Here is a 57,671-nt window from a genome sequence, read left to right as displayed (position 1 = left end):
CTCGGACCTCGTCGAGGCCGCTCGGACCGTCATCTCCGATCACGGCCGCGGGCTAACGCTGTGGCCTTTCTCTGCGGGCGGCGTTCCGTGGGCGGTCTTCGGCAGCACGTTTGACATCCCCGTCCTCTATGGCGTCGGCCTCGGGTACGGCGCGAACTCTTCGGGCAGCAACGAGTTCTTCGCCGTTGACGGAAATGATGCTGTCGGTGGGCTCGTTGATTGTGAACTGTCTCACGCCGAGATGGTAATTGAATACGCGAAGTAATACGTCAGCTTATTTCCGCGGTCCGCCTCAGCACAACGTCGAAAACGGGATGTTTGCCCTTGTTGCTGCCTCTCTCCGCAACCGAGCTATTCGAACCGCAGGTTGCCGCCGTCCTCGTGACCGGCGAGGATGCGATATACTGACTCCGGCTCGATTGTGAGCCCGAACTCGAAGCTGACTGCGTCCGCGATGTCGCCCACGGTGCGCTCGCCATCAACGAAGTTCCACGCCTCGTCAGATACAACCCTGAGCGACCGCCAACCGGCGTCCTCGTCTGATTCGGCGAATTCGTCCGCTATCGATAGGAGGTCGTCGTACTCGAGCCCGACCCAACGGGAGACGAGATCGTCGGTCGTCCGAACGGGAACAAGGTCTACAACCTCGCTGCGGTCCGTGTCCGCTGGTACATTGAGCGAGGCTTTCACTTGTTCAGCCGTGCGCTTGATCTGTTCCTCCAGCTGATCGAGAGTGTCGGATACGCTGTCCGAGAGCTCCAGCACCGAGTTGAGCGCCTCGATGTCGCGATCGGCAATGAAGTCTACGTGACGACGCGCACGCGGGGTCGCGTCTCCAGAGTAGCGTCCACCAAGCCTCTGGAGTCGCTGTAGTGACCGACCTCCGACAGTGCGGGCGATGCTGCTCGCTTCGTCGGCCCCTGCGGTCGCGAGTTCCAGTGCGGCGACGCCGGAAATGAGGGCTGAGCGCCGGAGAGCTGCCGGGTCAATGACATCCGCAGTCAGGAGCTGGCTGTGGAAACAGCGGTCCGGCCAGGACATGAACAGCGGTGCCGGGATGTCGCACTGGGCGAAGCGGCCGTTGTCACTCCACGGCGTGTAGTAATGCTGTTTGAGACTGAGCAACGGAAGCTCCTGTCCGCCTTCCTTGCCGATCCAGTCCGCTTCCTTCGGCGACTGGTCGGCCAGTTCCGCAAGGTAATCGTTGGTAAAGTGAGGGACAGAATCCGGCGACGATGAGAGTAACAGGCAGGATTCGGTCTCCGATTGCTTGTGCCCCGTCGAACAGTATGTTAGGGACGTGACAACGTCCTCGGCCGCGTCCGGATTCCTCTCTAGGTACTGCTCAGAGACGGGACCTTCAACCCCAATGATGAACTTCACCGACCGTTTGAACTCGTACTCGTCGGCCAGTTCGTTGAGTGTGCGTGCGAGTTCGACCACCAGACCAGTTCCTTCGGCGCAGTTCGCACCGGGTTTGATCCCGGAGGCATGCCCACAGAACAGTATCGTCTCTTCCGGATTTTCTGTCCCAGGAATCGTGGCCTCTAGGTACGGCGCCGTGGTGTCGAAGACATCGACATCGACGTTGGCCTCAACTGTCACGGCGCCGTCGGCAAGCGACTCTTTCAGAACCGCCGCGGACTCTTGTGGAATCGACAGCGCCCAGATATCCTCGTCGGCGAACTTCTCGGCTGGTCGGAGGCGGAGCAGTTGTGCGGCCTCCGGGACGAGTTCAGGCTCACGTACATTCGGCGTCTGGTACAGCATGTAGTCGGTGACGATGCCACGAGCGCCCGCTTCCAGAGCATTCCCTGCTGCCTCCCACCATCCTGGTCGTCGTTGCGTCCCGTGGACAAAAACCACGTTCCCCTCGATGTCCTTGGCTTCGAAATCCTCGGACGACTCACCAGTCCCGACATCGACGACCTCGAACTGTTCAGGCCCGTTTGTTGGGGAGGACCCCCACGCGAGACAGGCTGGCGCATCGTCGAATTTGACTAACGACTCACGCTCCGGTTCGATGATAGAAAGAGACGCGTCGTTCGGTTCCCACGCGGCCTCGACCGTCGGCTCGTCTACTGAGATCTTCAACCCTGCCTCTCGGAGCGACGATTCCACCTCGTCCATGGCTGTTTGGAACCCACTGGTTCCAGGAGCTCGGTAGTAATTCGTCAGTCCGACTGCAAAATCGCGCGCGTCAGTAGGCGAGAATTCCCTGTCAAGTGCGTCGAAACGGTCGGACCGTCCACTCATCGGTCGTTCCTCCAGTCGTTGGTGGCGGCACTCGGGATACGCAGCTTTTCTAATCGCATCACCAGCCGGTTCCAATGGTAATAATAAGAAGCTTCCGACCCGCACAGTTTCGAGATACCCTGCCTCAGGAGACGGCTACCACGCTTCACTAGATCGGAAAGTCCATGATCATTCCTATAGTTCGTGTCATACGCAAAACTTTTATACGTATTGATGTTGAGTGTGAGGTATGGTGTCCCAAGACACAGAGGGCAGTAATGGAGATACAACTAAGAGTGAGAATGTTTCTAACGCTAGGCGCGACTTCCTCCGATTGACCGCAGGAGTCGGAGTGACCACGGGAACGACAATGCTCGCCGGTTGTGCCGGTGGCGGAGGCGACGGCGACAGCGACGACGGGATGGACGGCGGCGACGGCAGCGACGGCAGCGATGGTGGAGATGGTGACGATGGCAGCGACGGTGGCGACGGTGACGTTCACGGGGGCACGCTCAACATTGCGATGAGTGTGGGAGTCACAAGCCCCCTCCACCCGGCTCTGGCATCGGACCAGACCTCGGCACAGATCCTGAACCATGTCGGAGACCAGCTGACTAGCGTAGACCGCGAAGGGAACGTCACTGCGGAGCTCGCCAAGGAAATCCCGGAACCACCGGAGGCCAAAGAGTGGGTCAGGTTCACTACGCCCCCCTTCGTCGCGCAGTACCCCGCGCCCTGAGGCGTCCCTTCGAACGCCGCTGTCGACGCGAGGTTGATGATGCGCCCGGCGTCGCTTCCGTAGAGGTGTGTGGCTGCGTGCTTCGTCGTCAGGTACACGCTTGTGAGGTTGACTTCGGTAATCTTGTCCCAGTCCTTGCGGTCGAGTTCGGTGACCGAACCTGGAACCGAGATACCAGCGTTGTTGACGAGGATATCGAGGCCACCGTACTCTGAGACGGTCTTATTTACGGTCGTCTCGACTGACGCCTCCTTTCCGACATCGCATTCGCTGAAGAGTGCGTCGCCGCTCAACTCTTCGATGATGTCGACAGTCTTGCCCCGGTTCCGTTCCGCTTCCAATTTCGGGTTTTCTCGAACGTCCGCGACGACGACGTTGGCGCCGCCCCGGGCGAGTTCGATGGCGATGCCGCGGCCGATACCGGCCGCTCCGCCGGTAACCAGCGCAGTCTTTCCTGTGAGATCCATACGCTTCCTGTAAGATGGCGGCAGGTATAGATTGGGGGTCCCACGACGGCGGTGTTCAGAATGATACAAATCGAAATATACGTTTCTCAAACTGTTTCAGCAACGCCGAAGCAGAAACTGCTGCCGACTGGATCAGATCGTTCAGGTTCGCATGGAATCGGCTTACCTGAATACTACGCCCCGCTGTGTGGATAGATTTAACATACCGCACGGAATGAGCTATATCATGCCAATCCAATCGGCCGAGGAGGCCTACGAGATAGTTCTGGAGCAGTCACAGCGCGTCATCGACTTGGAGAAGACTAACCAGCTAATGCGCTGGGATTCAGATGTCATGATGCCGCCGGGTGGCGCCCCCGCTCGGTCCAGCCAGCGAACGACACTCTCCGCCGCGCGTCATCGGTATCTCACAGACGACAGGCTCAGCAAGGCGCTGGAGGCGCTCAAAGACGCCGATTTAGGCGATCGGCAGGCGGCGATTGTCCGTGAGGTACGACGCGAACACACCACGGCGAACCGAATTCCGGATGAGCTCAACGACGAAATCAGCGACATCAACTCGCAGGCTCACGAGGCTTGGAAACAGGCCCGAGAAGCCGACAACTGGTCGGAATTTGGCCCATACGTGGCCGAACACTTCGAAGTAAAAAAAGAGTGGGCCGAACACGTCGATCCGGACGGTGACCCCTACGAGGTGGTGTGGAGCCAGCGAACCGGCTACTTGGGCCAGCCACACATCTCGCTGGAGACGGTTGACCGAATCTTCGACACGCTCCGGGAGGAACTCGTCCCGCTTATCGAGGAAATCCACGAGAGCGATGTAGAACTCGCAACGGATGCCCTGAAGAGTGACGACGGCGAGTTTGACGTAGAAACCCAGAAAGAGCTGAACAGAGCGGCGCTTGATGCGATGGGACTGGACTGGGACAGGACCCGGTTCGATGTCGCACCGCACCCGTTTTCGTTCGGGAACCCACACGACGTTCGAATGACGACGCGATATGATGAGACGGATCTTACGGAGGCGCTGACCGGCACTATTCACGAGTTCGGCCACACGGCGTACGCTCACGGCTTACCAAAAGACGAGTACGGGACGCCACTCGGGGAGCCACGAGGTATCGGGATCCATGAGTCCCAGTCGCGATTTTTCGAGAATCATATCGGCCGGAGTAAAGAATTTTGGGAGCACTTCATGCCGACGGTTAAGAGGAAATTCCCGCAACTAGCGGATGTCTCGCCGCGTGAAGCTTACGAGTGCGTCAATCAGGTGTTCGACGACAACTCCATCCGTGTTGAGGCTGACGAACTGACCTACCACATACACATTATTCTCCGGACGGAAATCGAACGGGACCTCTTCAACAACCGAATCGATGCCGAGGAGATCCCCCAGCTCTGGAACGACAAGATGGACGAATATCTTGGCATCCGGCCATCGACAGACAATGAGGGATGTCTACAAGACCCTCACTGGTCTCGGAGCCTCCCGGGATTCATTGGGTACACCATCGGTAGCATTCTCGCCGCGCAACTTGACGCGACGATGCGGACGGAACTCGACGAGGATGTCGATGAACTCATCCGGAATAACCAACTCGGCCCTATCCGAGAGTGGCTAACCAATAACGTCCACTCGTACGGCCAGTACTACCGGGCTGACGAACTGATACGGCAGGCCACCGGAGAGGATCTCACTGCCGAGTACTTCGTCGACTACGTCAACGAGAAGTACGGCAAACTGTACGACCTCTGAGGACATCTTCTCCGGCCGGGATATTTTTTATTTGTCCCACACATACGATTGTATGGACTCGCTTTTGATACTGGGGGGAACGAGATTCATTGGCCGTGCGACGGTTGAGGAGTTCCACTCGGCTGGATATGATGTAACGATCTTCACCCGTGGAAACCGGCCAAATCCGTTCCGTGGCAACGACGCCATCACACACCTGACGGGTGACCGAACGGACCGGTCCGCAATTGAAGAGGCGTCTCGTCAAGTCAACCCCAACGTCGTCGTGGACTGTATCGCTTATCATCCGGAGGACGTTCGAGTGGCCACCGACGTATTCGAAGATGTCTCAGCCTACGTCTACATCTCTTCGAGCGGCGTCTATCCGGACGATATTAATCCAAAACGTGAGGACGACACACGGATTCGAGAGTGTACGCCCGAACAGGCCACTGACGACAGTCAGGAGACATACGCCAACAGGAAGGCAGAGGGTGACCGCGAGGTCTTCCGCGCCGCGAACCGCGGTGTGAACGCGCTCAGTGTCCGCCCTTGTTTGGTCTACGGGCCCCACGACTACACACAGCGGTTGAATTATTGGATTAACCGAATCGAAACCTACGACCGTGTCGTCGTTCCTGGAGATGGACAGCACCTCTTTCACAGAGTGTTCGTGCGTGATTTGGCCCGTGCTCTCAGGGTAGTTGCGGAGCGCGGAACGCCAGGTGAAGCTTACAACGCTGCCGACCGGGAGTTGTACGATCTTGATACGTTGCTTACAGCGATTGCTAGGGAACTGAACCGAGACGTTGAATTCGTCCACGCGACTGAGCGCGATCTAGCCGCCGGTAATCTCACAGTGGACGACTTCGTCTGCTATCGGGACTATAACCACGTGCTGAGCACCGAAAAGCTAGCCAAACTGGGATGGGACATGACGTCTATCGACGAAGCGATTGCGGAGACCGTCGAAACGCACCTTGAGAACGACATCGGGGGAGGGAAGCAATCATTTCCGCGTGAGAAGGAATCGCGTGTTATTGACCACATCGACCGTACCGACCCTCGATAATCAGCCATGGAGCGACTGTTGATGCCGAGCACCTGACCCTACTTGTCCGAGGGCGGGTCGAAGGAGTACCTAATAGCAGCAGTCGAATACGGCCACATTCTGACAACGATGATGGTGATCATAAACGCCGGATAGTTCAAAACAGCAATTAGGAAGGCAAACCCGGACACAGTAACTATTGGGCCGGCCACCGGCACTATCTTGCGGGAGAGCTAACTCGCGGAGCACCTGACAATAGTCGTGAGGTTGAACATCATCGTCACCACAACACGGCTGCGAACAAGGAAATACTGAATGATAAAATCGTTGGTAGTAGCGGCAACAGAGCGAACAGGCCGAAGGCGAACGTGACAGTACCTACGGTCACGAGCCACAGCTGACGGCCGGTCCGCCAACGGATTAGCGACTCCGGAGAGGTTGCCGAAATACTCACACTGGTTCCAGCTCAATTACTGTACTCAAACCAACCAGTTCGCGGGCGATTACTCCATCGGGACCTCGGCCTCTATCTCTATCATCACCGGTGAGTCGCCAAGGGGGACCGTCCCGATGACCGTCTGGCACGGATACGGCTCTGAAAAAACCTCGTCGTAGACCGTCTTATACCCGTTTAAAGAGTCTTGTTCCCCCATAATGTATACAGTGACCTTGGCCACGTCGTCTAAGTCCTTGTTTACACGGTCTAGGAGGACCTCGATGTTACTGAACGTCTTTCGCGTCTGGGCTTCGAGGTCTTCGCCGACGACGTTCCCATTGCTGTCGCGAGGAACTTGGCCCGCCATATAGAAGTTCCCATTATCGACGATGCCGTGATTGTATGGTGTTTCCGCTAGTTCGTCTGGACTGAAGGCTTTACGTGTCATAAATATATGTATACCCCCCAACTCATAAAACATACCCTGTCCACCGGCAGGAGTTTGACTGCTGCTCAGAGCCCGCCTTCTGCCGTAACGAAGGACGAAACAACGTCGCACCACCGCGGCGCTTTGTCGGTCTGGACGTGGTGTTTCGTGTCGTGCCAGATGTGGATCTCGCCCCTCTCAAGCTGCTCAAACAGACGGACGCCCATATCGAACCCCTCGTCACGCTCGTAGGGAGGGAGTCTCTCCGGGGTTACCTCGACAAGCTTTTGTTCCGGATTGTCCTCAGGCTCTCCTTCCTGACGCGGCCAGCCTTTGTACGGTTCCGTTCCCCAGGTCACGAGCGCTGGCTGTTCGACGTCGACCGCTGCCTCGGTGATGTGCGTTCCTTCATAGCTCAGAGCCTCGTTGAGGGACTCGGCGGAGGTCTGAATCTTCCTGCTCCTGGCGTTCGTGAACTCCCAGTTTCGCTGCTGTATCTCGTGGACACGTTCGACTACTTCGTCGGTAATCCCGGACCGGAAGAGCGGATGGTACTCAGGGTGGACAAGGTGATTGTCTCGGAAATCCTCGAGGAACTCACGTGCCCCCTCAAGCGTTGGCTCATCCGATTCGAGGTTACCGGGGAGTTCCCCTTCGACCAGTTTGCGGGACGCCGAGCCGGCGTTTACCACGATTAACTTTTCTACCAAGTCGGGATACTCCAAGGCGAGATAGACCGCTTGGAAGCCCGCTCTGCTGTTCCCCGCAACAGTGACGGAATCAACATCAAGATCCTCTAAAAACTGCGCGACGAAATCCGCTCGCTCGCGAGGCATCTGGTCACTTTCATCTCGGGGTGCGGTAAATCCGAACCCCGGTTGGTCAAGCGCAATAACACGACAGGATTCGCTCAGCAGTTCGATAACTGCTCCCCAATTGAGTTCTGCACACGAGGTTAACCCCCCTCCGTGAAGGAGAACGAGAGTATCCCCGGAGCCTTCGTCATAGTAGTGGACGTCCGTCCCGTCGACTGTTAGGTACTTTTCGCTATCAATCAGCTGCTCCCACTTTGTTAGCATGTGAACGCTCGAATTATTGTCTGGGAGTGTGCTAACTATTCCGACCTCTCTGATGTATTGTTCTTACCATAACAGTTAATTTCTGTGCGCATAGCGTACCGATATGAATATTCGACCACTCCGAGCCACTGAAATCGAAACCGTCGTGAGCAAACTCTGGCGGCCATTTGCGGAAGCGCAAGAAGCGCGAAACGAGCGCTGGGAGTTAGCTGACGATGCCGAGGAAGCGATGGTATCCAACTTCCAAAACGGCGTCCGTCAGGACGACGTCTTCGTTTATTTAGCCGAGATGGATGATGAGGTAATCGGTTACCTTCTATTCGAAGTCCGCGATACGCCCCCGATTTTTACTCGGGAGCGTGACTGTGCCCTCGACCAACTGTACGTCGAACCCGAACACCGAGGGAAAGGAATTGCACAGAAGCTGCTAGATCGTGCGGTGAGAATCGGTAAAGAGCGAGGAGCAGAAACTATCGTTCTCACCATCGACGCGGCGAATGAAGGAGCAATCGAGTTCTTTGAAGACTTGGGATACGACATTTGGCGGCATCACATGTACAAGCCCTTGTAAGTCTCACCTCAGCGGCTAGTTCTTCAAGGAATCAAACTGGGCTGTCAATTTCTGTGTTGAAATTCATACTAACGGGAGTGTGTACTCCATATGCTATATGTGACTATTCGGGGGAAGACTCCTATCTTTGCCGTAAGTCCTAGCAACAAATGTCAACTGATAACTTTTGATGATATTATCTTCCGAGCTTGTAGCAACTCCACGGTTCATATTTGATATAGCGTTATATGATTTACAATCTGTCTGAGATCATCTATTCGCACGAAAAACGGCGTTAGCGGGGCAAATAAGCGGTTTTGTACGATATCGGGATCAACTTTGGATTAGTCGAGTAGTCACAAGTAAATTTTTGAGGCTGCCCGCCGTCGGTGAAGCTGACTCGATGGCACAGCCACCTGAGGGCCCTCAACCCGGGGGTACGACCGCCGAGACACCACTTGACGAGCCGCTGCCGAATTTTTTCGACGCCAAGGCGAAGACGATCGACGAGTCGACGTCAGCAGATGGCACGACACAGCGATCGGGAAACTACGTCCAAGCGTTAGAACGCGTCATCCCAGACTGGGTTGAGTGGATGAACGACCGCGGCGTGACTACGCTGGAAGCAGTCGATAGTCGCGACCTCGCACGATACGCTGGCCACCTCGCCCGTCGCGTGAATGCTCGTCGAGCGAGCAACGATACGGACGGCATCACAGCGGCTACTGCCTGGAATTACTACTCGCTTGTCTCCGCGTATCTTCACTACTGCCAGCAATGGGAGTACATTTCAGAGAACCCCGCGGACACCGACCGAGCGAAGGACGAAATGCCTGACCGGCCCTCGACTGACTCCGGCCAACAGCAGTTCTGGTCGACGAAGCAGCGCGAGACAATCGTCTCGTACGTTGATGAGCAAGCGTATGAGGCGATTGATGCGAATCCACGGAGTTGGGAGGCACTTACAGCTGCCCGCAACCGGGCGCTTGTCTACGTTATCGGCTTCTCAGGCGTCCGCGGTGCCGAAGTCCTCGCAGCCAGTCGTGATGACCGTCGGACGGGAATCACGTGGGGAGACGTCGATACTGACCAGGAGGTCTTGACGGTACTCGGGAAAAGCCAGCAAATCGAGAAAGCACCGCTAACAGACCGCCCTGTCGGCGCCCTCAGTCGTTGGCAAATGCTCTTAGACCCACCTGTCGATGCGTGGCCGGTGTTTCCCTCGTTCCATCTCGCATCGCTGCGAGACGCTGCGCGAAGCCAACTCCAAGACCGCGGCGTCGACTCGGAGACCATTGACACCGTTACGAGCCTTGCCACTACAGAACTCGTCGACGCCTTCCGGGAACGCGAACTTACCCCACCGACTCTGACTACTGAGGGTGGTCGATATACCCTGAAAAAGCTCTCTCAGGCCGCTGCTGTGGACTGTTCTGGCGACTCGAAAGGGTATCTCACTCTCCATGGCGCTCGCCGTGGTGTTGGTGAGGCGTACTACGATGAAGCAGGATTTAGCGACGCACAACGCGTCCTCCGACACGAGGATCCGTCGACAACGTCGAAAATGTACGCCCACAAGGAAGCGAGTGAGCTCTCCGACGTGGGCAGCGATATTTTCTCAGCAGACGAGTAGCTGTCGTCGCTGTCCGAGAGTATTGAAGATCTAAATAAAGCGTATACCGCGATACTAATCGAGAGCGTAGCCCCACTCTTCGAGCAGGTCAACGACATCGTCCGTATGCTGAAGGCCGACCAGTAACGCTGCTTCCCGGAGATCGGCCTTCCGCACGCTTTCTCCGAGTCGACTCTCAACGATTGATTTCTGTGTCCGTTGAACGTTTAGCGTCTCTTCTTGGAGGTGAAGCTGGACGGTTTGTTCGCGCCCATCTGTGATGCTATTCCGGCGTAAAATCCACGGAATGTCACTCCTTGCCGTGTCATTTTCGCCACTGTCATCGCTGCTTCCCGCTCCAGTACCAACTGCCACTTCGGCCGTTTGGGCCCCTGTGCTACTGATTTCCGTCTCTGCTGTGTCTGATGATTCGAACTCCGGATCGTCGTCTTCTTCCTCGTCATCCCACCCGTCGACGGTTCCTTCCTTGAATCCCCCCATCAGACGGTCACCTCCTCACGATCATCCAATGCGCCGGGTTCTGGCGGAGTAGGAGCGGTAATTCCGCCCTGTGTTTCGAGGAACCGGGCAATCCGGTCGAACTTTGCTAGCGTCTCAACCTCGTACTCTCGGCGTCGACTCCGGTGGGTTCGGACAAACTCGAACGCACTACACTGGTGTCGCCAGCAGCCCTCCATCATCGACGTGCGGTCGCCGATTACTTCTGGGACCTCGAAGGGAACGTCCTCGACGATCTCGCTTTGATCTTTCGTGCCCTTGAACTCGATTGGGACCGCTCCTAAGACACCAACGTCAATATTCAACTCATCAGCGAAGTTCGTTGCGAGTTCCTCGAGTCCTTCAACCGACGCTTCACCCTTTGCGGATGGCTCAAACGGGATAAGAAGGTTTCTCGTCGCGTAAATCGCGTTGTAGAGGTGATCTGACTCCGTTGCTGGCGGATCGCAGATGAGGACATCATACCGGTCCGGCACATCATTCTCAACGAGGACTCGGCGGAGCTGGGCGTAAATGTTGTACGCATCGCCGAAGTCCTCTGCCCGACTTTTTTCCCGGACTAAGTGGTCTGAGAGGTCCGAGAGAGTGTTGTGCTCCGGAATAATGTCAATCCCTTCTGCTGTTCGGATCAGATCGTCGAAGTCACCTCCTGGGTTATCGACGAGGTGTCGCACGAGACTATCAGCTGACGAGTCACTCCGATCGTCGTCGACATCGAACAGTCGACTGAGATTTCCGTCCTGTGGATCCAGTGGAATCACGAGGACATCAAGCCCTGCTCGGGCATGCGCACACGCGATGTTCGCTGTCAACGATGTCTTCCCAACGCCGCCAGCCTCGCTGTAAACCGTGTACGAGAGCATGTAGTATGATTAGAGACTCAGCACATAAATTTACGTCAGACATACATCTATGACACTTGTATAACCTAGATAGCAGTGTGATATATGTGTCTTAGATATCTTAGATAGCAATGTAGGACGTGTGTCTTAGATGTCTTAGATTGATATATGAGATGTCTAAGTCAGGTTCCTATGTCACGTGCCAACGACAGCGATCCAACACAGTATCGTAGCACGAATTCCCTCCTGCGGCAGGTAGTTTCACTGAAAAGGTGGTTCTGATAGCGAAGAACGTCTAAAAATTGTGTGACACAGTATTTGACTCCCCCCAGAACCGTCCGAGTCGTTATTTTTTGCCACCGCTATGTTCTACGAACCGCAGGCTAAACTCCACGTCCCACCAAGCTCAGTGAAGGAATCGACGCCACACCCAGCGGCCTCAGTGCGCTGGTTGTCAGTTCAGCGGATTTGTTTATCCTTCCAAAAGACACAGACTACCAGACGGTGGTTCTCTCTGCTCCGATCACGTTTGTTCCGCTTGGTCGCGTTCTCACGACGATACTAGCGGTCGGTTCGCTTGCGACAGTGCCAGCGATTACTGTGTACAGTTCTCAGCACATCGGCCGGAAAGGTATAGCAGCGATTGGCGTTGTTCTCTCGGTCGCCCCGGCTTTCTTTTTCAGAATTGTGGCGGTTGGGTCAGTGTCAATGGTTTCGTACCGACTGCTGGAGTTGGCCCATCTTATCATACTCACTGCGATAGGAGCCCTTGTCTGCGCAGCTCTCGTCTCGGCGTGGCAGCCGGATGTTGAAGCGGCCGGAAATTAACACGGAGCCTTCGAAGGTAGTAGATTGCGACACTTCGCAACGCCTAGTACGCTGTAAGAATAGAGACAGAGGGCAATCCGTGTCGATCTGTGTCGCGACATACTCCGACAGTCGACTGACCGTTCGTTTTACTTTATGTGCTAAACAGCAAATAAATGGCGGGAATTTCACGAGAAACTACTGTTGCCCAGGTTTTATCAGCAGGTGATGAGGTAGTGAATTCGTTCACGATGACCGATCGCCTCTACGTCGACCCGGATGCGCTTCCACCACTTGACTCATTCTCGCGACGATCCAGAGACGAATCAGTGCTGTTTACAACTCCGACGCACTTCTCTGTCGATTACCGGATCAACCCCTACATGGTATCCGGAGTGGACAACTCCACTGCGGACCAACAGTGGCGCGAGCTTGTATCCAGCTATGAGGATCTCGCCGATGTTTCGATCATGGATGTCGACGCTGTTTGGGACGATTTTAGCGAGGTAGAAGTTGCTCCGCCCGGAGAGCTGCCAGATATTACCTTCTGCTCGAACCACGCTCTTTCGCTCCCAGATCGCGACGGGTTCCTGCTCGCGCAGATGGCGACTGACGAACGGCATGATGAGCCCGCCTACTTCGAGCAGTGGTGTGACAATCGGAATATTCCAACTGAGCAACTTCACGTAGATGTACCATTTGAGGGGTGCGGCGATGCCCGCTGGCATCCGGGTCGCCGCCTTCTCTGGGGCGGTTACGGGCCACGAACTGACCTTGCGGCATACCGGGAGATAGCCGACCGCTACGACGTTGGGGTCGTTCCGCTCGAACTCACTGACGACTCATACTACCATCTCGACGTTTGTTTCTCGGCTATCGATGAACACACGGCCGTTGTGTGTCCTGACGCATTCACTGACGCGGGCCGAGAGAAACTTGACAAGTTGTTTGAGACATTGATCGAAGTCTCACCAGAGGCGGCACAAGATCACTTCGCGTGTAACTGTCACTCGCTGTCAGGCGACATCGTTGTCATTGAAGAATCAAACCACCAAACCATCCAGGCGCTTGAGTCACGTGGGTATGATACTCTCCACGTGTCAACGGATGAATTCATGAAAGCAGGCGGCTCCGTGGCGTGTATGGCGTTTCCGTATTGAAAGGAACCGCGCCAGTATCGCCCGCACTGTCATTGGTGCCGATGAATAAAATAGGTGCCAGCCGCGTGGTGTTTACGGTTGTGCGTCAGTGTCGATATCGACGCCAGTGTACCGACTCAGGGCTCCTAGTTCGCCAAACTCGGGCATGTCCACCCAGTCGTACGCGAACCGTTCTGCGGCCGGGTACGCGTAGTTGATCATCGCGCAGTCCTCCCAGTTAGCCTCCTCCATCCGGATAAGCGCCTCTTCCCAGCGATCTCTGGCCTCGTCGTCCCGGGTCGAGTTCTCTTGCATCGTGTCCCACGCGTCGCGAGCAGTCTGTGACTGCTCCGTGTCGACCCAGTTGAGCGCGACAAGCGGGTTTCCACTGACACCCTCATTATCTGTCGAGCGGGTGTTCGGCGGGTACAGCAGCGCAAGCACGTTGAGCGGGTCCGCCCAAGACATTCCCCACTCACCAAGTCCAGCCGGCCGGTTGCCAGCGAACTCGCGGTCGAGCAGCGTCGAGAATGGGGCCGTGCTGATGGAGACCTCGATGTGCGCGGCCGAGAGGCGGTCCCGGAGGTCGTTGGAGATCTGCTCGTAGGTGGTGTCTTCGACGTTGAGAATCTCGAACTCGTACGGGTCGTCGTCGCTGTAGCCGGCCTCCTCCATGAGCAGGCGGGCCTCCTCAATGTTCGACTCGTTGTACCCGTACGGGTAGTTCTCGCGAGCGTGTTCCTCCGCCGCCTCCGGGCCGCCCGGGAAGAGGGTTGCGGGAGTCATGTGATACCCCGGTTCGACACGCCCTTTATAAGCGCTGCTGGCGATCTCCTCGTGGTCCATCACCCACGCGACGGCCTTCCGGGCTGGCTTGATCACTTGGTCGTTGTTGAACAGCATGAACTGCGTACTCAACCCGGATATCCGGAGGTAATCGACCATATCCCCGTTCTGTACGGGCCCGTACTCACCAACCTGAAGCCCGTTATCTCGTGTCTCATTGACCGTCGCCAACTCGGGATCATACTGGGCCGTCGGGATCGAGAACGAGTCGACGTTGCGGTTCATGGCGTAATTGTACTGGGCGTTGGTGTCTTCGATCACCTGCCAGTGAACACGATCGACGACTGGCTGTTCGCCGTGGTACTCGTCGAAGGCAGTCACTGCCATCTCCTCGCCAGACGTCCATGAGTCAAACTCGAAGGGGCCGGTTCCAACTGGGGACGTTGTGAACTCGTCGTACTCCATTTCACCGTCGTACCCCTCGATGTCACCGACGATCCCCTCTGGCAGAACGGCAAACGTCGCGTCTGACATGATGTCGAGCGCAGCGTAGTAGGGTGACGACAGCGTCACCTCGACCGTTCTGTCGTCAACAGCCTCGACAGCCATCGATCCGGGGACGTACTCTCCTTCTTCGTTTGTCTCGTGTTCGATCCCAAGGTCTGAGAGCAGCAGGAACGCCGACGAGGAGTCTGGAGAGGCTGCAACGCGTTCCCAAGAGTATACCACATCGTCAGCCCCGACCGAACTCCCGTTGTGGGCAACTACGTCTTCTGTGAGTGTGAAGGTGTACGTCAGTCCGTCATCAGAAATTTCGTACTCAGTCGCGAGCTGCTCAACGACGCCAGACTTTCCTTCCGGCTTTCCAACAACCCCGTCGAAAACTTGGAAGATGACCTCATTGGCGGATGAAAGGACATTTGCTGGCGGGTCGAACGTGTTGATTGACGCGTTCAACAGCCGTAGCGTTTTCTCGCCCTCGTCGGTCGTCTCAGCGTTGTCATCGCTGTCGCCTTCATCATCAGTCGTGTTTTCACCGTCGTCTAGCTCGTCTGGGACGTCCTCGTCGCTTCCTCCCGAACAGCCAGCAACGGCTGTCATCACTGCGATAGCGCCAGTTGACTGTAAGAACCTTCTTCTTGTGCGGTCCGAATCGGAATTCGGCATGGCTATGACAACTTTGGTAGGAATTTAAACCCCGCCGTGGATAGCCGTTTTTGGTGTAAGGAAAAGTATTATTACAGGAAATGGCTATACGATAGTCTAGCAAATGGGACGATGGGAGTATTTTCTCAAGCGCGTACTTTTGATGGTGCCGATTGTCTTTCTCGGCACAACAGTAACGTTTCTCATCCTTCGGGTGGGACCAATTGATCCCGCGGCCGCAATCATCGGACCAAGCGGCGACACGGAGGCGTATGCCGCTGTCAGGGATAGCCTTGGACTCGATCAACCGCTCTGGATTCAGTACGCGGAGTTCATGCGTGATCTCTTAACGCTTCAGTTAGGAGAATCATGGGTCGTGGTCCGCGGACAGTCAGTATGGGACCTCGTCGGAATCTACGGGCCTCGAACCATATGGCTTGGGTTCTGGTCTATTCTCATTCCGATTTTCATCGGGCTTCCGCTCGGGTTCTATGCTGGACTCAACCCGAACACGCTCGCTGACTACATTGCCTCTTTTGGCGGGATTGTCTGGCGAGCGATGCCCAACTTCTGGCTGGCCGTGATTTTCGTCAGCGTCCTCACTCAATCAGAGGCGCTGTTCGGGTTTAGTTGGGGAGACTGGCTTGTTGAAACACAGATCGTCACCCCACCTGATCTTTCACGGCTGTGGGAGCCAACACAGTTTCTTGGCGCGTTGAAAGCGATCCTTCCAGCAGCACTCGTTCTTGGCTCAGCCTCTATGGGCAATGAAATGCGCATTGGGCGGACGGCAGTGCTTGAAACAAAGAACGCGAACTATGTCGAGACGGCGAAGGCGAAGGGGGTGCCCGGGAGACTCGTCGTTTGGAAACATATGTTCCGGAACGCGCTCATCCCACTCGTTCCCGTCATTACCGGGGAGGCGTTTCTCCTCCTCGGCGGATCTGTGCTTGTCGAAACCGTGTTCGCAATCAACGGGCTTGGATATCTCTTTTTCCAGGCAACAATCAACGGGGACGTCCCACTTGTCGGGTCGCTAATGTTCCTGTTCATCCTGCTTTCGGTCGGGATCAACATTCTCCAAGACTTCCTGTACACTGTGATTGACCCACGTGTTGGATACGACGGGGGCGCATAATGGGAGCTGACACTGATGTCGGGTCGGGATCGACGCGCACTGGTGAGTTCCGGGAGGGGGAGAGCCGCCCTGAGGACGATAACGATCTGCCGCTGTCTGAACGGATTGCGAGGAATCCACGTCCCGCAGCGACGTGGGGCGCAGTCGTTGCCGTCCTCATCGCAGTCGAGTTTGGTGCGATCGTCAGTGGGGTGCTGTCAGTGCCTCCGTGGGGTTGGGTCGGCGGGCTGCTTCCAGGCGCTATCGACCCGCTTGCGGCTGGCCTTGCTACAGTCGCCGAGCGGGTCGCCGAGCTGCCGACGATTACCTCACGCTCCGTCATCGACAATACCGGATACCAAACGCCGAGTGGCTGGGAAGGCACAACGCTCGGCCTCTCTCCGGCATTGGCGTGGGCCCTCCGGGTGGGCGTGATTTACACGTACGCATTCATCTGGCTGCTCGTCGGATGGTGGGGGTACACGCTGTACCGGCGTCATTACCGGATCCCCGACTGGACGCCGCGTGATGACGTCGTGAACCGGTTCCGTCGACATTCGTGGGGGCTGTTTGGTCTTGCTGTCGTGTTTGCGTTTGTCGTCATGGCGCTGTTTGCGCCAGTGCTGGGCCCGACAACCGTTGATCAGAATATCGAGAACCCATATGAGAACCGCATCGACTACTACAACGAGGAGACGGGGGAAGTCGAATCGATCTTTGTCGGCGATGCCAACGGTGATACACAGTCTCGCGGCCAGGGCGACAACAACGTTGGACCGCTTGAATACGATCAGTACGACCGGTTCCACCCGTTCGGGACACTCCCAGATGGCAAAGACTTGTTCACCTTCATGGCGTCGGGAGCTCGGGTGTCCCTGCTTGTTGGACTTACGAGCCTCGGCATTGCCGGTGGGCTCGCGATGGTATTTGCGATGCTGACGGCGTACTACAAGGGGCTTGTTGACCTCGGAGTTGTCATAGCCGGCGACTCAATCCAGGCGATGCCTCAGCTATTGTTTATCATCCTTGCGTCGTTCGTCCTCTCAGACACATGGATCGCAGAGGTGTACAACGGCGGGCTTGTCCTGGCGATACTGTTCGGTATCACCGGCTGGCCGGCACTGTGGCGTGCCGTCCGTGGCCCGGCACTCCAAGTGTCGGAGCGTGAGTGGATCGACGCTGCGAAATCATACGGCCAGCGCCCCCGGGCGACGATGCAAAAGCACATGCTACCGTATGTTGTTGGCTACTTCCTCATCTACGCCTCCCTCTCACTCGGGGGCGTCATCATTGGGATTGCGGGGCTCTCATTCCTTGGCCTCGGGATCGAAGCACCGGTTCCAGAGTGGGGCCGGGCGGTGAGCGCGGGACAGCCGTATGTTGCCACGCAGTCATGGCACATCTCGCTCATCCCGGGCATACTCGTTGTGATTATCGTCACAGGATTCAACGCGCTTGGCGATGGGGTTCGAGATGCGATCGACCCAGAGAGTGACATCGGAGACGGTGGCAACGAAAGCGTCGCGGCTGGAGGTGGTGCCTGATGAGCCGACACGCAGGCAATGAGAATGTGCCGCTGAACACTGATGCGACATCGAGCCGTGACGTGGCGCTCGAAGTGAATGATCTACGCACAGTCTTTCACACTGAACACGAGCGAATCCACGCGGTCGACGGTGTCTCATTTGATATTCGACGCGGTGAAACCGTCGGCCTCGTCGGCGAGTCTGGGAGTGGGAAATCCGTGACTGCGCGGTCGATACTCGGACTCATTGAATCACCAGGTGAGATCGATTCGGCATCCACAATTCGGTTTGCGGGAGATGATATCACTGAGTACACCGAGTCGCAGTACGAGTCGATCCGCGGCGATGGGATCGCGATGGTCTTCCAAGACCCGCTTTCAACGCTGAATCCGGTCTACACCGTTGGGAATCAAATTAAGGAGGCACTGTCGCTCCATCAAGACCTCCGTGGCACTGCGGCGACAGAACGCGCAATCGAACTCCTCGAGGAAGTCGGGATTCCGGATGCGGCACGGCGAGTCACAGAGTACCCACACCAGTTCTCTGGTGGGATGCGCCAGCGGGCTGTGATCGCGATGGCACTCGCCTGTGCGCCGGAGGTATTGATTTGTGACGAGCCGACCACAGCGCTCGATGTCACGATTCAGGCGCAGATTATTGACCTCCTCATGGAGATTCAAGCAGAGCGCGACCTCAGCATCTTGTTCATCACTCACGATATGGGTGTCATCGCCGAGGTCGCAGACCGGGTCAACGTCATGTACGCCGGAGAGATAGTCGAGTCAGCACCTGTTGAACCGCTCTTTGCGGAGCCAAAGCATCCGTACACGCGCGGGCTCCTGCGAAGCATCCCCGGCACCCAGACGAGTGGGAATCGTCTCGAGACAATTGAAGGTGAGGTACCAACACCGAATGAACCCGCGAGCAGCTGTCGGTTCGCTCCGCGTTGCCCGAAGGCATTTGAGGACTGTGAGGCGGTCGCACCGGTCCCAACCGCTGTGGGTGACGACCCGGACCATGACGCGGCGTGTCTGCTCTATCCCGATTCAATGACAACCGATGAGGCAGTCGCTCACCACCGGTCCGCGGATGATGAGGGGGGGCAATGAGCGGCGACAGTTCTGAAGCCAACGAGACCAGCCCCACAATGAGTAATATCCCAGACATCGATAGCACTGGCACTGACGATGTGCTACTGTCGGTCCGTGAATTAAAGACGCATTATGAAGAACGATCGCTGTTTGGTGGTGACCCGGTCAGAGCCGTTGACGGTGTTAGTTTTGATGTGAGACGGGGTGAGACGCTCGGCCTCGTTGGCGAGTCAGGCTGCGGGAAGACAACTCTCGGCCGGACACTCGTCCGGCTTGAGGAGGCAACCGATGGCAACATCGTCATCGATGGGGACGACATCACCACGCTGTCGGGTGATGATCTTCAACGCTGGCGCCGCGACGCACAGATCGTCTTCCAAGACCCAGAATCGAGTCTCAATGACCGCCTAACCGTGGGCGAAATCATTCGAGAACCTCTAGATGTCCACGACTGGAAGACGCCCACTGAGCGTCGACAACGCGTCAGAAATCTTCTTGAACGGGTCGGTCTCCGTGAAGAGCACTATTACCGGTATCCGCACCAGTTTTCCGGTGGCCAACGCCAGCGTGTCGGGATCGCTCGGGCACTTGCGGTCGAGCCTGAATTCATTGTTCTCGACGAACCTGTGAGCGCGCTTGACGTGAGCGTCCAAGCACAGATTCTCAACCTCTTGATGGACCTGCAGGAGGAGCTTGATCTCACCTACCTGTTTATTGCTCACGACCTCTCTGTTGTCCGCCACATTTGTGACCGAGTTGCTGTCATGTATCTCGGGAAAATAATGGAATTTGGACCGACGGAGCAGCTGTTCCAAGACCCGGAGAATCCATACACTCGATCATTACTGTCGGCTGTTCCGACGCCAGACCCAACAGTCGAACGCGAACGGACGACGCTTCGCGGGACCCCGCCAAGTCCCCGTGACCCGCCCGATGGGTGTGTGTTCTCGACGCGTTGCCCAGCGAAGATTCGACCCGATGGTTTCGAAGAGCTCTCGGAGGATGACTGGGATGCGATCGAAGTGTTCCGCGAGGTGCTCCGCGAGCGTTCGCGAACAGATCCATCCCTCTCCGAGCGAGCCCGTGAGCTACTGGGGCTTGAGACGCGGCTCCCGGACGTTGATGAAGCCGCTGGTGAACTGTTCGACAGCCGGTCGTTCCCTTCAGATGTCCAAGAGCCAATTCAACAGTCCATCACGGCCGCCAACAACGGAGACGAGGAGCACGCGAGAGAGATCATCACCGCAGCACTCGGCAGTGTCTGCGATCATGAAGCGCCCTCGCTGCTGGAGACTGACCAATCTGACAGCGCTCGATCCAGCCGCTGCCATCGCCACCGAGAGGAGTATGCTGAACCAGACGCTAGTGGACCGTACAGCCCGGAGCCGTGAGCCCACTCGATCGATCTGTTGACTCAGTGTCGGACTTGAGCAGAGCTGGGATGATCGCCCGACAGGCACTGGACGCAATGGTGTATGCTCTCGTTGTCACTACGATAGCACTCGCTCTCGGCGGTGTGATTCGAATCAGCGGCGGAACGGCCGCGGATGTTGTGTTGTTCACCTTCGTCTCCGGAATCGTTGTTCTGGGCTACGCCACGTACAGCCTGCTTCCTGGAAGACCGTGGCGCATTGAGCACACTGACTCAGGGATGGAACTGATACGTCGTAACCGAACGCGGACTGTTGGAACTCGCGAGGTGACTCGGTTTCAAGCTGTGGTACAGTCGCTACCGCCTCTCAGATGGTACACAATTCCACCCGACGAGCGACTTTCCCCCGCGGCAAAGCTGTTTGTTGCCGGTGTCTGTATCTTGTTGATGTCGATCGGGATCGAAGCGGCGTTTATCTGGTAGCGACTGGCGATTGTAGTCCTGAGTTGGGTCAGACTTTTACAAGGCGCTCACTCCCGTAGGGACATGACACGTGACGGATCGACAGATGTTGACACAAAAGCTCGGGAGGCTTGGGAACGCACATTAGCGGATGCCGCTGATCTTGCCGAGCGTCGTGAGACAGCTGGGTGGACTGTTCTGTATACGCAGGCTAGCGAGACAACGGTCTCGACGAATTCTGATGGCAGTGAGCACGTATTCCGGTATCTCGTGCCCGATGATGCCGCCGATCAGATCAGTGATTGGGTCACAAACGGTAGTTTTCCGCAGTACGATGTCCACCGGGCCACAGAGGCTGGGACAGTCTTTCTTGTAATCGAACTGCTGGATCCTGAACAGGAGCGGTGTCTCCTCATTGCTGCGGCATATCCGCTCACTGCGATTGATGACGTTGGCGAGACAATTCGTGATGCTCCCCTTCAGACACGGGTCCGGCGGCTTGACGGCACTGTTGTCGCATCGTTCGAACATACTGACAGCGAGAAGTTCCTTCCGTCCGACACGGGCGGCTGGACTGGTCGCCAATGTTAAAGAGACTTGGGGGATGAACCCCACAGTACTCCGTTTGAGTACGTGTCGAAATAAACGCGTAGTTCAGTTACTGGTCCAGTTTCCGGCCGACGTGAACGACCTTGCGCGAACTGTCTGGTCCCCGACTGAGAATATAATTTTTGACTGTATCCGCAGCGACTTGCTCGTGTTCGGTAATCTTCGATTTCAATTGGGTGAACGATTCGCTCGCCTCCAACTAATATAGATTAGCACTCTCGGGTCACTCTGCGTTAGGTCACGTGGATTCAATTGACCCGTTGCCGCATTTGATACAACATGAAATAACCTGAACCCGCACACCCCTCACCGACGTCGGCTCCTATGTGCGAGCGCGATCAATTCATACAGCCAGTAAAATTATATAAAAATAAACAAGAACTAACACCATGGACTCCGCGCCCCCAGAGGACCGGCTTATGTTCAAGCCAGGGGGTATCGTGATAGCGGTCGTCGCGTTCATTTTTACACGCGGGACCGTCGCTGACTTATTGGTGACCGAAATGGGGTTTGCGATGGAAGCAGGAACGGTAGTTATCCTGACCATCGGGTTCAGCATCGTCTTATACGGGATTAACCTCGCGGTCAGTACCCGGGATCGGACGTACACCCGCACTATCCTTCTGTGGTTCCTCGCCGGTGCTGCGGCGATCGGACTCATTCTCAGACCGCTGGTTATGGCATCGTCGCCGGTGGATACTACTGCGGCACTCGCGTCCGTGGGAATCGTTGGCGGTGGTGCGGGGTTGCTTGTCGGAATTCGTGGGGCGGAGGCAGACCGCCAGCAGGCTATCGTTGACCGACAAATTGAGCAAGCGCGGCTTCTCAACCGGATCCTCAGACACGAGGTCCGGAACTCAATCACAATCTTGCGAGGGCACTCGGAACTTCTCTTTGAGGACGACGAGAACGGTAGCGGTCGGAGCCAGACGGCGATCACTGACGCGATCACTCGGATCGAGAGATCTGTCGACGAAACTCGATTCCTCACTGTCGACACTGTCGACGGGGGAAGCTCGCTTGGGCCGGTCCAGCTTGATGACGCGCTCCAGCGGCACACAGGGCGCACTAATCACACCGAATTGGCGGAGTCGGTCCCGTCGGTAACGGTTACGGCGGACCAACATATAGACCGGCTCCTTGATGAACTCGCGGCACTCCCCGGGTCGGCGACCGTCGAAGACGATTCACTCACAGTCGTTGCTCGGGACCGTTCTGTGGACCTGTCTGTGACTGCGCCTGGTCAGTGGCTTGGTTCCCGCGAACGCGAGGTACTTGTTGACGGCATCCCTGAACAGGAACGGAACGACGTGGATCACGGCGTCCCAGTCCTGCGGCTTCTCGCGGCCAGATACAATGGAGACGTCGAGGTCGACGCGACTGATGACGCGACAACCGTCCGTGTGCGGCTTCCACGGACCGACAGCACCGAATACGACGCGCCGGGCATCGCCAGTGGAACGCTCTGGCAGACGCTCGGGATCGGGCTGGCTGCCGGTATCGTTATGGGGGTATTCTTTCAGGAAACGACCGGCGCGCTCCCGGTGATCGGCGCTTTATACGGAGCGTCAGTCTCATCTGTGGGGTGGATCGCACATCTGTTCCACAGCGGGGTGTTCGCGACGCTGTTCACCGTCGTCTGGTCGAGGTCCGACAAACTCTCCAGCGGGTCGGTTGGTGCCACCGTCTCCGCGGGTGTTGCGTACGGACTCCTCCTATGGCTCGTCATGGCTGGAATAGTGATGAGCCTCTGGTTGAACGCCGTGGGAGTTATGACTCCACTTCCGAATCTCAACTTGGCCTCGCTCGTCGGTCATCTCTTGTGGGGCGGACTTGTCGGTGCTCTCTCGGCGACGCTCCCGCGGCTCCCTGACGGGCAAGCAATCTGAAAGCGCCTGTTAGCTGTAGTTGGTCGATGAGTGCCTTCGATTGATCGGAAGGTCCTAGCCAATCAAGACGCACAACGATTTCCGGACGTGTTTTTTCTAGTCCTCGGCCGCCAGCAGGCGTGCGCATTCGCGGGAGACACGTTCGGCGAGACGGGATTCGGTGCGGAGACCAACGTGATACAGGAACGAATGAACGTACTACTCGTCAGGGCGCAAGAACGATCGAATCCCGACTGGAGTGGAAAGTGATATCGCCCGCGACAGGGCTGTCGATGCCCGCAATCAAGCTCGCAGCAACCGCAGTGACCCCGCACATACAGCCGCCACGCTGGACGGCGACTCTTGAACTTCTCTTCCGTATCTGATCCAGACCTAATGTCTCTACACAGATACTGGATACGCCCGATTACATCGGCGGCAGGTTTTCTATAATAAGAGCCACGAGCAGCACCAACAAGACGAGGAGCAGCAGCACGGTGAGTTTCGCTCCGGGGGGAGCACAGCCCGCGCAGAACTGCGCGCGACGACTCCGGAGACGCGCTCCCGACCGGCTCGGGGCCACCACGGTCACGCCCTGCCCCCAGACCGAGACGAGTCCGGCCACTGGTCGACCCCGACAGCGCCGAGGTCGTTCGCGTCGGCCGCGGCCTGGTCTCCGGCGGTCGAGTTCCCCGTCGGGGCCGACCCGTTCGTCACCGGGTCCGGCGCGTCACTCGGCGGGCTCGACCCGTTCTCTTCTTTCGGGGCGGAGAGGTTCTCGTTCGCCGGAGCCGAGGTGTTCCCGCTCGTCGGAGCCGAGGCGTTCTCGTCCTCCGGGGCGGAGACGTTCCCATCTGTGGGGGCCGACACGTTCTCTCCGGTCTCCGTGCTATTCGCCGCGGGCGCGCTCCCGTTTATTGGTGCGGTCCCGTTCGCTGCGGGTTCGGTCCCGTTCGCTTCGGCCGCGATGCCGTTCTCCTCGCCAGTGTTCGTCTCGTTCCCGACGGGCGCGGTCGCCACGCCGAATCCGCTCCCGCTCGACTCGTCGATCTGCGCCAGCTCGGCGGGCGTCTCGAACGTCGTCGTCACGTCGGCCGTCGACGTCAGGAGGGCGACCGTCAGCCCACCGGAGAACGCGACTCCCCACACCAGCACGGCGAGCGCGAGGAGCGCGACGAATCCGCGGTTCGCGGCCATCAGCGTCCCTCCCCGACGCCGTCGGGCCGTGCGGGCGTCGTCGCGGCCGGACCCGACTCCGGCGCTTCAGTGGCCGTGCTCGGCTCCCGGGTCTCGATCTTCGCTCCGTCTTCGGTCATCTCGCGGTCCTCGGCCACCGTCTCGTCCGCTTCGCGCGTTTCGTTCTCTCCCCCGCGCTCGCTACCGTCGACGACCGCATTCGCAGCCGGTTCGGCCGCGTCCGCTTCGGCGTCCTCGTCGTCGTCGGGTTCACTTCGGTCGAGGACCCCGCTGGCCGGGATCCACGCCGCGAGCGCGCCGAGTAGGAGCGTCGACGCGCCGATCGCGACCGATATCGCGGCGGCCGTCCGGAGCTCGAGCGCGACGTACACCGCGTACGGGGCGAACGCGGCGAGCACCGCCGCCGCGCCGCCGACCGCGTCGACCGAGACTCCTCCGGACCCGTCCGTCTCCTCCGCCGCCTCCGTCGGTTCGGCCCTGGCCGCGGAACCGGTCTCCGCCGCCGGATCCTCACCGTCGCTCGGCCCGTCCACGGGATCGACGGGCATCGGGGGTTGCGGCTCCGAGTCGCCGCTCCCGCCGACGATCGACCAGATCTCCGTGACTGCGAGGAGGCCGAAGGGCAGCAGCACCAGTGTGACAAACCCGATCCGGGTGCCCGCGAACTGGATCACGTACCCGATGTACGGGATCGTCAGCGTCACCGCGCCGACGAGGCTTCCGGCAGGGACGAGCGCTGGGTCCGGCCCCTCGTTGGCGTCGCCCATCGTCTCGAACGCGAGCGTGCCTGCCTCGTCAACCACGCTCGTCACGCGGTGGGTCACTGGCACCTCGCTCGTGCCGCGGATGAACGTGATCACGTCACCCTCGGCGATCGCGGTCGGGTCGCGCTCGGCGACAATCACCACGTCGCCCGGGGCGATGCTGGGCGTCATACTCGCGGTGAGCACGACGAAGCTCTCGTCGGCCCCGACGATCCCGGGGGCCGCGTACACCGCGAACGGCGCGACGAGGGCGATTAACACGACGATCCCGAGTACGTTCGCCGCGCGTTTCGCCCGTGGTGATGTGAGTAGTTGAGTCATCAGTTCTCCTCCGTGCCGCACAGCGGTTCGCCGTCCGTGGTCGCGGCCGCGACGATCTCGTAGCGCCCACCGTAGACGTCGCCCACCCGGAGCGGGACCGAACAGCTCGTGTGGATGTTGACGCCCGCGTCGCTTCCGCCGTTTCCGTTACCGTTTCCGTTGCCGCCGCCGTTTGCGTTGCCGCTGCCGTCGGTACTCCCGTTCGCGTCGGTCTCGGAGTCGGTGCCCGTGCCGTCGTCGAGGTAGACGTTCGGACCGATCCATCCCGGGTCGCCGTTAGTCGGCGTGGCGGTCCCGTCGATCGTGAAGATCCCATCCGGGGCCACCTCGCCGTCGAACACGGTCGTCCCGCCGGTGCCGTTGCCGCCCGCGCCGCCGCCGGTGGCGACGACGACCACGGTCGCCGGTTCGTCGCCGAGGTATCGGAGCGTGAGCGCGCCGACCGCGACGCCGTTCTCGTCTTGGCAGGGGACGCACGCGGAGGCGCACTCGGTCCCCGCGTAGGGGTTCGACGCCGCCGCGTCCGCCTCGGCGACGTGCCGGCACTGCTCCGCGTACAGCCGGAGCGTCAGGTCGGTCGCCGTGCCACTCACGTCGGGCGAGTCGGCCGGGAGGTACGGGAACACCTCGACGCCGATCGGGTCGTCGTCGGGGCCGAGACACTCGGCGTCGATCCGCACCCCAGTCGCGAGATCGCGCTCGACCTCGGCGAGGGGACGGTAGCCGTCTGTCACGGACTCGCCGTCGACGACGACCTCGACCTCGAGGGTGCCCCTGAGGCGGTCGCCGTCCGGGCAGGGGGTCGCGAGCCACACCCGCACGGGGTTCGCCGAGGCCCCCACGTCGAACGTCTCGGGTCCAGGACGCTCGTCGAACGTCGTTCGGTCGACCGTCAGCGGGCCGAGCAAGACGGTCCCGTCTGTGGGGACGCCGTCGACCGTCAGTCCGACCTCGCCCGCGCCGAAGACGTTGTCCGGGAACCGCTCCCGGTCCGCGAGGTACGCGCCCGTTCCGAGGCCGCTCGCCATGCCGACGGCGCCGACGCCGCCGATCCCGGCGAGCAGCCGCCGCCGGCTCAGCCCGCTCGGGCGTCGTCCGTCGTCGCCGGGGCTCATGCGCCCCCTCCGTCGGCGTCGATCGACCCGCTCTCGGCGGATTCGTCGCTCATCTCGAAGGGGTTCCCCTCGGCGTCGCACTCGTCCGCGAGGAACTCCACGACGAAGTCGACCGCCCCGCCCTGCCCGGCGCTCCCGCCCTCGGCGTCGAACTCCCACGCGAAGATCAGGCAGCGCTGCTCGCCCGGTGCGAGGCAGCCGTCGCCGAGAACCCCCGGATGTAGCTCGATCCCGTCGGCGAGCGCCGAGCCGTCGATCTCGGCGAGCGTCCCGGCGGCGATCTCCTCGCCGGCGGCCGCGAACTCGCCCTCTGCGCCGCCGCAGCCGCCGACGCCGAGTATCCCGGTGTCGTACCGGACCGAGAGCGCGATCCGCTCCGCGAGCGCCGCGCTCGCGGCGTCGGCGCCGTTGAGGTCGGGATCGACGCGCAGCCACAGGCGCGCGGTGTCCTCGGGGTCCTCAAGTCGGAGCCCGACGCTGGCCGTTCCCGTGTCGTGCGGCAGCGCGTCGTCGACGTCGAAGAGCCGGATCCCGGCCGTCTCGACGTCGTCGACCGCGCCGACCGGGCTCGAACCGACGACCGTCCCGTTCTCCGTACGCCGCCAGCCGACGAGCAGATTCAGCGACGTGTCTGTCTGGGCGTACGTGTAGTCGGTGTACCCGTCCCAGTTGTCCGTTCCTGTCGGCCGTCCGGAGGCGGCTCCGAGCGCAGCGAAGCCGACGGCTCCGGCACCCGCGAGCGCTTCCCGCCGTGTGAATTTCGGTTCTTTTTGTGTCATCGTGTGTCGTTGCGGCTCCGGACGGCCGGTTCGTCGATACCCTCTCTCGTCGATACTTTGCTTACTCCCGTGACGGTCGTATGTATGGTCGTCCTACCCGGGCGGACCGGTGCGCGTACCCGACGGTACGAACGTCGTACCCGCTCGCGGTCGCCCGATCGGTCCGGCCGCCCGGCGAGGATCGGCCGTCGGCGCCGGAACGGGTTCGAACCTCAGGCCGCCTGCGACGGCCCGGCCCCGTCGTTGTGGCGCGCCTGCTCGGTGTGGAAGCCGAGGTCGAAGGCGAGCGTGTCGCCCTGGACCTCGTTGCCCACTTCGAGGGGCAGCTCCCATTCGAGCGCGACGCAGTGCATCACGCCGTCGCCGCGGAATGCGTCGCGGTCCGGGTCGTCCGTCGGGTCGTCGAGCTCGTTGTACAGGGTCGCGCGGTTGCCGTCGAGCGGGACCCCGTCCCCGTCGGCGAGTTCGGCGAGGACGTTCGCGAGCGTGTCCTCTATGATGATTTTCTCTTGGGTCGCCTGCGCCGCGAGGTTGCCGAACACCGTCGGGATGTTCAGCGGGTCGTCGAGGTCGTTGAAGAACAGCAGGTCGCCGCCCGCCCCGCCGGCGGGGCCGGCCATCGCGAGGAGCGTGCTGGCGCTGCCGTTCACGTTGATCGTGTAGATGTCGGTCGCGGGGCTGGGCGACGCCGCGCGGGCGTCGTCGGCCGCCGCGGTGGGCGAGGAGAACGTCGTCGAGCCCGTCCCGTTGAACGACTCCCCGTCGGAGAGGACGATGTTCCGCTTCTCCACGCCGCTCCGACCGTTCGTGTCGAGTTCGCCCTGCGCGTCGTCGACGCCCTCTCCGATGTACGTGCCCGTCGCGATGCCGCCGCCCGTGAACGGGTTCGGGTCGCCGTCGCCGTCGAACGGCGTCGAACTCGCGCCGCCGCTCACGACGTTCGCGAGCCTCTGTCGGAGGCCCGACAGCGCACCGTCGACCGCGGAGAGGTCGCTCGTCAGAGACTGTAAGATCCCGGTGCGGGGCTTGTTGTCGCCGCTCTTTTCGCCGTCGAAGTACGCGACGCCGACCTGAACGTCCGCGTTCGAGTTCTGGAGGAAGTCGATGAACTGCCGGGTGCCGAGCTCGACGAGGTCGATCTTCGTCGTCTCGGTGTAGGACGACCCGTTGATCGAGATGTCGTCGTCGCTGACGACGCCGCCGAACTGGTCGTACAGCATCGAGCCCGAGAAGTCGAGCGTCAGCATGATGTCGACCGGCTCGGCCGGGTCGTAGACGTTGTCGCAGTCCTCGTCGTACCAGAGGCGCGCCTCGATGGCGTCGCCGAGGTCGCCCGCGTTGTCCGGGTCGACGAGCAGCTCGGGCTCGGTGCCGGCGCCGCCGTCCTCGGAGATGTTCTCCGCCTGTATCCAGATGTAGCCGGGGTTGTCACAGAGGTGGAGCGAGAAGGTGATCTCGCCGGAGTCGCCGGGCTTCACGTCGGTGAGTTGGACGAGGCTCTCCATCTCCTCGCCCGTGACGGGGTCCGTCCCGAAGTCCGCCTCCGACAGCGGCGGGATGTTGTCGCAGGTCAGCACCGGGAGGTTCGCCCCATTGCTGTCCGCGTCGCTCTCGTCCGGGAAGTCGCTGTACGCGAATACCTCATCGTCGATCTCGACGGACTGCTCGCCGTCGCCGTTGTGGTCCGGGTGCGCGCTGACGAAGGTCTGGCCTTCGCCGAAGTCGTACGTCTGCTGCCAGTCGACGAGGAGGTCGAGCTGGCCGGCGGTGAGGCTGTTCCCCTCGAACGACTCGGTGTCGTTGAAGTACGCGGTTGTCCCGAGGCCCGCGCCCGCGGAGGCCACGCCGACCGCGCCGAGCCCCGCCAGCACGGTCCGCCGCGAGAGTCCGATGGTGTCGATGTTGTCGTTGTCTGCCATGATTGTGATTCCCCGAAGGGAGTCCCACCGACGGAGTCGAACCGTCGCCCCGGCCGCCCGCGCGGGTCCGGAATGGGAGACTGCGGTCACGCCGCCCGAAGCGGCGGCGTATTCAGCGCATCAGTCGCTGAACTCGACCGCGTTGCTGCTGTCGTAGAAGTCCGGCCCAACCGCGGGGTCGGCGTTGACCTTCGCGATCGGCCCCTCGCCGCCGGTGCTGCCGTACCCGAGCAGGCGGAACGTCGAGCCGATCTCGCTGTTCGGAACCCCGAACACGATCGTGTTCCCGACCTTCGACGCGACGAAGCCCGCCGGGAGCGATTCGGTCGCGCCGTAGCTCCCGCCGTTGTTCGGTTGGTAGCCGAATGGGTCGTCGGGGAACGCGGCGTTCGGCTGCCAGATGAGCTGCCAGTCGTGCGTGCCGTCCGCGTCCGCGTCGACGATGACGGGGAGATTCGTACTGGAGTAGTCTCCCGTGTCCAGGAAGTCCACGCCGTCACCGTCGTCGACGAAGGTGAAGCTCAGGACTGTCTGGGTCTGACCGAAGGAGACGCTGGTGTAGACGCTCCCGTCGGTGGGGTTGCCCAGCGTCTGCCCCTTCCAGTCGTTGTCGTACGCCGTGACGACGGTGTCGTCGACGCAGGGATTGTTCGTCCCGTCGCTGTGCCGCGACTGCTCCGCGAAGAACTCGAAGTCGAAGACGACCGAGTCCGTCTGGATCTCGTTGCCAACGCTGGTGGGGACGACCCACTCGACGCAGACGCAATGCTCGGCGACGTTCGGCTCCTCGTCGAGGAACGGCTCAGTGACACCTTCGAAGGGCGCCTGACCGCCGATCGAGGCCCCGCCGTCACCGTCGCCGGACAGGGGAACGCCCGCCTGAAGGGCCAGCATCACGTCCGCCAGCGAGCCGGAGACGATCTCGTCGCCGACGACGGATTCGCCGTCCTCGTCGGTACAGTACGAGACGGTCACCTCCATCGCGTCGGCGAGCTCGCCCATGCCGTCGCCGGGGTCGCCGCCGCTCGAGTCAGCGTCTGCCTCGGGCTCCGTCTGTCCGTTCTCGTCGTTCGCGGTCAGCTCGCCGCACATCCACATGTACGCTGGGTTGTCGACGATGGAGAAGCAGAACTCACCCTCGCCGGAGTCGCCGGGCTTCAGGTCGGAGACCTGAATGCTGAGTGGCTCGCCCTCGCCGCCGCCCACGACGTTGCCGTCGATGAAGGTGCCGTCGGGGGTAGAGTAGCTCGCGTAGCTGCCCTGGTCCTCGGAGTAGTCGACGTGGACGAACAGGTCGAGCTCGCCGGCCGTGAGGGTGTTGTCCTCAAACGTCTCCGTGTCGTTGAAGTACGCCGTCGTTCCCAGCCCTGCGCCCGCGGAGGCGACGCCGACCGCCCCGAGTCCGACCAGCATCTTGCGCCGCGAGAGTCCGATTTTGTCGTCGTTCATGATGTGTTGTCCCCAATGGGGAACGCCCGGCGGCGGTCGCGAACCGCCGTGTCGGCCACCCGAAAGTGCCGAACCGGGAACCGGGCGCGTCGCCCGGGGGCGAGCGGGGAGATCCCGCTCGAAGTCTCGTGTTTAGCTCGAGTTGCCGACGCTGGTGCTGTTCGCCTCAGTTCCGTTGAACGTCACCTGCGGGTTGTCGTTGTGCCGCGACTGCTCGGCGTACACGCCGATGTCGAAGCTCACGGAGTCGGTCTGGATCTCGTTGCCGACCTCGGCCGGGAGCGTCCACTCGAAGCCGACGCACTGCGTGGTCGCACCTGGGTACGGCTGCCGGCCCTCCTCCTCCCGGTTGCCGTCGAGGGCGACGCCCTCGGCGAGTTCGGCGAAGACCTCGGTCATCGTCCCCTCGGCGATCTTCTGTTCGCCCTCCAGCACGATCTGCGCGATCTCGGCGTAGACGGTGTCGAGGTCGGCCGGATCGGGCGCGAAGAACGCGTCGCCGGGCGACGACGAGATGTCAGTCACGAGGCTCGTGTCGACGCTGCTGCCGAGCCCGATCCCGAAGATGCGGGTGCCGGCGTTCTTGGCCGCGGTGGCGGCCGTCCGCGCGTCGCCGATGTTCTCGAAGCCGTCGGTCAAAACGATCATGACCTTCGACGCGCCGGGCGTCGCGTTCGCGCCGCTCGTGAGTTCGGTCTGCGCGAGGTCGATCCCGCCCGCGACGTTCGTGCTGCCGGTCGCGGTGTAGTTGTTGATCGCAGTCTGGACAGCTGAGTAGTTGGTCGTCAGCTCTTGGTCGAGCGACGTGCCGCTGCTGAAGGAGATCGCCGCCGCTTCGTCCGGCACAGATAGGTTGCCGACGAAGCTCGTCGCGGCCGACTTCAGCGCTGTGAGGTTCGCGCCGCTCATCGAGCCGGACGTGTCGCTAACGAGTGCGACCTCCAGCTCCTGTTGTTCGCCCGTGCCCGTGGGCTCGAAGACGTTGTCGCAGTCTTCGTCGTACCAGACGCAGACTTGGATGGCGTCGGCGAGTTCGCCCATACCGTCGGTGTCCTCGCCCTCGTCGCCCAGTTCGGGCTCGGACTGACCGTTCTCTAGGTTCTCCGTGATCTCGCCCGCGAGGTACACGTACGCGGGGTTGTCACAGATGTGGAGACTGATCGTCACTTCGCCGGAGTCGCCAGGCTTCACATCGTCGAGCGTGAACACCGGGATCCCGTCGCCGTTGATGAGGAACTGGTCCGCCTCGGGCGAACAGAAGTCGAACGCCCTACCCTCGCCCTGAACGAGGTCCTCCCACGCCTCCATGTCACCGGGCGTGGGCGCCTGCCCGAGTAGGTACCGCCCGTCACCGAGGTCCTCGGCGTCCGGGTAGCCCATGTCGACGACGTCGTCGAGACGCCCGGGGCCGCCCAGGTACGTCGACTTGTAGTCCAGCTTCAGATCCAGTTCGCCCGCGGTGAGCGTGTTGCCCTCGAACGTCTCCGTGTCGTTGAAGTACGCCGTAGTACCGAGTCCCGCACCCGCGGAGGCCACGCCAACGGCCCCGAGGCCAGCGAGCACCTTGCGTCGCGAGAGTCCGATCGTGTCGTTCGTGTCTTGGCTCATGATTTTCCCCGACCCGCCCCCACACCCCGTTGGCTAAGCCGAATCGGTTACTACCCACTCCACGAGACACCCACCTAGTTACGCGCTCCCACCCCACGGTCGAACGGACGATTCCAGCCGGTAGAACGCCTCACGCCGCGATTCAAACGTCTCGTTCGACTGGCGGTCCGGGACCCTTCCCCGGAGCTTTTTGCCGGTAGCTGCCTCCTACCTCCGTCCGCGAGGGCGGCACGGAGACCGTACTTCTCGGGTCGGATCCGACAGGGACCCCGTACTCTCGGACGTCGAGCGGGCGGCTCCCCGACTAACGAGCACATACATATACCCCCGCCCGACGCAGGGGGCGACAACACTCGGGGGCCGCCGAGCGCGGCCGCCCGGAGGCCACTCTATGAAACTCCGTAACGACGTCCTTCCGGCCAAACAGGTGTACGCGATCCTCGCGAACGAGCGCCGGCGGCGCGCCATCGAACAGCTCGGCTCCGTCGGCGGGACGGTCTCGGTCAACGAGCTGTCGACGCTCGTCGCCATCCGAGAGACCGGCGAGCGCCCGCCGCCGACGCGCTGCCGCGAGAGCGTGTACACGTCGCTGGTCCAGACGCACCTGCCGAAGCTGGCGGACGCGGGCGTGATCACGTATGACCGCGAGTCGCAGACGATCGAGCTCTCGCGGCGTGCCAGCGACATCCGGCTCTACACGGAGATCCTCGCGCCCGGCGGCGCGACGTGGTCGGAGCTGTACCGCGCGCTCGCGATGGTGTCGCTGCTCGTCGTGCTCGCCGCGCTCCTCGAGGCCCCGCTCGTGTCGGCGGTCGACCCCGTGTTGTGGACCAGCCTCGCGCTCGGCGCGCTCGCCCTCGCCAGCGCCGCGCAGCTGTGGGTCAACCGCTTTTCCGTGCTGCGACAGCTCCGGTTGCGGTGAACTGGATCGAAAAACGAACGGCGCGGCCACTTCCCTTCGCCGACCGCCTTCTCCTCTACGTCCTCTCTACCGACCGGCTCGCTCTCCCTCGTCCGACTGCTCGTTCCCAGCCGCGAGCGACGCCGGGAGTCGCAGCTCGAACAGTCGCGCGTCACAGCCCGCGCAGCGGCCGGCGATCACGTCGTAGCTGGAACAGCAGGACTCGACGACGCCCTCCTCGAGGGCCACGTCGCCCGCGCAGGTGGGACAGTCCTCGACGAACAGCCGGAGGGCGCCGAGGACCGCGCTCCGGTCCGCGAGCGACAGCTCCGTCCAGCCCTCGCGGGTCGCCGTCAGCACGCGGTCGGCCGCCGCATCGGCCCGGAACGCCGGACGCGACTCCCAGTGACCGATCCGCTCGTCGCCGGCGTACGCGAACCCCGCTCCCCCGTGCCAGTCGATAGAGAGCTCGTCCCGGTCGAGCCCGGTGAGCACCGCGAGCGCGGCGAGGTCGTCGTAACCCTCCCTCGCCCCCTCCGCGGGCGTCGCACCGGGTCCCCCGTCGGCCGCCGCCCGCCACGCCGCGGCGAAGTCGGGGGCGAACGCGAAGTCATCGCCCGCGGCCGTCTCGACGAGCACGTCGGCGTCGAGGAGGTACGCCTCGGGGTCTATCTCGCCCGTCGCCGCGCCGTCGACGCCGCCCGACGCCTTGCCGAACAGCGCGAGCACCCGCTCCGGGAAGTAGCGCTTCGTGAGTTCGGGTGTCCCGGGGACGAGGTAGCCGCGGAGCCAGATGGCCGCGAGCGACGCGCCGAACCCGACCGCGCCGAGCAGCGGCGCGCCGACGGCGGCTACTACGGCGGCCCCGACCGCGGCGATGACGACGTTGACGACCGTACAGGGGAGACACCGGTTCGCGCCGACGTACTCCGGCCGCCCGAGGCGACCGACCGCGGCGCGCGCGGGTTCCTGGAGGCGGCCAACGACCGTTTCTCGTGACGCGTTCATACTCCTCGGACGGTGCGCACCGACCTATGTATGGGCCGCCTACCGCGTCCGACGCGGACTCTCCGGCTCACAAAATCGTTACAACGCCCGGACAAATCCACCTGTGTCGCCGTGCTGAAATGTGTCGAAGACGCCAAGAACGCCCGAAATACGGCGAGCGAGAACACTTCTGTCCGAATGAATCTTCCGAGACCAGCTCTAGGGATTACAATGCGAAGTGATATATCCCCCCGTGGTAACCGTGCTCTCATTCGGCATGTATGACCTATGACACCACAACTCGCCAAGCAAGCGGCGTCGTCGGACACCGACGGTGAGGGCCCCTCGCGCGACGAGGTCTTCACCGCGCTGAGCAACCGGCGGCGTCGCAACGTGATCAAGTTCCTGAAAGCCAGCGGTACCGAGGCGCGCGTCAGGGACATCGCCGAGCAGCTGGCCGCATGGGAGAACGACGTCGAGATTCCCGCGGTGACGTACAAGCAGCGCAAGCGCGTGTACACCGCGCTCCACCAGTCGCACCTGCCGAAGCTGGCCGCGAGCGGGTTCATCGACTACGAGTCGGACCGGGGGCTGGTGTCGCTCACCGAGGAGAGCCGGCAGCTGGAAGTGTACCTCGAGATCGTGTCGGAGAACGAGATCCTCTGGGGCGAGTACTACGCCGGGCTCGCCGTCGTGTGCGGGCTACTGGCGGTGGCGGGGTGGACCGGTACCGCCCCATTCGACACGGTCTCCGGATACTCGTACGCGGCGCTCTTCGCGCTCCTGTTCGGCGCGTCCGGGCTCGTCCACCGGACGTCGACAAAGCGGAACCGGCTCGGGTGACAACCCTCTCTCCCCCAGACCCGGTCGCGCTGACACCCGCCGGGTTTTAGCCGCGCACGGTGGGTGTACAGACATATGGCACTGCGGATCGTCGGGGAGTCCCTCGATCCCACAGAAGTCTTCCCACGGCTCTGCTGAAATCCTATTATTCAGACACCTTCTCGTCTGAAACAGCCGGTCGGCGAAGAGCGTCTATCGGCCGAAAAGATTCCTGCCAATTTCCGGTGATGTCCATAGCCTCGTGCTGAATACACAGCGCGTATCGGTCACTGGTCTCCCCGCTGAGAAATGGGATTAGGGATCGCTCAATACAGAGAACTCACAGGCCGTCCAGTACGGCCCACAGGATGTTACTGTCCGGGTAAGGCTGTAACCTATCGTCTAGTTCATATTTGATGCTATCTTATGTTCTAAACGACAGCATGTACGAGGTGTTAACGTCAACCATTATCGGGTCGATCGCTGAGCACAAGAGTGTTGATCCGAGTGATCTAGACATTGTAGTTGCCGATTATATCGATCTAGCTGCCGTAGAGAAGCTCGCAAGTCATGATAACAGCACATGGAGTCTCCAATTCGAACTTCCAAATAATACTGTAACTGTACATAGTGATGGTAGAATCCTCGTTGATGATCAAGTAAGGCAAAATTGGATATCCGATTGAGCAACACGCAGGTACGTTGTAGTGGTTGGTTCAGTATTCAAACGGAGAAAATAGCGCACGTCCTGTGCTGTCTGTGTCCTCTGTATCGGCTACGACGTTGCTGACAGAATTACGATAGTTAGTGACGGTGCTGGTAAATACAACGCGATAGTCGGCCAGCCGTCGATATTTTCTTCTCGTAATCATACGAATACTTATTATAATGCCTCTCCTCAATTACCCGAGCATGAATTCACGAGGACGAGACAGTCTTCCAGACAGTGTGTCACGTGCTATCATTAGCCGCCGAAAGCTACTGGCAGCGAGCGGTATCGTTGCGGTTGGTGGGCTGAGTGGGTGTCTGAATCGAGTGGCATCGTCCGTGACGAACACGGGAGCATCGCCAGCAGCACCATTCGCAGGCATCGGCGCATACACTGGCCCCTCACCGACGAATAGAGCCACCGTGTACAAACTAACCCCAACAGTGACCGCTGAATCGGGGCCACTCTCCGGGGAAGTTGAACTCGAAGCATGGGTCACATCTCAATCTATCGCAGCCACCTGCTGCTTCGACTACAACGAGAGCACGGTTCATCCCGACCGAGCCAACTACAACAACAGCCGGAGCAACAGGTCAACCATCCGCGGCCCGGGCGACGCCGACTCAGATGGCGACGGGCTCACCGACGGGGTCGAAACCCGCTCAGAGGTATTGGAACTAGAGAACCAGCTTCTCTCCCAGACAAAGGCCGCAGCAGACTCCATCAGCAAACGCTCCGCGCGCACAGGCCGAGAGGGTATCGTAGACATGGGCGACACCATCCGAGACATTCAAAAGGCGTTGGAACGCTGCTCTGACGACGTGTGCGTGACCGTACGGGAACACGCCGACGGACGGGCGAAACTGACCCAGCAGGCGGCGGCCCACGTCGACAACGGGGAGTGGGACCGCGCTGCCGAGACCCTCCAAGAGATACAAGGAATCGTCGAAGGGGACATCGAACTACTCGAATCATCTTTGAAGGATACAGACGGAGAAATCATCCTCGCCGAAGATCGGGACATGGTGATGCCTGACGACAATGGGGTCGATATCGACGCACTCTATGAGTACCTCGCTGGAGCGCCAGTCATCAACGAGCAATTCACAATTACCGTGCCTGATGCCAGCCTCCCGGGAAGTGACGCGACACTCAGAGACGAGCTCACCCCGCGCCGCATCATCGAGTACATAACAGGACGAGCCGACGAGGATGGGAAGGTCTACTCGTGGGGGCACGACGAGGTCGAGACAGGAAACGGAGATGGAGAAACCAGTCCGCTTTACGAGGGCGAAAGGAGAGGAAGTGACAACCCACTGAACAGAGGCCTCATGTCTGACGACGCTTCGCTGTACAACTCGGAAACGTTCCTCTCCGCTGTCTCTGGACCCGTTGACACGGGTATCCACCTCGAATCACACGTTGTTGACGGACGAGTAACGGTCAATCCGGTGAACGACCCACCGACGGCCACAGATAAGAAGACCTCGCTTGCGGTCAGCGCAGACGGGTCCTCGTCCGCCCCCGCAGACTTCGACGACTGGGGGTCTGAGCTCGGGGAGGGTTCGACCACCTCGACGCTGGTGTGCCCAATCATGGTCGAGCCCCCAGAGTGCCCGTTGCCGTTCCCCGCGCTGTTGTACGTGAGCCGCTGTAAGAACGCCGACCAGTACATCTACACAGGTGGCTGGGTCATCGATGACAGCAGCCTCTACGAGGATTCACTCACGCTCGTGGCGGTACGAGAACCAACAGCAGTCATCGGTGTTGGCGCTGGTGATTTGGATGGAGATGGGTACAGTGACATGATGCCCCGTCGCCTGTCGGATGACCGAGAGCGACGAGGGGCGAGACTGTTCGATGGGACAGTTTCGGATGCGGTTGCCGAAGGGGTCCTCTCAGAAGCAGAAGGAGAAGACATCATCCTTCGGAAGCGCCCGGGAAGAGATGCTGACCAGCAAGAGGAGATGGCTGCCGCTGATGTGCCTGTGACTATGTCTGCACAAGGGCGACTTCTCCACTTTACCGATGTAAACGCCTCAGACGACGTGAAGTTCAAAGCTGGAGCCGAACTCTCCAAGAGCGTGAATTAAACCGTCTGGCTCAGTGGCTCTCTCGTTGCTCGACCTGTGATAGGTCACCAACATGCGTCTTCAATGAGGATTGCCTCGGTACGAGTGAGACTGCTACATACATCCTCTGTATCGGTCATGTTGTTTCTGCCAGATGTCCGGGAAGTCATTCAGACGGTGCTGAACACAGGGCGCGGATCGGTTACACTGAAATTCGGTGGATACTATGATCTACCAGCTTGAGGGTCCAAACAGAGCGTATGTCCGAAATCGTCGTTCGACCCATGGGGTACGTCGAAGACGATCCTATCATTCGGCGGGTTGGCGAGCGAAAGCTGTGTTTGAGAAACAGGCACGCGGCAGACTCTGGGCAGCTCAACTAATCGTTTCGGTACGTTCTCTCAGTCTCAACGGACGACTATCCACTGACGACACACCATCATCCGCTGGACGATGGGCCGGGCAACGACTGGACAGTATTTGCGCGGGCTGTCGATACGGCTCACAGGCTCTACCGACAGGATGGCTCGGTACTAATCCATTGTACAGCAGGCATTTCCCGGAGCAGTACGGTCATCGCGACGGTGCTCGCTGCTGAGGAAAGCAGATCTCTTCGCGAGTCACTTTCGGCTGTCCTACAAACACGGCCAACTACAACGCCTCATCCAGCACTCCATGAGTTGGCAGTCGTATATGTAGCAGCTCGAACGTAACTCCAGTCTGCTGACTGTAACCACTACATCAGTTACACCGTTGCTGACAGGGATGAGTCAATCAGCGATTGATTTTCTCAACCCACACCAGTTTGGATGTACACGAACCCCACCGATGGACCTGCGGACGGTCACCTGTCGAACGAAAGCACGCGCCTCGCAGTATTGCTGCGTTCACCCTGGCGCAGTCATGCGGAAGGTTCGCGGACAACGCTACGAGAAGAGCGCTTCGAGTAGCTTGCGCTCCGCCGTCCGGACGTGTTGACTGAACGTCGACTGCGCGATGCCGATCTCCGCGGCGACGGTGTCCGCATCGGCGCTCCGCGGCCAGTCGAAGTACCCCGCGTGAAAGCCGATCCGCAACGCCTCAAGCTGTCGGTCCGTCAGTCGGTCGTCGATTGTCGTGGCAACAGTCGAGGCCGACGCCCAGTCGATAGGGGCGTGCTTTTTCGAAACGAGTTCAACACCGTCGAGCATACCTGTGACGGCGTCCACGTACTCCCGAACGTCGGTCTCGTGCGGCAACTGTACCGTCACGGCCAGACGATCCGAATCGGAGCGTATCTCCACCTGCTGGAGTGCGGCGCCTTGTCTGACCAGTTGCTGCGTCGGCGCGTCCGGACCCAGTGTCAGGACGCACGTCATGCCGCTCGTGTCGCTGCGGAGTATCGATACGCTTGGCGTGTCTCTGACTTGTGTTCCGATCCGGTCACTATCGTGAGCGGGGCTGACGTCGACTGTGAGAAACACCGCACAGGTGCCGTCGTCCTGCCGCGAGATGTCCGTTACCGTGAGCGGAGCGTCGACGGCCGCCGCGAGCTGTGACACCTTCGAGTTCGAGTCGACGCTGAACGTGAGATGTACACCCCCACCCGACAGGAGGGCATCGCGCTGCCGGATCGCACTGATAGCGTGACCGATGGTCACACCGAGTTCAGCGATCGCCCCGACCTCCTCGCTCGCCATCCCCATGGGATGGTCGAGGTGTACTTCTATCGCGCCGAAGCACGTGGACTCGTGGAGGATCGGTACCGCGACGACCGCGTTGGTTCCGCGTGTCAGGCCACGGTCGCGCCACCACACACCGGACTCGATAGTGACTAGATCCGTCACAGACACCGAGGACCGTTTTTCATAGGCCTGCCTCGCCGGAACTGTTGGCGTTGCTTCCTCAGGTCCCGTTTCGCTCGTCTTCGACTCCGCTCGGGGGATGTCCGAAAGGTATCCGTCGAGGCTCCCGGCTTCCGCTCTACAGACCGTCGCGTCGGTCGAGAGGTCGACGTCCGCGATCCAAGCGCCGGTAATCTGGTCCATCTGGAGGAGGTGGCGGCACACCTCTGTCTCGATCTCCGCGCGGGTGTCGGCACTCGCCACCGCTGGCCCGATAGCTCGAATAAGTCGGTTGATCCTGTCCAGCCGCGAGAGCCGTTCATTTTGCTGTTCGAGCTCTCGGTCGCGATCCCGCAAATTCCGAGTTCGGGCGAGCTGCTCGAGGGCCTGTCGCGTGTTTGCGGCCCACGTCTCCGCGAGGGTTCGCTTCGTCTCCGAGAGCGAGCGGCCCCCAGTCGTCGCCACGAGAAACACCCCCCGCTGACCGAGCGGACAGAGCATCCAGTCGTCGAACGCGTCGTCCAGCCACTCGTCGGTCACGGGACGCTCTTGCTCCGACTCGGCTCTCGTGTACACCGTCTGGTCGGCGAACGCCCTCCATACCGGGTCAGTGCCGCCGGAAAGCGTCGGCAGGGTCGGACCCGTCTCGGCGGCCGTTGCCTCGCTGGCCGCCGGGACGAGGTCACCGTTGATCTCGTCTCTGGCGAACACCGCTGCGTACGGGAAATCCAGATCTTTCGTCGCAGTCGCGACCGCGAGCGCGGCGACATCGTCGTCGGTTTCGGCGGCCATCAGCGCGCGTGTTGCGCCGTGAAGGGTCTGTAGGTACTGTTCGCGTTTGTACCGCCCGGTGATGTCGTGATAGTGTTCTATCCGCCCGCCCGCATACAACCCCGTCTCGATCGGTGCGCTCCAGTACTCGAGCCACCGCTCCGTCTCCGCTTCGTCTCCGGGCACGCGGATCGTGGCGTCGAGCTGATCCCCGTGACCCGCCAACCCGGTCCGTATCAGTGACGCGAGCGACTCCGTCCCGGCTTCGATATCTTGGAAGTGATCCGCCGCGGCGCGCGCGTACTCGCGCCCCCGGAGGTCACTCCGGTCGAGGCCGAGTAGCGTCTCAGTCGCCTCGTTCGCCCAAACCACTGAGCCCTCGGCATCCACCACGACCGTCGCTTCCTGTGAGCTGTCGAGCACGTCCTCGGTGAGCGATTCGTACCGCCGTTCGCTCGTTCTCTCGGCGGCTGTCCGCCGGAGGTGCTCGACGGCCACGCGGAAGTCCTCATCCGGGAGTTCCGTCAACAGCGATTCGACGGCCACCTGTACCGTTTCGAGCCGGGCGGTGAGCGAGCGATACTCACCGCTGTTTTCGAGTTTTTCGGTTTTTTGTACCGCTTCGAGAGTTTCTTTTCGCTCGATCAGCGAGAACAGTTCCTGAAGCCTTTCGTCGTACTCGGCGCGGGTCAGCATCCGATCGACAGTCTCAAGTAGCGAAGCGGCCTCAATCGGTTTTTCGAGGTACGCGTCGAATCCCATCTGGACGACGTCGAGGTCCGGCGTGACCGCCGTAACCATCGCGACGCGGGGGTCGAAGTCGGTGTCCCGGATCGCTTCGAGGACCTCTCCCCCGGAGAGCCTGGGCATCATTCGGTCCAGCAACACTACGTCGATGGTCTCGTCCAGCTGCTCGAGGGCCTCGGCTCCGTCGTTGGCAGTGTAGACGTTGTAGCTCTCTGCGAGCCATTCGGCGTACAGTTCGGCGAGGCTTTGATCATCCTCAACGACGAGCACCTCCGCCAATTCGGACCGCTCAGCCGCGATCATGCCGCCTTGCCTGATAATCTGTTTTTGATCGTCTGCTCGCCCGGTAGCCGCAAACAGATGTCTGTTCCGTCGTTTGTTGACGTGACTACTGCGTCACCTCCGACCTGTGTGACGATCATCCGGACCATCCACAGACCGAGCCCCTGGCCGTGATTGAGCGGTGTCTCCTTGCCGTTTTCGAGCACGTCTGCTTCCATATCCGGCATTCCCGGGCCGTCATCTCTCACGGTAACCTCGGTCCAGCCGTCCGCCGAACGACCGACTTCCACCTCGATCGCGGGGTCCTGCGTCACCTTGGCGGCGTTTTCGACTAGCTCCCGCACTGCGTCGAGAAGCGTTGCTGGAACCTGTACGTCGGCGTCTGGCACGTGCGTCACGACGGTACAGTCGGTGTACTTCTCCCGGACGGGCGCAACAGCTTCTTCAACCAGTGTCTCAGGCTCTAGGCGGACATCTTGTCCCCGCTGAGACTCGAGCACAGTTCGTATCTGCTTCATTTTCTCGGTCATCGCGACCCATTTGTCGAGAATCTGATCGACGGTGTCGAACTGTTCCGCCCGCTTTTCGGCGTCCGATTCCTCGCACATCATCTCCGTCCAGCCCCGCATCTTGGTGAGGTCGTTCCGCATGTTGTGACGCATCACCCGCTGCATGACCTCCAAGTGACGTTTGTGTCGTTGCAGTGCCGTAATGTCGCGTCCTTCGAAGACGAGCAGGGAAACGTTATCATCCTCGTCGGTCACGGGCTTCACCGAGAAATCGACCGTCGCGAGGCCGTCAGCACCGCGAACCTCTGCCTCGTAGCGGACGAAGTCGCCATCAGCGACTTGATCGACGGCCTCCCGCACATCATTCCGCACCACTTCGGATTGTGTCCACCAGGGGGCGTCGAAGAACGACTCTCCGATGATTTCGTCTCGCTGGATCCCGCCGAACTCGAGTGCGGCGTCGTTGATCTCGATGATTGTGCCGTCAGGTTTCAGGAGGCCAGTGAGGCCAAACGTGCTGTTGAAGATACCTTCAAACCGGCGGTTGCGTTCTCGCGTCTCGGTCACATCACGGAGGTAGACGAGTACCCCGTTGATCGCGTCGTCGTCGAGCATGTTTCGACAGCGACCTTCGAGGTTAATCCACCCACCGTCCGGCGAGTCGAAACGACACTCTGCTTCAACATTCTCCGATTCGTTGACGCACGAAAAGAACGCGTTCATCGCGCGTTCCCGACCGTCCGGATGGAGGTAGTCAAAAATGTTCTCACCGATCAGGTCGTCAGGGTCGTATCCGAGAACGCGGTTTGCCGATCCGCTCGCGTACGTCACTGTCCCGTCCGGGTCGACTATTGTCACCACGTCGTCGGACTCCTCGACGAACCGCTCAGTCCGACGTCGCTCGCGTCGCCGGTTGGTCATATCACGAACGATAGTCGCGTACCCGTCGAACTCGCCGTCGGTGGTGGTGAGCGGTGCGTACCGAACGTCAGCGTAGAATTTCGACCCGTCCTCGCGGACGCGCCAGCCCTCGTGGGCGCTCTCGCCGGCGACCTTGGCCTGTTGAAGCAGCCGGTCGAGGAGCCCCCCCTCACGGTTGGCTTCGGGATGTAGTTCAGCGATTGACATTCCAGTTGCCGACTCGGCGTCGTACCCGAACGTGCCCTCGGCGCTTTCGTTCCAGGTCTGAATCACACCATCTTCGTCGACGCCAATGAACGCGTACTCATCGACACTCTCGGTCAGCAGCCGGAACCGCTCGCGCTCCTCGAACAGCTTTTGCTGGCGCCGTTTGCGATCGGTGACGTTGGTTCCCGTTGCGAGCACACGAACCGGCTCTCCCTCGTCGTAGACCGCAGTCGCCCGCGTTCCCAGCCACAGCGTGTCACCGCTGTCATCGAACATGCGAAACTCTCCGGTCCACGTTTCACCGGTTTCAACCATCGTATCGAGCTTCTGTTGAACTTGAGCGCGGTCATCGGGATGGACTGCCGCTCTGAACTCTTCGATAGACTCGACATCACGCCCAACAATCTCAACGAGCGTCTCGTTCCACATCATCTCGTCCGTCTCTAAGTCCCACTCCGCGAGCCCGGTGTTGGTGCCCGAGAGCGTCAGCCCAAGTCGCTCGCGTTCTTCCTGAAGCACCTCCCTCGTGTTTTGACGGTCGATTTCGTAGCCGGCCCACCGTCCGGCCAGCTGGATGACTGATCGCTCGAATTCATCGAACGACCGATTGCGAGGCGTATCCGAGGCGAAACACAGCGTTCCGTACAGGTCACCTCCGGCGACAACCTCGCTCGCGATGTACGTCTCGAGACCGAACGTTTCGAACGCCGGGTCTTCCGACAGCCCGGCCTCCGCGGCCTGTGTAAGTGCCATGATCCCGCCTTGCTCCATCGTCTTTCTACAGTGAGACTGTTCAAGCGGGGCGGATTCCCCCGATTGGAGACGCTCATGCGACCCGAGCGCCTCCACGACCGTCTGGATCCCAGTCCCTTGTTCATCGTCTCTCTCGATCTGCGTCAGGAAACCGTACGGCAGGTCCAGGTGCTCCCTACCGGCCTCCAGCAGATCGGTGATCTTATTTTCGAAAGTAAGGTTCGGGTCGGTCGTCACCTCGTAGATCCGCTTGAGGAATTCGTTCCGAGCCTCGGTTCGTCGTTCACGCTTTTTGCGATCGGTAACGTCCTGCTGGATTCCAATGTAGTTCTTGACAGCCCCATTCTCGTCCGTTACCGGCGTGACAGAGAGCCGTGACCAAAACAACTCCCCGTTGTTCCGCTCGTTCTGGAGTTCGAGCGAAATCGGCTCTTCGGCACGAATCGCTTCGCGAAGCTGCACCACTTCCCCAGAATCGCCCTCTTCGCCCTGGAGAAATCGCGGATTGCGCCCGATTGCGTCCGCACGAGTGTATCCGGTCATCCGCTCGAACCCGTCATTGACATAAATAAGCGGGTTGTCTTCTTGCGTCGGGTCGGTAATCTGAATCCCGACGTTGGCCTCGTCCATCGCCCGTTCTTTCAGTTCGAGCTCTCGTTCCCGCTTCCTGCGCTCTGTCTCGTCACGGACCGTACAGACGAGTCGGCCGTCGTCGACAATCGTGAGCGAGAGTTCGGCCGGGAACGTTGTTCCATCAGGACGGCTACCGGTTACCATTCCGCGCCAGTAGCCGTCGGATTCGAGGGCTGGGAATGCCTCCGTCTCAAGCCGCTCGACCTCGTCGTCGTCGTACAGCTCTTGCCACGTGTTCCCCAGCAGTTGGTCTTTGTCGTCGAAGCCGTACATATCGACGTGAGACCGGTCGACGTACTCGTACTCGCCGCCGTCGAGGATCGCGACGCCGTCCCTCGCCGACTCGACCGCTCGCTGGAACGACCTGAGTTCGCGCTCGCGCTTTTCACGGTCGGTCTCATCACGAACCGTACAGACGAGTCGGCCGTCGTCGATGATTGTCAAAGAGAGTTCGGCCGGGAACGTCGTTCCGTCGGGTCGGCTGCCGGTCACGTTCCCGCGCCAGTAGCCGTTGGCTTCGAGCGCTGGGAACGCTTCGGCTTCTAGCCGCTCGACCTCGTCGTCGTCGTACAGCTTTCGCCACGTGTCCCCCAGCAGTTGGTCTTTGTCGTCGAAGCCGTACATGTCGACGTGGGATCGGTCGACGTACTCGTACTCATCGCCATTAAGAATCGCGACGCCGTCCCTCGCCGACTCGACCGCTCGCTGGAACGACTTGAGTTCGCGCGCTCGCTCTCGACGGTCGGTCACGTCACGGACTGTACAGACGAGTCGACCGTCATCGATGATCGTGAGGCTGAGTTCGGTCGGAAACGTCGTCCCGTCGGGGCGGCTGCCGGTGGCCGTCCCGACCCATGATCCCTCGGATTCGAGGGCCGGGAACGCCTCCGCTTCAAGTCGCTCCATCTCGTCGTCGTCGTACAGCTTTCGCCACGTGTTCCCCAACAGCTGGTCTTTGTCATCGAAGCCATACATATCGACGTGCGTCTGGTCGACATAGACGTACTCGTCGCCGTCGAGGATCGCGACGCCGTCGACCGCCTCGTCGATTGCCTGTTGGAATGATTCCAGCTGTTGTTGTCGGTCTTTTCGAGCGGTGATGTCCCTGAGTACGCCGGCTGTGCCGCGGAACTCGTCGTCACCGACCACCCCAAGTCGATTCTCGACGATCTTCCGGTCACTATCGGCCGTTTCGAGTTCGAACTCAGCGGTCGTTGACCGCCTGTCCGTGGTCATCAGCTCCTTGATCTGCCCCCGGATCTGTTTCACGTCAGACTCGTTCATACCGATCGACGGGCGTTCGCCGACAATCTCCGTTCCATACCCGAACTCCCGTTTCGCGGCCTCGTTGACGTACGTGAAACGTCCCTCGGTGTCCAGCGCGTACACCGGGTCATCGACGGCCTCGAGTATCGTCTCATACCGCTCCAGCTCCTCGAACCGACGGCGACGGCGGATTTCGGTCCCGATCCACTTCGCGACGAGTTTCACGAACTCCGTCTCTTCCGGGCGAAACGCCTCCGCACGCGCCCTCCGCATCGAGAAATTCACCGTCCCGTAGGCCCTGCCGTCGACGATCACAGGTGCTCCGATGTACGCGACGGCGCTTTCGGACGCCGGGTGGTTCTCATGATCGCTTTCCTCGATGTCGGCAAACGCGAGCGGTTCGGTCACGTCGCCGGCGAGCGTCGCATCGCACATCGTGCCCCCGAGATCGTACACCGCGCCCGCCTCGTGTGTCCCGGTCGCGTCAACCACGGTGTCGATCTCGTAGTCGTCTCCGTCGACGTGTGAGAGGATGCCCGTGTCGAGATCGAAGTATTCGCACCCGAGCGACAGCAGGCGCTCGATAGTCTCGTCGAACTCCTCGAAGTCGACCGCGAGTTCGCTCAGCCGACGGAGTGCACTGTTGTCAGCTTCTATTGGTTCCGCGTGTCCTCCCAAATCGGACTCCGCACCCGGCGATGTGTCGTGCGCTACAGTGCGGACGTAGCTCGCCCCGTCGATGTCGAGTGGTTGACTCGTGAGGGTAACCGTGAGATCCGGTTGCTGTACACGCTCAAGCGGCGCCGTGAACGGTTCCGACGCTCCGGTGATGGCGCCGTCGAGGTGTTCCCCGACCGCCGCCGCGGTGTCCCCGGTGATATCGGCGAGCCCGCTCCGCAGAAGCGTTTTGCGATCGCTCCCCGTTAATTCGACCGCAGCACCGTTAACGGCCACGAGAGCCCCGTCGGTATCGCTGACGAATGTGGCCCTGTCTGACTGGTCGAACAGCGCACGAGCGATATCGCAGTCCGTGGGCGACGACTGTCGGTTACCGATCCGAGACAACGTCGTTTCGAGTTTGGCCGCGATCGCTTCGATGACGGGAATCTCTTCGTCATCGAACCGTTCTCGTTCCGTGCCGACGCTTAGCACTCGGTCGCGCCCGACAGGGACGAGAGCCTCAACCTGCATCGGGTCCGACGGGTTGTCGTCGACCGTCGCTTCGGGCGTATCCTCAATTACGCGGTCGCCCTCGCGATCACTTGCCTGCCTGACGATTGAGTCCTGAATCTGGTCTGGAACGTAGTTATCGGAGGCTGAAGAGGTGACCGCGGATCCGAGAGTGGTGACCGTCTCTGTCGATGGGTCAAACGCACAGACGCTCGCTACCGCGTGGTCAAAGGCGGCTTCCACGAACTCAACCGTACGGTCGACCGCCCCCTCAACCGTTTCCGCTCTGTCGAGCTCCGCCGAAAAGGCGAGATACCGCTCGGGGGCGGTCAGAGGCGATTGAGTGCCAGTCATATGATCTTAAAATCCCCTATGAATATAAATTGTTGAGTTACTTATCATTACGCGCTGGAGGCCGTCGTTCCGGGATCGCCGCGGCATTCTGGGCGGTTCTTCCCGCCGGGGCGGATCGGGTCGGTTCCTGGGTTTCGGTTTGGGTGGAGCGTTCAAGCGTTGACGCGTCGGTGCCGACTGCTTCCCGGACACACGTCCACGCGAAGAGCGAGGGTACCGGGGCAAATCTGACACCCACAGCGTCGGTCGTTCTCCGGTATAACGTCGCGCCGGACGCGTCCCCTTCGTCCGCCGAGACAACGCTCAAGAGACCGACTGCCACCAGTTCACTGACACGGCGATAGCAGGTCGCGATTGGGATATCCAGCGAGTTACTGAGCTGAGTTGCCGAGGCCGGCTCTCCGGCCGCTCCGAGAATTTCCATACTGTACTCCCGGCCGAGTGCTCGTACGGGTTTCATGATGGGTTATGTTCAGTAGGTCAACTATTCTCACTAGTGAAAGACCGACTTCCAATCAGCATCGGCACACCTACCTTTGTACCGATACACACCGGCACCTAACCTCTCGACAAAACGACGACCCTGAGCAGGTCGAGACGGCGCGCTGCTACCTGTGTGTCTTGACATCCTCCCACGGCTGAAGCCGTGGGATTCCTCCTTGTTACTCTCTGAGGGGAAAGACGACGACGCCGCACGGGAAGTACAAAGTCGAGATCTACTTTTTGGACCAAGTCGTTGTTGAGTCTTAGAACATCATTAGCTGTGTTCCCGAAGAGATGCGTCAACCTGGCGGGCAACTCACTTTGCTCCCCGCCTCACGTGGGTCAACGGCTTCAGTTGCTTCTGCTCGAAGTATGGTCTGGTCTGTGATGAGGTAGTTTGCGGCGTACAGTGGTGGGTCTGTGTGACGCGTCTCGCTCGAATTCGGTTCAGGGTAATACTGGTACGTGGGTCCCGTGACTGTGAATCGGACTACCCAGCCATCGTTCATCTGTGTCGCTGCTTTCTCGACTAAGTCCTCATCGACGCTGACGTCGATGGAAATAACACGCTCGTGTCCCTGGAGTACCTCTCGTTTGACGTACGCCTTCTCGAAGGCGATAGCGAATGCGAGCGCAGAGTCGCTTGTGAACGACTCCGGCCGTTCTGGGCACATTGGCTTCTCGACGTCCGTTTCAGTCTCAGGTGGTGGGGTGGTTGACTGATCGGACGTGGGTGCTTTGCTGAGACAGCCTCCGAGCGGGAGCGTGGAGACGGTGAGGGCGACGAACCGGCGGCGGTTCATACATGGATGTATTTCATCACGCAATAAACACGTGGCGTAGAGACAAAGCGCTGTTTTAGACTTACGCGAGGCGAAAACGCCAGCTTTCGCTGCGGGAGGATGTCCGGGCTGAGTCGCCTGTACCACTTACACTTTCGCTCCGTGCCCATGGCTCACCGCTTTTAGCCCGATTGCCGTTGACACGGGTATGGTAACAACGGATTCAGAGGGAGAGACTCGGCGCCACGACACATTCGTGAATCTTGCTGAAGAGCTTCAAATTCAACGTGGGGGCGTCCAGAGTGGGAAAATGGCTGAGAATCTGCTTCGATTTGAGACTGACAGAGATCTCGTTGGCATCGGCCAGGAGGCCGAGCGAGCGATCTACTACGAGACGGCGTCGCAATCGCTTGTTGCGGTCTAATTTGAACGTCTTCAGGCGCGGGAGGGGGTTAATCGCTCATCTGTCATGGGGTTACGAAATTTCGAGTTGTCATGATACTTGTGGACCCACGGACGTGGCGTTGAACGGAATTCCGAGCACAGAGGCGTCCGCATTGATTAGTGTTTACAACGCTCATAGATAATGTATATTAACCGAGTCATATTAACACGGAGATACGTGTTTCAGTGTCAGAAAGCCGCTACCGTATTTTAACAGATCGTATGGATATGCCAGACGTATGAACTCAATCGCTCGCGCTGGGACAGACTCGTCCTTAACCGGCGCCGCCATTCGTACCACAGCGGCTTTCGTACTGTTCTTCGTATCCCTCATCGTTGTCGGCCTCCCTCTTTCGCGCATTCAGACTCCAAGCATATTATCAATCCTTCCAGACCAGATTCCAACGCTCTGTGGCTTCGTAGCGATCGTGTTTGTCTCCGGCCGCGTATTTGACGTTAGTCTGGCCGCGTACGGACTCAACACTGACCGGCGATGGATGAGTGACCTAGTCGGCGGAATGCTAATTGGCGTGTTGTTTCAGGCGGTCACAACGGTCGCCATACTCACCACAGGGGCTGGTACAATTGTTGAACAGTGGTCAATGGGAGTTTTCGATAGTGTTGTGGCTGTCGTCATTGTAGTTGGAGCCACCGTAATTGCGTTCTTGATTGTCGCGTTAGGAGAAGATCTCCTGTTTCGGGGAGTACTGATTCGCGAGTCCGTGACTGGATTCACCGATCGTAACGTTTCACGACCAGTAGCCACAGGGCTTGCAGTGATTGTCGCCGCGCTGTTGTTCGGGATGGTTCATCTGAACGCTGGGGCTGCGGGGTTATCGACTGAATTTGCCGTGTTACAGGCAGTTGTTGGTGGACTGTACTTCGGCATCGCGTATGTGCTCACTGACAGCCTCGCACTTCCAGTCGGTATCCATCTCTCGACGAACCTGTGGACAACGGTCGTGTTTGGACAGCCCGACAGCGGATTCCCGGCGGCATTTCGACTAACCCGACAGATTAGTCTCGGCACTGATGTCATCCTTCTGTTGTTCTTTCCAGCCGGAGTGCTCGTCGCAGCGGTTTTTATCTGGGTAAAGTTAACGCGCGGTGAACATCCCGACTTCTCACTCGGAACTACGACGTGAGAACACTTCTCACTGTATGAGCTTCTAACCCCAGTTCGACAATGTCACCGGTATCCTCGGACAAAACGGGATTGAGAAGTTGAGCGCGACATCGAATTGAACTGTGTATTCGACCGATTCCGCAGTTCCGAAATCCAGAACTACCTCGGATCGTTGGTCACGTCGTCATGTGCTGCCTCCAAAGAGAGTGGGTTCGAAAAGGTACAGAGTATCTCCCACTCACAGTCGGCCATCGGTTCGTCGCTCGGATACGGATCAGTTGAGGTGATCACAGCTGGCGGGTCTGGCGTTGAGTTACAGTTCCGCAGTATTTCGGATCCGCCGTCAGTTCAAGCTTTGATTTCCAGAGAGATAGATACGTGGCACCGAGGCAGCGCTGACGGCGCCACCAACACCGACGACGTGCTTGACGTGCTCACCACTCGCGTAATCTGGTCGAGCGGTGTACTCGGTCGATTGGTCCGCCTTGTTGGGCTGTCGCAGGTACAGAACACATCTTATACCCAGTCTGTGACCGGGTCTGCGTTTGTGTACGGCACGGTTCTGGTTGAAGTCGCCGGCGGGCCGGATCTCGAACTCCGGCGAATCGACGACCCACAGACGATGCGACAGGAACTCACAGACTGGACCGGAACTGATGACGACGAGTTGCCCGGGACAGTCGAACAGTGGCAAGCAGTGCTCTCCGTTGTTCGCGATATCAAAGCGGTGACTGAGTAGCTTCACCTGCTGGAGTAGAAATCCATCTCATCCTACCCGCGAACATGTAGGAATTCGGCTCGCAACGGATTTGAAACTAGAATTAATTTCGGAAGCCAGAGACGATTGTGCCAAGAACGAAAATTGCGCCGAACCCGATAATATACAACGGTTTGTTGCTACTCTGGTGTTTAAGAAACGCCTTTTCTGGGGAATCTGTCGGAACGTATGTCATTACTGTAGCTCCTGGTTCAAATCCCTCTAATTTTGCTTTGGCATCTTCTTTGGTCTCGAACTCGTGCGCAATTCCACCGGGATACATGTGCGAAGACGTGTAAGTTTCATTTTTGTAGGTGTAGTTGAAGGTTGCTTGTGGGCTGTAGTCGTCAGTCCCACGTCGCTGATCGAGTTGTTCGATTGAAGTAGAGACAATTGTCGCATCGACCGTTTCTGTAGAGTCTAATGCTGCCGATTGGGCTGTATAACTGTATCCACCATATCCCATAACACCGAGTCCAACGATCAACGCAAGCGCGATTTGTAGAGTCCCGGATGGACCATCAAAGTCGATCTCCATAGCGTAAATACGGTGCTAATTGACAATAAAAAAAGAGCCTTGTTTCTCTTTCTGAAACTCTTTGCCTCGCACCTTAACCCAAGACTGTTCAATTAAATATCGACATGATACCCACGCCAAATGCGTGGAGCAGTACTACGACCGGTAATACCAACGCGGAAAATAATACAGCAAAAGCAACGACTGGCGATACTCTCTCAGTTACAAGTATAAATAGAGGCGATGTTATGAGGCTGATTAGGAATATCCCGGACACGAAGGTTTCTACAAGGCGAGTACCTCGGTATACCAGTGATGGTTTATGTGTGTCTCTCGCAGAAGCCACCCCGCTGTAACGAAACTCGACATAGCTGTGAATCAGCAGTACTGTTGCTAGTAGGAGTAGCAATCCAATAACAACAGCAACGATCACTACGCCGACAGTGAGTATCGATGTTTCACCCCCAATAGCGGTGAGCGCATAAAGGTAACAAATGGAAGAGCCACGGCTCCAGCAGCTAATGCGATAATGGCCATTGCCGCCTCAACGTAGAGTCCATTTGAAGACAGCCACGTGTAGATCCGAGTCCTGAGTGACTCCTCCTCTGTGATGGTGTCGGCATGAAGCGCGCCAGCAGGGGACTTTTGCCCGGAGCTATCGTCCATCATACACGGGTAATGTTACACTCTTAATAAGTCTCTTTTCGGCTGTTTCACAGACAGAAATGACGGCGGAGAGACCAGAGTCAGTCTCAACGGAACCGTCGACGAGAATATACAGAATAAAAGACAGTATCACCGTATCCATGCGTAAAGAGCTGCGCTCCCGAAGTGTAGCCCGACCGCTAGCAAGAACGCCGCGATACTCGCAACCCGATTTCCGACGTATCTCAGTCCGATTTCGTAGACAGAGAGGAACACAGTAATTGTGGCCACGCTAAATATGAGCGTCCATATGACCGCGTATCTCGGCTGGTATTCTACGGGCCAGTAGTCGTTATATGTGAACGCCATGTCCATTAGGCTCAGTGCTAGAAGGAATTCTGCGCTGAAGTCTGCTGATACAGAGAGTGGGCCAATATCGACCGCTACCAGTACGAATGCGATCACTGCGAGACCAATCGATGTGATTGTTACTGACTGATTGTCTGTCAAGTCTGAATATAATTGATCGCGGAGAGACGTTGATTCGACCATCATGTTATCTAGAGTAACATTCTGTGAAAAAGTGGATGGAACTGTTTTCCGGACAGAGAGCCCGTACCGTATCAACGACGAGAGTTTCTCAAGACTCACAGTGAGCAACCGATCCAAACGACACTGAGCAAAACAAACAAAAGCCATTGCTGGCTACGACTGAAATATGCTATCTTGCCTCCTCACCTCCGGGTTTCACACTCAGAGACAGGAGGGGTGGGTTTAGGAATTCCTACGACAGAGGCTGGTACGCCCTTCAGCAATGAGTTCGAAGTTCACCCCTGTGACGAGACGTCAAGCCCTCGCAATCGGTGGCAGTGCTGCTCTTGCGTTGACGGCCGGTTGTACGACAGTACTAAACGCAATTGGCGATCGAGTGCTGGAGCAGGTAAATATCCTCAACCAGCTCAGTCAGGAAGTCAGCGGGTCTATCAAGATAATTGACCCCACTGGAGAGACGGTTCTTGACGCTGAATTTGATGTGCCCTCGACAGAATCCGACGGTAACAGTAATATTGTTACGTACGGAAATACTTGGACCAGTACTGGGAGCTATCAGGTAGAGATGGAACTCACTGACACCCAAGTCGGTGGTGTCTCACAGATCAGCCAGCAGGTACAAATTGGCAATACTGCTAAAGAAATGGTCGCGATCTCTATCGGTTCTGGCGATGAGAGTGAACCGATTGCTGTCCGAGTCGGCGAATCCTTCTCCGATTTCGGACAGCAAAACCAAACCAGTAGCTGAAATATTCTTTAGCCTCATAGGCCCGTTTCAGCGACTGAAACACGATTATACGTACTAAAACCCAGAATCCATATCGAGTAGATATGGCTGGTCAAAATGGTTCACTCGCTTTGACTGGTGATTCAAGCTTCCTTGCGCCCGAGGATGCTGCTCACGCTGACAACGGTGTCTTGATCGGCAACGTTGTAGACTTCCTAGTACGCGGTCAAACGCCTGATGTATCGTTCGGCCCGTCGGCTGCCCCCGGTGGCGAGGTTCCCCCAGGTGGAGTAGTGTCCTCCGGTGAAACGATGCCCTCTCCTGAGCCCAATGGTCCACCTGAAAATGCTCTCCAAGCTGAATAGCAGGAAGGCATCGATGGTCCCCTAATTGTATCACAGAGCGCATTTTTATCACGGCCTGAACCACCTCTACTATGCGCGGCGTACCCTCCAGAGTATCAGACCAGTCAACCGCGGATCTCGTCGTTATCTCAGCAAATCTGGTCCCATTGATCGGTGTGTTCAGCAGCGACTGGAACGTCTGGACGCTTCTGGTTCTTTACTGGATTGAAGCGTTTAGTACGGTGCTACTTGGCACACTGAAGTCGTTGTTTGCAAAACAAGGATCGCCTGATGTTGTCGGCCAGCGAGAACCACTGCATGAACTTCGACACAAGCGAGGTGGCTGGCAGCCTCTCTCAAATCTCCCTCCGGTGTATCCGAGAAATATTCCCTTTGCGCTCTCGATACTCGGCATTTGGGGATCCACCATTGTGCCAGTTACACTGCTTGTCTGGGCTACCATTGACACATCAGTGGTGCTGTCGGTGGAGGTGGCCATTAGCACTGGTGCGCTACTACTGGCACAACTGATCGACTTTCGCGTCGACTATCTAAGTACCAAAACGTACGAGGATGTATCTGCTCGAGAAATTCTACAGCGACCAACACAGCTCACGCTGGCGATGATGTTCCTTGGTGTGATTGGATTGACGGCGACTCAGTCGGCAGGCGTGGCTGTACTAGGAGGCTTTGTGATCGTAAAAACAGTTCTCTCAGTGTCATGGGAATCCACTGGGCCGATTGCAAGCACTTTACAATCGCTTTTCGATCGGTTGAGCCACGATCGTGAACTCAGCCGTCCGCAGCCAGAGCCGGATCTCCCTGACGAAACTGTTCAGGCACGGGTAGGAGTCAGCACACGATCTGTATTACTGGGAAGCACAGCCACAATACTGTTAGCTGTTGTCAACCGTGGTGTTGCGCTACTCTTGCTGGGAGTCATCGCCGCGATCTATACAGGACATCTCATGTTGGGTAGTGTTGGCCTTGCCATACTGTTGGGCCTTTTTGCCATCCGAGTTGGGAGTTATTATCTCAGATACGGCACCATCGAATACCAGCGACGCGGAGATGTCCTCGTCGCGTATGATACTTTGCTTGATGCGCCGCAGTGGACTGTGCCTGTTCATTCGCGGGCACGATTTGAGATTAAGAACGCAATTCCAGACCGACTGTTCGATACGGGGACACTACGCGTCTCAAACGTCGAAGCGACGCCAACGAACACGGCCCAGTTTGGCCCTGTCGCAGACCTCGACCAAGCGATTGAAACGCTCGGGCTGCCCGTCAAACCCGAGGACCGTCCCGAACGGGATCCTGCTGTGGTAGCCGCTGCGTTGATACTAGGGTTGGTTTTCGCTGGAGTTCCACTCATTCTGCTCAGCTCCTCACAGGTGAGTAAAGCGGAATCAGCCGCCGCGTTAGTGCTTCTTGGGCCGTTCTTTATAATTTTATTTGGTGTCCTCTTGTATGCGATGCTCGCTCGAATCTAACGAGTAAGCCGTGTCTGGGTTGTTCTCTCTGCGCTCACCAGCCGTTCATTACGGAAATCGAGGACAAAGCCCTGTGCTTTAGCGCAGGGAGGATGTCAATGGTAATCGGCTATCCAGTCAATAAGCGCTCTTCAGCGATCGGATGTTCTAGGGAGAATATGTTTAAAAATAGTATTCCAATAAAGCCACTGGAGTCTGAATAGTTAGACATGCTTTCTTGTGTGTCTCTGTATACTAAGCACATCCCACCAAGGGCATGTCCGCAGATGATACGCACATGGCAGTGCGACAGAAGTCGCGTCATGACCATACGGAGGAACCGGCCGCAAACGTACCGACGGAGAAGTTGCTCGATCTCTTCGGTGATGAGTACACCCGACGAGTGTTTGAGGCGGTTTCTGAGCAACCCCGTGGCGGCCGCGCAGTCGCAGAGGTCGCCGATGTCTCTCGGCCAACCGCGTACCGACGCCTCAACGAACTCCAAGACGCCGGGCTAGTCACGACCGAGTGTTACGTCGCGCCAGATGGCCACCATCGAGAACAGTTTAGTGCATCCGCGGAACACATCTCTGTCTCGCTTGATGACGGTGAAGTTGAAGCTACAGTCAGTTTGAGTTGCTAGCACCACAGCGGCGGGGTAGTTTACTTGGGAAGCGTTTCTCCGTCTGAAATTTTGTGTTGTCATTCAAGAAATGTGGGTACGTCTATACAACTATGCCCGCTAACCGATCCGCCGACGAAAGTACTAGCGATGCGCTAACTACCAAGCCTGGTCTCCAGATCACAGATGCGTCTCTTGTCCTCAAGAACTACGACAGCGCGACAGCACACAATCATTGTGTGCTTCGACCGTGACAGCGTTTCTGAGTCAGAAACACACCAGTATCAATATATTAGTATAATCTAATAACCTGATATGGCCCAGTCAGCGAATCCTTTCCAAAGCCCGGTCGTCCGATGGGGGATGCCCCTCGCGACGACTGTTGCCATTCTAGCCATCGCGTTCTTTGTCATCGAAGACCAGATAGTCAGGTTGGCAATGGTTGGTGTAGCCGCTGCTGATCTTGTTGTAACGCCTCAAATATTGAAGCGCGCTGCTCGGAGTTCGTAGCTAAGACTGAGTAGAATGTACTGATGCCACGAGTGAGCAAAGCGAGTGTTCCGGGGTTTGACATTGAGACGATCCAATTGGCTGTATGTATCGAGTGTTTTCGAGTCCAAATCAAAAAATAATGCTCAACAGTAGCACGAGTCAGAATAGAATCATGAATAGTAACGGACTGTGGCTCACGCAATTATCAGCAAGACGTACCCAGGTGATTAATCCGAGTTACAGGAAGACGGGGAAGATCACATAACCAATGAGTAGTGAGTGTCCTACTGGCATTCTGCTAGACGAACTCCCCGACCCAACTCTTGCGTACACGATTGAGGGTGATGATGCTCGCATTACAGAGACGAATGAAATTTTTGACCGGCAGTTTGAAAATTCGTCATCTGCCACATCCGTTTCGACGATATTTGATCGATTTAACGAGTCTGACACAACTGGTGACAAAGACCCGTTAGAGCATCTCCTCCGAGGCGAGCAGGCTGGAATTCGTCTCAGTGGATATCATCACCGTGGCCCGTTCTTTGTCCGAATAATTCCATCCGATAACGATACTGGGTATCTCGTTTTTTCAGATCTCCGTGAGTGCCCGGACAGAAAGGAAGCACCTGGCATTGATCAAGTTAGCAGCGTCATCAGCCATGATCTTCGGAACCCACTCGATGTTGCGAAAGCACATCTTCGAGCAGCCACAGAAACTGGTGATCCTGAGCATTTCCGCTCCGTTGCGAACGCGCACGACCGGATGGAACAAATTATTCGCGACTTACTCACACTAACGCGGGACAATATTGTTATTCAACCCTCAGAGGAGGTTGCCGTTGAGGCTGCCGCGACGGACGCGTGGAAGTCAATCGATGCCGAGCGTGCCGAATTAACAGTTTCAGAAGCGCTTCCAACAGTCACCGCAGACCCTGATCGTCTCCGGCGGTTATTTGAAAACCTATTCCGAAATAGCGTTGAGCATACGATACCCGAGAAGCACCCAGAACGTGA

At 59.0% G+C, this 57,671-nt stretch carries 46 protein-coding genes and 2 pseudogenes (2 of these 48 cut by a window edge); 27 read left to right on the top strand and 21 right to left on the bottom strand.

Annotation, left to right across the window (positions count from 1 at the left end):
- A protein-coding gene (locus tag ABNG04_RS15030; RefSeq protein WP_371163200.1) for a M20/M25/M40 family metallo-hydrolase crosses the window boundary here: on the top strand, positions 1–265 show its 3' portion. Its footprint begins 1,217 nt before the window's first position; the window shows 265 of its 1,482 coding nt (coding positions 1,218–1,482); its start codon lies beyond the left edge, outside the window; it ends in the stop codon at positions 263–265.
- 86 nt (positions 266–351) lie between these two features.
- On the opposite strand, the gene ABNG04_RS15025 is transcribed toward ABNG04_RS15030, so the two are convergent.
- Positions 352–2,130 carry a M28 family metallopeptidase gene (locus ABNG04_RS15025; RefSeq protein ID WP_371163199.1) on the bottom strand — a complete coding sequence of 593 codons (1,779 nt, stop codon included), beginning with the start codon at positions 2,128–2,130 and terminating at the stop codon, positions 352–354.
- 603 nt (positions 2,131–2,733) lie between these two features.
- Positions 2,734–3,441, bottom strand: a complete 708-nt coding sequence (locus ABNG04_RS15020; protein ID WP_371163198.1) for an SDR family NAD(P)-dependent oxidoreductase — start codon at positions 3,439–3,441, stop codon at positions 2,734–2,736.
- A 71-nt stretch (positions 3,442–3,512) separates the two neighbouring features.
- Between ABNG04_RS15020 and ABNG04_RS15015 the strand changes: the two are divergent.
- The 3 genes and pseudogenes from ABNG04_RS15015 to ABNG04_RS15005 all read left to right on the top strand — a co-directional run.
- Positions 3,513–3,611 (top strand): annotated as a pseudogene (locus ABNG04_RS15015) (IS6 family transposase); the annotation flags it as partial.
- A gap of 56 nt (positions 3,612–3,667) precedes the next feature.
- Positions 3,668–5,197: a carboxypeptidase M32 gene (locus ABNG04_RS15010; RefSeq protein ID WP_371163197.1), complete on the top strand. Its 1,530-nt coding sequence runs from the start codon at positions 3,668–3,670 to the stop codon at positions 5,195–5,197.
- A 52-nt stretch (positions 5,198–5,249) separates the two neighbouring features.
- On the top strand, positions 5,250–6,248 hold the full coding sequence (locus ABNG04_RS15005) for an NAD-dependent epimerase/dehydratase family protein (protein ID WP_371163196.1): 999 nt from the start codon (positions 5,250–5,252) through the stop codon (positions 6,246–6,248).
- Between the two features lie 482 nt (positions 6,249–6,730).
- Here the strand turns inward: ABNG04_RS15005 and ABNG04_RS15000 are convergent, their stop codons facing one another.
- Both ABNG04_RS15000 and ABNG04_RS14995 read right to left on the bottom strand, forming a co-directional pair.
- The gene (locus tag ABNG04_RS15000; RefSeq protein ID WP_371163195.1) at positions 6,731–7,111 is read right to left on the bottom strand and encodes a RidA family protein; all 381 of its coding nucleotides are present in this window, start codon (positions 7,109–7,111) and stop codon (positions 6,731–6,733) included.
- A gap of 65 nt (positions 7,112–7,176) precedes the next feature.
- Positions 7,177–8,169, bottom strand: a complete 993-nt coding sequence (locus ABNG04_RS14995; RefSeq protein ID WP_371163194.1) for an alpha/beta fold hydrolase — start codon at positions 8,167–8,169, stop codon at positions 7,177–7,179.
- Positions 8,170–8,272: 103 nt separating this feature from the next.
- On the opposite strand from ABNG04_RS14995, the gene ABNG04_RS14990 reads away from it, so the two are divergent.
- Both ABNG04_RS14990 and ABNG04_RS14985 read left to right on the top strand, forming a co-directional pair.
- Positions 8,273–8,740: a GNAT family N-acetyltransferase gene (locus ABNG04_RS14990; protein ID WP_371163193.1), complete on the top strand. Its 468-nt coding sequence runs from the start codon at positions 8,273–8,275 to the stop codon at positions 8,738–8,740.
- 382 nt (positions 8,741–9,122) lie between these two features.
- Positions 9,123–10,352 carry a tyrosine-type recombinase/integrase gene (locus ABNG04_RS14985; protein WP_371163192.1) on the top strand — a complete coding sequence of 410 codons (1,230 nt, stop codon included), beginning with the start codon at positions 9,123–9,125 and terminating at the stop codon, positions 10,350–10,352.
- 54 nt (positions 10,353–10,406) lie between these two features.
- Here ABNG04_RS14985 and ABNG04_RS14980 read toward each other — a convergent pair whose 3' ends face one another.
- Entirely contained in the window at positions 10,407–10,832 is a 426-nt protein-coding gene (locus tag ABNG04_RS14980; protein ID WP_371163191.1) for a DUF7970 domain-containing protein, read from the bottom strand.
- A complete protein-coding gene (locus ABNG04_RS14975; RefSeq protein ID WP_371163190.1) occupies positions 10,832–11,713 on the bottom strand; it encodes a ParA family protein in 882 nt (293 codons plus the stop codon). Before ABNG04_RS14975 ends, ABNG04_RS14980 begins: the two co-directional genes overlap by 1 nt.
- A gap of 962 nt (positions 11,714–12,675) precedes the next feature.
- On the opposite strand from ABNG04_RS14975, the gene ABNG04_RS14970 reads away from it, so the two are divergent.
- Positions 12,676–13,659: a dimethylarginine dimethylaminohydrolase family protein gene (locus ABNG04_RS14970; RefSeq protein WP_371163189.1), complete on the top strand. Its 984-nt coding sequence runs from the start codon at positions 12,676–12,678 to the stop codon at positions 13,657–13,659.
- A 72-nt stretch (positions 13,660–13,731) separates the two neighbouring features.
- Here ABNG04_RS14970 and ABNG04_RS14965 read toward each other — a convergent pair whose 3' ends face one another.
- Positions 13,732–15,525: an ABC transporter substrate-binding protein gene (locus ABNG04_RS14965; protein WP_371163188.1), complete on the bottom strand. Its 1,794-nt coding sequence runs from the start codon at positions 15,523–15,525 to the stop codon at positions 13,732–13,734.
- 169 nt (positions 15,526–15,694) lie between these two features.
- Here ABNG04_RS14965 and ABNG04_RS14960 point away from each other — a divergent pair, with 169 nt between their 5' ends.
- From ABNG04_RS14960 to ABNG04_RS14930, 7 genes are all read left to right on the top strand, one after another.
- Entirely contained in the window at positions 15,695–16,708 is a 1,014-nt protein-coding gene (locus ABNG04_RS14960) for an ABC transporter permease (RefSeq protein WP_371163187.1), read from the top strand.
- A complete protein-coding gene (locus ABNG04_RS14955; protein WP_371163186.1) occupies positions 16,708–18,231 on the top strand; it encodes an ABC transporter permease in 1,524 nt (507 codons plus the stop codon). The genes ABNG04_RS14960 and ABNG04_RS14955 overlap by 1 nt, the downstream gene beginning before the upstream one ends.
- Positions 18,231–19,322: an ABC transporter ATP-binding protein gene (locus ABNG04_RS14950; protein WP_371163185.1), complete on the top strand. Its 1,092-nt coding sequence runs from the start codon at positions 18,231–18,233 to the stop codon at positions 19,320–19,322. Before ABNG04_RS14955 ends, ABNG04_RS14950 begins: the two co-directional genes overlap by 1 nt.
- 38 nt (positions 19,323–19,360) lie before the next feature.
- On the top strand, positions 19,361–20,695 hold the full coding sequence (locus tag ABNG04_RS14945) for an ABC transporter ATP-binding protein (RefSeq protein WP_371163283.1): 1,335 nt from the start codon (positions 19,361–19,363) through the stop codon (positions 20,693–20,695).
- A gap of 50 nt (positions 20,696–20,745) precedes the next feature.
- Positions 20,746–21,159 carry a DUF7555 family protein gene (locus ABNG04_RS14940; protein ID WP_371163184.1) on the top strand — a complete coding sequence of 138 codons (414 nt, stop codon included), beginning with the start codon at positions 20,746–20,748 and terminating at the stop codon, positions 21,157–21,159.
- Positions 21,160–21,222: 63 nt separating this feature from the next.
- A complete protein-coding gene (locus ABNG04_RS14935; RefSeq protein ID WP_371163183.1) occupies positions 21,223–21,729 on the top strand; it encodes a DUF7529 family protein in 507 nt (168 codons plus the stop codon).
- A 407-nt stretch (positions 21,730–22,136) separates the two neighbouring features.
- Positions 22,137–23,636 carry a histidine kinase gene (locus tag ABNG04_RS14930; RefSeq protein WP_371163182.1) on the top strand — a complete coding sequence of 500 codons (1,500 nt, stop codon included), beginning with the start codon at positions 22,137–22,139 and terminating at the stop codon, positions 23,634–23,636.
- A gap of 567 nt (positions 23,637–24,203) precedes the next feature.
- Here ABNG04_RS14930 and ABNG04_RS14925 read toward each other — a convergent pair.
- From ABNG04_RS14925 to ABNG04_RS14895, 7 genes are all read right to left on the bottom strand, one after another.
- Positions 24,204–24,812, bottom strand: coding sequence for a hypothetical protein (locus tag ABNG04_RS14925; protein ID WP_371163181.1), 609 nt, complete (start codon positions 24,810–24,812; stop codon positions 24,204–24,206).
- The gene (locus tag ABNG04_RS14920; RefSeq protein WP_371163180.1) at positions 24,812–25,897 is read right to left on the bottom strand and encodes a signal peptidase I; all 1,086 of its coding nucleotides are present in this window, start codon (positions 25,895–25,897) and stop codon (positions 24,812–24,814) included. The genes ABNG04_RS14925 and ABNG04_RS14920 overlap by 1 nt, the downstream gene beginning before the upstream one ends.
- Positions 25,897–27,012, bottom strand: coding sequence for a DUF7467 domain-containing protein (locus tag ABNG04_RS14915; protein WP_371163179.1), 1,116 nt, complete (start codon positions 27,010–27,012; stop codon positions 25,897–25,899). The genes ABNG04_RS14920 and ABNG04_RS14915 overlap by 1 nt, the downstream gene beginning before the upstream one ends.
- Positions 27,009–27,791, bottom strand: coding sequence for a hypothetical protein (locus ABNG04_RS14910; RefSeq protein ID WP_371163178.1), 783 nt, complete (start codon positions 27,789–27,791; stop codon positions 27,009–27,011). Before ABNG04_RS14910 ends, ABNG04_RS14915 begins: the two co-directional genes overlap by 4 nt.
- Before the next feature lie 212 nt (positions 27,792–28,003).
- Entirely contained in the window at positions 28,004–29,710 is a 1,707-nt protein-coding gene (locus ABNG04_RS14905; protein WP_371163177.1) for a vWA domain-containing protein, read from the bottom strand.
- Positions 29,711–29,830: 120 nt separating this feature from the next.
- Entirely contained in the window at positions 29,831–31,159 is a 1,329-nt protein-coding gene (locus ABNG04_RS14900) for a SipW-dependent-type signal peptide-containing protein (RefSeq protein WP_371163176.1), read from the bottom strand.
- A 132-nt stretch (positions 31,160–31,291) separates the two neighbouring features.
- The gene (locus ABNG04_RS14895; protein ID WP_371163175.1) at positions 31,292–32,767 is read right to left on the bottom strand and encodes a vWA domain-containing protein; all 1,476 of its coding nucleotides are present in this window, start codon (positions 32,765–32,767) and stop codon (positions 31,292–31,294) included.
- Between the two features lie 391 nt (positions 32,768–33,158).
- On the opposite strand from ABNG04_RS14895, the gene ABNG04_RS14890 reads away from it, so the two are divergent.
- Positions 33,159–33,689, top strand: coding sequence for a DUF7344 domain-containing protein (locus tag ABNG04_RS14890; protein WP_371163174.1), 531 nt, complete (start codon positions 33,159–33,161; stop codon positions 33,687–33,689).
- A 66-nt stretch (positions 33,690–33,755) separates the two neighbouring features.
- Here the strand turns inward: ABNG04_RS14890 and ABNG04_RS14885 are convergent, their stop codons facing one another.
- Complete coding sequence (locus ABNG04_RS14885; protein ID WP_371163173.1) at positions 33,756–34,676, bottom strand: DUF8054 domain-containing protein; 921 nt, start codon at positions 34,674–34,676, stop codon at positions 33,756–33,758.
- A 267-nt stretch (positions 34,677–34,943) separates the two neighbouring features.
- Here ABNG04_RS14885 and ABNG04_RS14880 point away from each other — a divergent pair, with 267 nt between their 5' ends.
- The 4 genes from ABNG04_RS14880 to ABNG04_RS14865 all read left to right on the top strand — a co-directional run bounded on the left by ABNG04_RS14880 (position 34,944) and on the right by ABNG04_RS14865 (position 38,971).
- Positions 34,944–35,498 carry a DUF7344 domain-containing protein gene (locus ABNG04_RS14880; protein ID WP_371163172.1) on the top strand — a complete coding sequence of 185 codons (555 nt, stop codon included), beginning with the start codon at positions 34,944–34,946 and terminating at the stop codon, positions 35,496–35,498.
- A gap of 422 nt (positions 35,499–35,920) precedes the next feature.
- Entirely contained in the window at positions 35,921–36,163 is a 243-nt protein-coding gene (locus tag ABNG04_RS14875; RefSeq protein ID WP_371163171.1) for a HalOD1 output domain-containing protein, read from the top strand.
- A 361-nt stretch (positions 36,164–36,524) separates the two neighbouring features.
- Complete coding sequence (locus tag ABNG04_RS14870; protein WP_371163170.1) at positions 36,525–38,279, top strand: hypothetical protein; 1,755 nt, start codon at positions 36,525–36,527, stop codon at positions 38,277–38,279.
- A gap of 404 nt (positions 38,280–38,683) precedes the next feature.
- The gene (locus ABNG04_RS14865) at positions 38,684–38,971 is read left to right on the top strand and encodes a protein-tyrosine phosphatase family protein (protein WP_371163282.1); all 288 of its coding nucleotides are present in this window, start codon (positions 38,684–38,686) and stop codon (positions 38,969–38,971) included.
- A gap of 213 nt (positions 38,972–39,184) precedes the next feature.
- Here the strand turns inward: ABNG04_RS14865 and ABNG04_RS14860 are convergent, their stop codons facing one another.
- The 4 genes from ABNG04_RS14860 to ABNG04_RS14845 form a co-directional block, all read right to left on the bottom strand.
- The gene (locus ABNG04_RS14860) at positions 39,185–41,902 is read right to left on the bottom strand and encodes a helix-turn-helix domain-containing protein (RefSeq protein ID WP_371163169.1); all 2,718 of its coding nucleotides are present in this window, start codon (positions 41,900–41,902) and stop codon (positions 39,185–39,187) included.
- Positions 41,899–47,694, bottom strand: coding sequence for a PAS domain S-box protein (locus ABNG04_RS14855; protein ID WP_371163168.1), 5,796 nt, complete (start codon positions 47,692–47,694; stop codon positions 41,899–41,901). The genes ABNG04_RS14860 and ABNG04_RS14855 overlap by 4 nt, the downstream gene beginning before the upstream one ends.
- 37 nt (positions 47,695–47,731) lie before the next feature.
- Complete coding sequence (locus tag ABNG04_RS14850) at positions 47,732–48,118, bottom strand: winged helix-turn-helix domain-containing protein (protein WP_371163167.1); 387 nt, start codon at positions 48,116–48,118, stop codon at positions 47,732–47,734.
- A gap of 358 nt (positions 48,119–48,476) precedes the next feature.
- Positions 48,477–48,980 (bottom strand): hypothetical protein, encoded by a 504-nt coding sequence (locus ABNG04_RS14845; RefSeq protein ID WP_371163166.1) that lies wholly within the window; start codon positions 48,978–48,980, stop codon positions 48,477–48,479.
- A 187-nt stretch (positions 48,981–49,167) separates the two neighbouring features.
- On the opposite strand from ABNG04_RS14845, the gene ABNG04_RS14840 reads away from it, so the two are divergent.
- The 3 genes from ABNG04_RS14840 to ABNG04_RS14830 all read left to right on the top strand — a co-directional run bounded on the left by ABNG04_RS14840 (position 49,168) and on the right by ABNG04_RS14830 (position 51,268).
- On the top strand, positions 49,168–49,383 hold the full coding sequence (locus ABNG04_RS14840) for a hypothetical protein (protein ID WP_371163165.1): 216 nt from the start codon (positions 49,168–49,170) through the stop codon (positions 49,381–49,383).
- A gap of 259 nt (positions 49,384–49,642) precedes the next feature.
- The gene (locus ABNG04_RS14835) at positions 49,643–50,548 is read left to right on the top strand and encodes a CPBP family intramembrane glutamic endopeptidase (protein ID WP_371163164.1); all 906 of its coding nucleotides are present in this window, start codon (positions 49,643–49,645) and stop codon (positions 50,546–50,548) included.
- Positions 50,549–50,644: 96 nt separating this feature from the next.
- On the top strand, positions 50,645–51,268 hold the full coding sequence (locus ABNG04_RS14830) for a PH domain-containing protein (RefSeq protein ID WP_371163163.1): 624 nt from the start codon (positions 50,645–50,647) through the stop codon (positions 51,266–51,268).
- 82 nt (positions 51,269–51,350) lie between these two features.
- On the opposite strand, the gene ABNG04_RS14825 is transcribed toward ABNG04_RS14830, so the two are convergent.
- On the bottom strand, positions 51,351–51,824 hold the full coding sequence (locus ABNG04_RS14825) for a DUF3592 domain-containing protein (protein WP_371163162.1): 474 nt from the start codon (positions 51,822–51,824) through the stop codon (positions 51,351–51,353).
- A gap of 774 nt (positions 51,825–52,598) precedes the next feature.
- The gene (locus tag ABNG04_RS14820) at positions 52,599–53,003 is read right to left on the bottom strand and encodes a hypothetical protein (RefSeq protein WP_371163161.1); all 405 of its coding nucleotides are present in this window, start codon (positions 53,001–53,003) and stop codon (positions 52,599–52,601) included.
- A gap of 259 nt (positions 53,004–53,262) precedes the next feature.
- Between ABNG04_RS14820 and ABNG04_RS14815 the strand changes: the two genes are divergently transcribed.
- The 5 genes and pseudogenes from ABNG04_RS14815 to ABNG04_RS14795 form a co-directional block, all read left to right on the top strand.
- On the top strand, positions 53,263–53,748 hold the full coding sequence (locus ABNG04_RS14815) for a hypothetical protein (protein ID WP_371163160.1): 486 nt from the start codon (positions 53,263–53,265) through the stop codon (positions 53,746–53,748).
- An 83-nt stretch (positions 53,749–53,831) separates the two neighbouring features.
- A pseudogene (locus ABNG04_RS14810) lies at positions 53,832–54,092 on the top strand (hypothetical protein); the annotation flags it as partial.
- Between the two features lie 71 nt (positions 54,093–54,163).
- Positions 54,164–55,564 (top strand): DUF6498-containing protein, encoded by a 1,401-nt coding sequence (locus ABNG04_RS14805; RefSeq protein WP_371163159.1) that lies wholly within the window; start codon positions 54,164–54,166, stop codon positions 55,562–55,564.
- A gap of 256 nt (positions 55,565–55,820) precedes the next feature.
- On the top strand, positions 55,821–56,186 hold the full coding sequence (locus ABNG04_RS14800; protein ID WP_371163158.1) for a winged helix-turn-helix domain-containing protein: 366 nt from the start codon (positions 55,821–55,823) through the stop codon (positions 56,184–56,186).
- A 739-nt stretch (positions 56,187–56,925) separates the two neighbouring features.
- Positions 56,926–57,671: the 5' portion of a sensor histidine kinase gene (locus ABNG04_RS14795; protein WP_371163157.1), read on the top strand. Its footprint extends 292 nt past the window's final position; only the first 746 of its 1,038 coding nucleotides appear in the window; the start codon lies at positions 56,926–56,928; the stop codon falls past the right edge of the window.

The organism is Halorubrum miltondacostae (assembly GCF_041379815.1).
GTDB classification, from domain to species: domain Archaea; phylum Halobacteriota; class Halobacteria; order Halobacteriales; family Haloferacaceae; genus Halorubrum; species Halorubrum miltondacostae.
This window is presented reverse-complemented; position numbering and strand designations above follow the sequence as displayed.

Coding starts and splice junctions, on each gene's coding strand:
- ABNG04_RS14805 (WP_371163159.1), top strand. CDS start 54,164: ATGCGCGGCGTACCCTCCAGAGTATCAGACCAGTCAACCGCGGATCTC.
- ABNG04_RS14940 (WP_371163184.1), top strand. CDS start 20,746: ATGATCGCCCGACAGGCACTGGACGCAATGGTGTATGCTCTCGTTGTC.
- ABNG04_RS15025 (WP_371163199.1), bottom strand. CDS start 2,130: ATGGACGAGGTGGAATCGTCGCTCCGAGAGGCAGGGTTGAAGATCTCA.
- ABNG04_RS14935 (WP_371163183.1), top strand. CDS start 21,223: ATGACACGTGACGGATCGACAGATGTTGACACAAAAGCTCGGGAGGCT.
- ABNG04_RS14910 (WP_371163178.1), bottom strand. CDS start 27,791: ATGACACAAAAAGAACCGAAATTCACACGGCGGGAAGCGCTCGCGGGT.
- ABNG04_RS14825 (WP_371163162.1), bottom strand. CDS start 51,824: ATGGAGATCGACTTTGATGGTCCATCCGGGACTCTACAAATCGCGCTT.
- ABNG04_RS14915 (WP_371163179.1), bottom strand. CDS start 27,012: ATGAGCCCCGGCGACGACGGACGACGCCCGAGCGGGCTGAGCCGGCGG.
- ABNG04_RS14980 (WP_371163191.1), bottom strand. CDS start 10,832: ATGGGGGGATTCAAGGAAGGAACCGTCGACGGGTGGGATGACGAGGAA.
- ABNG04_RS14925 (WP_371163181.1), bottom strand. CDS start 24,812: ATGGCCGCGAACCGCGGATTCGTCGCGCTCCTCGCGCTCGCCGTGCTG.
- ABNG04_RS15020 (WP_371163198.1), bottom strand. CDS start 3,441: ATGGATCTCACAGGAAAGACTGCGCTGGTTACCGGCGGAGCGGCCGGT.
- ABNG04_RS14840 (WP_371163165.1), top strand. CDS start 49,168: ATGGTAACAACGGATTCAGAGGGAGAGACTCGGCGCCACGACACATTC.
- ABNG04_RS15005 (WP_371163196.1), top strand. CDS start 5,250: ATGGACTCGCTTTTGATACTGGGGGGAACGAGATTCATTGGCCGTGCG.
- ABNG04_RS14820 (WP_371163161.1), bottom strand. CDS start 53,003: ATGATGGTCGAATCAACGTCTCTCCGCGATCAATTATATTCAGACTTG.
- ABNG04_RS14955 (WP_371163186.1), top strand. CDS start 16,708: ATGGGAGCTGACACTGATGTCGGGTCGGGATCGACGCGCACTGGTGAG.
- ABNG04_RS14945 (WP_371163283.1), top strand. CDS start 19,361: ATGAGTAATATCCCAGACATCGATAGCACTGGCACTGACGATGTGCTA.
- ABNG04_RS14900 (WP_371163176.1), bottom strand. CDS start 31,159: ATGAACGACGACAAAATCGGACTCTCGCGGCGCAAGATGCTGGTCGGA.
- ABNG04_RS14975 (WP_371163190.1), bottom strand. CDS start 11,713: ATGCTCTCGTACACGGTTTACAGCGAGGCTGGCGGCGTTGGGAAGACA.
- ABNG04_RS15000 (WP_371163195.1), bottom strand. CDS start 7,111: ATGACACGTAAAGCCTTCAGTCCAGACGAACTAGCGGAAACACCATAC.
- ABNG04_RS14880 (WP_371163172.1), top strand. CDS start 34,944: ATGACACCACAACTCGCCAAGCAAGCGGCGTCGTCGGACACCGACGGT.
- ABNG04_RS14990 (WP_371163193.1), top strand. CDS start 8,273: ATGAATATTCGACCACTCCGAGCCACTGAAATCGAAACCGTCGTGAGC.
- ABNG04_RS14815 (WP_371163160.1), top strand. CDS start 53,263: ATGAGTTCGAAGTTCACCCCTGTGACGAGACGTCAAGCCCTCGCAATC.
- ABNG04_RS14835 (WP_371163164.1), top strand. CDS start 49,643: ATGAACTCAATCGCTCGCGCTGGGACAGACTCGTCCTTAACCGGCGCC.
- ABNG04_RS15010 (WP_371163197.1), top strand. CDS start 3,668: ATGCCAATCCAATCGGCCGAGGAGGCCTACGAGATAGTTCTGGAGCAG.
- ABNG04_RS14845 (WP_371163166.1), bottom strand. CDS start 48,980: ATGAACCGCCGCCGGTTCGTCGCCCTCACCGTCTCCACGCTCCCGCTC.
- ABNG04_RS14985 (WP_371163192.1), top strand. CDS start 9,123: ATGGCACAGCCACCTGAGGGCCCTCAACCCGGGGGTACGACCGCCGAG.
- ABNG04_RS14800 (WP_371163158.1), top strand. CDS start 55,821: ATGTCCGCAGATGATACGCACATGGCAGTGCGACAGAAGTCGCGTCAT.
- ABNG04_RS14860 (WP_371163169.1), bottom strand. CDS start 41,902: ATGATCGCGGCTGAGCGGTCCGAATTGGCGGAGGTGCTCGTCGTTGAG.
- ABNG04_RS14895 (WP_371163175.1), bottom strand. CDS start 32,767: ATGAGCCAAGACACGAACGACACGATCGGACTCTCGCGACGCAAGGTG.
- ABNG04_RS14930 (WP_371163182.1), top strand. CDS start 22,137: ATGGACTCCGCGCCCCCAGAGGACCGGCTTATGTTCAAGCCAGGGGGT.
- ABNG04_RS14875 (WP_371163171.1), top strand. CDS start 35,921: ATGTACGAGGTGTTAACGTCAACCATTATCGGGTCGATCGCTGAGCAC.
- ABNG04_RS14965 (WP_371163188.1), bottom strand. CDS start 15,525: ATGACAGCCGTTGCTGGCTGTTCGGGAGGAAGCGACGAGGACGTCCCA.
- ABNG04_RS14905 (WP_371163177.1), bottom strand. CDS start 29,710: ATGGCAGACAACGACAACATCGACACCATCGGACTCTCGCGGCGGACC.
- ABNG04_RS14950 (WP_371163185.1), top strand. CDS start 18,231: ATGAGCCGACACGCAGGCAATGAGAATGTGCCGCTGAACACTGATGCG.
- ABNG04_RS14850 (WP_371163167.1), bottom strand. CDS start 48,118: ATGGAAATTCTCGGAGCGGCCGGAGAGCCGGCCTCGGCAACTCAGCTC.
- ABNG04_RS14920 (WP_371163180.1), bottom strand. CDS start 25,897: ATGACTCAACTACTCACATCACCACGGGCGAAACGCGCGGCGAACGTA.
- ABNG04_RS14995 (WP_371163194.1), bottom strand. CDS start 8,169: ATGCTAACAAAGTGGGAGCAGCTGATTGATAGCGAAAAGTACCTAACA.
- ABNG04_RS14970 (WP_371163189.1), top strand. CDS start 12,676: ATGGCGGGAATTTCACGAGAAACTACTGTTGCCCAGGTTTTATCAGCA.
- ABNG04_RS14890 (WP_371163174.1), top strand. CDS start 33,159: ATGAAACTCCGTAACGACGTCCTTCCGGCCAAACAGGTGTACGCGATC.
- ABNG04_RS14960 (WP_371163187.1), top strand. CDS start 15,695: ATGGGACGATGGGAGTATTTTCTCAAGCGCGTACTTTTGATGGTGCCG.
- ABNG04_RS14855 (WP_371163168.1), bottom strand. CDS start 47,694: ATGACTGGCACTCAATCGCCTCTGACCGCCCCCGAGCGGTATCTCGCC.
- ABNG04_RS14885 (WP_371163173.1), bottom strand. CDS start 34,676: ATGAACGCGTCACGAGAAACGGTCGTTGGCCGCCTCCAGGAACCCGCG.